This is a genomic window from Mycobacteroides chelonae (assembly GCF_016767715.1).
Taxonomy (GTDB): domain Bacteria; phylum Actinomycetota; class Actinomycetes; order Mycobacteriales; family Mycobacteriaceae; genus Mycobacterium; species Mycobacterium gwanakae.
This window is the reverse complement of sequence record NZ_CP050145.1, coordinates 1,205,331-1,260,995: the sequence shown is the minus strand read 5'-3', so window position 1 is coordinate 1,260,995 and position 55,665 is coordinate 1,205,331. Positions and strand designations below refer to the sequence as shown.

Below are 55,665 nucleotides of genomic sequence, written 5' to 3'. Positions count from 1 at the left end.
CGCGCTGTGCGTACGCCTGGAACGAGGGCTGGCGCGCCTCGGCCAGGGCGACGGCCTTGGCGGCCATCACGTGCGAGAGCGGTCCGCCCAGCACCATCGGGCAGCCCTTGTCGACGGCATCGGAGTACTCGGCGGTGGCCAGCACCAGGCCGCCGCGGGGTCCGCGCAGCGACTTGTGGGTGGTGGTCGTGGTGATGTGGGCGTGCGGCACCGGGTCCTCGTCGCCGGTGAACACCTTTCCGGCGACCAGGCCGGCGAAGTGCGCCATATCGACGAACAGGGTGGCGCCCACCTCGTCGGCGATCTCACGCAGCTTGGCGAAGTTCACCCGGCGCGGGTAGGCGGAGTAGCCACCCACCAGCACCAGCGGCCTGAACTCGCGTGCCGCCGCGGCCAGTGCGTCATAGTCCAGCAGGCCGGTTTCGGGATCGGTGCCGTAGCTGCGCTGATGGAACATCTTGCCCGAGATGTTGGGGCGGAAACCGTGGGTCAGGTGGCCTCCGGTGTCCAGTGACATACCCATCAGGCGCTGATTGCCGTACTGGTGGCGCAGCTCCTCCCAATCGCTCTCGGAGAGGTCGTTGACGTTGCGCACCCCCTTTTCCGCCAGCGCGGGGGCCTCGACGCGTGTCGCGAGGATCGCCCAGTAGGCGACGAGGTTGGCATCGATACCCGAGTGCGGCTGCGCGTAGGCGTACGGCGCCCCGAACAGCTCGCGGGCGTGCTCGGCCGCCAGCGCCTCGACGGTGTCGATGTTCTGGCAACCGGCATAGAAGCGGTGGCCGATGGTGCCCTCGGCGTACTTGTCGGACAGCCAGGTACCCATTGTCAGCAGCACGGCCGGCGAGGCGTAGTTCTCGCTGGCAATCAGCTTGAGCGAATCGCGTTGGTCAGCAAGCTCTTTACGGGTCGCATCCGCGATCCGCGGCTCGATGGTCGCGATGACTTCCAGGGCCGATCGGTAGGCGGCGCTGGCGGTCTCGGCGTACTGCGCGCCCTGCGCGATATCACTGGATGCTGAGGTCGTCATGGCCATCAGCCTAGTCGGCGGCTATGTCAGCGTGGACGCCACCAGGGGCTCGTCGAGCAGCCGCCCGAAGCGGGTCGTGAGTGACTGTTCCGGGGGGCGACGGTCCAGCCACCCCTTCAACAATTGATAGCCCTCGACGTAGGTGGAGATGTACGCCCGCCACAACGGCGAGGACAGGAATTTGAGCATGTGCCGGGCCCGCTCGTCGGAGACCAGCAGCCAGCGTTTCAGGAATGCGATGACGTCCTCGACGTCACGGTGCTCGTCATGCAGCATCAGGGCCGCATCTTGGCGAACGTTGATCAGTCCGGCCCGCGCCCGCCCGACAGCCTGAGCCTGTTCGCCGTCGAAGCGCAGCCCGAGGTCGGCGTAGATCTCCTGTGCCCACAGCCCCCAGTCGTCACCGATGGCCGCGTACAGGGCGAGGTCGGCGAGCCCCTCCGCCATCAGGCACTGGGGTGTGTTCACCAGGAAGATGGTCTGCTCCTGCTGGTCCCCCAGGTGCACCAGACCCGCCTCCTTGCGGCAGTGCTCGGTGTGGTGCCCGGGATAGGACTCGTGGGCGATCAGAGCTGGCACATTGGTCAGATATTGCTTGAGATCGGAGTTGATGGCGACTGTCGAGCGGTAATTGCCCTCGTAGTAGTTGAACCCCGACCAGGGTTTGTCACTGACGATCTCGTAGGTGATCGTCTCGGTGTCGGGCAGCGGAAACTCCGCGCGCACCCGGTCGCGCAGCGCACTGGAGAACGCGTCGACGCATTCCTGCAGGCGGTTCGGGTCAATTTCCTGGGACCGGTCATAGGCGGTTTTCCGTTCCAGCAGCGAACCACCCTCCGGCAGAACACTTTCCAGTGCCTCATGGGCTTCCCGGTAGCGCTCTTCGTCGCCCTTCGCGATGCGCACGTCGAAGTAGTCATGCACTTCGTCGACAAATCCGATGGTCTCGCCGGCGAACTTGCGGCCGGCACAGGCCAACGCCTTCAAGTGCGTATCGATGAAGGCCTTGCGCGCGGCATCGAGGTCACTTGCGGTCAGCTCGGCCCGCAGGGCCGCGGCCTGGCGGGCCAGGTCTGCCGGATCGGGGGTGGGCTCGTTCTCGACACGCTGCCGCAGCGCCGGATCACCGGTGAAGGAGTCGACGTATCCACTCTCAATACGGTCAAATCGCAGCCCGAGCAGCAGGTATTCGTTGACGAGGCTGTTCTCCGACCGGCCGTTATCGCCCATGTCACACAACCCTAGTGCCGCGTTCACGAATGGTTCCTGCAAGACTTGCGTCCATGCCGCGGCTGAGCGAGCCGAGCCCCTATGTGGAGTTCGACCGGAAACAGTGGCGCGCGCTGCGCAAGTCCACGCCGCTGGTCCTCACCGAGGAAGAGCTCTTCGGCCTGCGTGGCCTGGGCGAGCAGATCGATCTGACCGAGGTCGCCGAGGTCTACCTGCCGCTGGCTCGCCTCATTCACCTTCAGGTGGCCGCGCGCCAGCGGCTCTTCGCCGCCACCGCCACCTTCCTCGGGGACCAACACCCGGACCGTCTTGTCCCCTTCGTCATCGGCGTCGCGGGCAGCGTCGCGGTCGGCAAGTCGACAACGGCGCGCGTGCTGCAGGCACTGCTCGCCCGCTGGGACCACCATCCCCGCGTGGACCTGGTGACCACCGACGGATTCCTCTACCCCAATGCCGAACTTTCCCGGCGGAATATCATGCACCGCAAGGGATTTCCGGAGAGCTACAACAGGCGCGGGCTGCTGCGATTCGTCACCGAGGTCAAATCGGGAGCCCATGAGGTCACCGCCCCGGTGTACTCACACCTGCTGTACGACATCATCAAAAACGAGAAACACGTTGTGCAGCAACCCGATATCCTGATTCTCGAGGGCTTGAACGTACTACAAACCGGCCCCACCCTGATGGTCTCGGATCTGTTCGATTTCTCGATCTATGTGGACGCCCGCATTGAAGACATCGAACAGTGGTACATCTCCCGGTTCCTGGCCATGCGCTCCACGTCATTCGCAAATCCCTCATCACATTTCCATCACTACGCCAAGCTATCCGATAAGCAGGCAACCCTTGCCGCACAGGAGATTTGGCACTCGATCAACCTGCCGAACCTGCTGGAGAACATCCTGCCGACGCGGCCACGGGCGACGCTGGTGCTCCGCAAAGATGCCGACCACTCGATCAACCGGCTGCGCCTGCGCAAGCTATAGATCGGCTTGCATGAAGTAGACCGAATGGTATATTCGGCGCATGATCAACGACGTGGTTGAAACCTGGCACGGCATCATTTCCGGCGCGAACCCGGAAGCGCTCAACGACCTGCTGGCCGAGGACGCGGCCTTCTACTCCCCCGTGGTGTTCACCCCGCAGCAGGGCAAGCAGATCACCGCCATGTACTTGTTGGCCGCCTTCGCCACCCTTGCCGGACCCGAGAACAACTTCCACTACACCAAGGAAATCCTGGACGGGAACACCGCGGCACTCGAGTTCGAGGCCAGCGTGGACGGCAAATACATCAACGGAATCGACATCATCACCTGCAACGATGCCGGAAAGATCGTGGAGTTCAAGGTCATGATCCGTCCGTTGCAGGCCATCAATCTGCTGCACGAGAAGATGCGCGCCGCGTTAGAAACCGCGTCCTGATTTACAGTGCGTCAGCGGCAACCAACCAGTAGGTTGACCGCATGGACTATGACTACGACGTAGTCGTCATCGGGTCCGGTTTCGGTGGGAGCGTTGCGGCCCTCCGCCTCACCGAAAAGGGCTACCGAGTCGGCATACTAGATATGGGAAAACGCTGGAAACGCGAGGATTTTCCCCCGAACAACTGGCACGTGCGCAAGGCGATGTGGGCACCGGCGCTCGGGTGCTTCGGACCGCAGCGACTGACTGTGCTGGGCAAGACCTTCATCGCCAGCGCGGTGGGTGTGGGCGGTGGATCGCTGATCTACGGCAACACGCTGTATGAACCGCTGGAGCAGTTCTACACCGATAAGCAGTGGGCGCATATCACCGACTGGAAGTCCGAACTGGCGCCCTACTACGACCAGGCCAGCCGGATGCTCGGAGTCGCGCAGACTCCGCACACCACCCCACCCGATGAGGTGCTGCTCGCCGTCGCCAAGGACCTGGGCGTCGAAGACACCTACCACCCCACCAATGTCGGTGTCTTCTTCGGCGATGAGCCGGGCAAGACCGTGCCGGATCCGTTCTTCGGCGGCGCCGGCCCCGAGCGGTCCGGCTGCATCGGCTGCGCCGCCTGTATGACCGGCTGCAAGCACAATGCCAAGAACACCACCGAGACCAACTACCTGTATCTCGCCGAACACGCTGGCGCCCAAATACATCCGCTTACCGAGGTGCTCGACGTGCGGCCCCTGCAGGATCGCGAGGGCTATGCGGTCAGCACCAAACAGACCGGGCGGCTGGTCCGTAAGAAGAAGCGCACGTTCACCGCTCAGCATGTGGTGTTCTCGGCGGCATCGCTGGGCACCCAGCGGCTGCTACACAAGTTCAAGGATTCAGGGTCGCTACCCAACCTGTCGGATCGCCTGGGCGAACAGACGCGCACCAACTCCGAATCGGTGCCCATCGTCTATTCCCCCACCCGCGATGACTTCTCGCAAGGCGTCGCCATTACCTCCTCGATCCACCCCGAACCCAATACCCATGTCGAGGTGGTCCGATACGGGGAAGGCTCGACCTTCCTGAGCATGTTGGGCACCAACATGGTTGACGGCGGCCCGTGGCGTTTCGCGCGCACCTGGCTGGCCAATGTGCGGCACCCCGCAATGGTGTTCCGATCGATGTTCCCCTACCGCGCCGCGCAGCACTCGATCATCGTGCTGGTGATGCAGTCGTTGGACAACTCGCTGACCACCTATCTCAAGCGCGGACTGTTCGGCAAGAAGATGACCACCAAACAGGGCTCGGGAGAACCGAACCCGGATTGGATTCCGGTCGCACATGATGTCGCACGGCGGATGGCCGACAAGGTCGACGGATACGCGGGCAGCACCCACCTGGATTCGATGAACATCCCGCTGACGGCGCATTTCATCGGCGGCTGCCCCATCGGCGATTCTCCCGAGACCGGGGTGATCGATCCGTACCAACGGGTCTACGGATATCCCGGGCTGTATGTCTCCGATGGTTCGGCGATCTCGGCGAACCTGGGCGTGAATCCGTCATTCACCATCACCGCCCAAGCCGAACGCGCAATGGCGTTCTGGCCCAACAAGGGTGAGCTCGATCCACGGCCGGCCCTAGGCTCGCCCTACAAGCGCGTCTTCCCGGTACAGCCCAACCATCCGACGGTTCCCGAGTCCGCACCCGGCGCGCTGCGCCTACCGCTGACCCCGGTCTAAAACATGAAGGTGCCGGGCCATCCAGTGGATGGCCCGGCACCGGCTCGCCTTCAGAACGAGGCGAGCATGTGGGCGGCTACGCCGAGCGCAGGCGCCGTAGTCCGAGGAATTGGATGTCCGCCATGACGGCGGTGTAGATGCCGAACGCGATGGAAAGCGTCACCCCGGCGGTGGTCAGCGGCACCCATTTCATGACACCCGCAGCCACATAGAGCACGGTGGCCAGCAGGTTGCCGACGATGTAGGCGACGCCGATGGTTCCGAGCTTGGACCTGTCCGCCCGGCTCAGTACGAAGGCCAGTACCCCGTATCCGATGAGAGCGGCGGCATGCGCCACCTGAAATCCCAACGAGGGACCAAGCGGCTCGACAAGCCATTTCGCGGCGACCAGCAGGACGACAGCAACCGAACCGGTGGCGATGCCGTCCAGGCCGATTCCGAATCGCAGGAGCGAATCGGGTTGGGCGAATCGTGTGCGAAGCACTGAGGCGTTCTCTGAAGCTATGGACATTGGGGACTCCTTGTGTGAAAGCTCCGGGTGAAAGCTGACACCACTGACATTCCTCGGGATGTACTGCCATCTCGACATTCGGCACTGCCAATCCCTGCCAATTCGCCGCGCGGTATGCCATCATCTAAGGATGACAACAGTCGATGTCATCTCTACCGCGCCCGGTGCACAGCTCGGCCGTCATTCACTTTTATGGCGCTGGGCTGGCGATATGCGCATCGCCTTCACCGGCGGTACTGCAGGCCTCCTGCAAACGATGGACCCCGCCATCGGCTACGCACTGATCGAGCACTCGAATTTCTTCGCAGACCCCGTTGACAGGGTGTTCCGCTCGCTGCCACCGATCCTGGGCACCGTGTACGACGAGCCCGCCGCCGGCACCGGGGTGAAGGTGCGGGACTTTCACCGCGACATCAAGGGAATTCAGCCCGACGGCGTCCGGTATCACGCGCTGAACCCGACAACGTTCTGGTGGGCGCATGCCACGTTCCAGGTGATGGTCGAACAAACTATCGACAGGTACTCCCGCCATCGGCTGTCCGACGCCGAGCGTGAGCAGCTCTACCAGGAGGGTGTCGAATGGTATCGCCGGTACGCGATGAGCGAGCAACCGCTGCCACCGAATAGGGCCGCGTTCCAACAGGAATGGGACCGATACTGCGACGAGGTGCTCACCCCCAACCCCGCCGCTGATTACCTGATGAAAGTCATCGAGGGACGCGCCGTTCCCGACATGAGCAAGTCTCCTTACCTACCGGTGGCGTCGTATTTGAAGCCAGCCGCACGACTCGCGCTGCCGACCACACCGATGCGGATGGCGTTGGCACCTCCGCTGCGGCTGACCATCTATGGCGGCTTGCCACCCCAGGTGCGCAAGCGTTTTGGGATTCGGTGGAACCTGGCCGACGAGACCGCCTACCGCGCGCTGGGCCGTGCCGTGCCGCTGGCGTGGCCCTTCATCCCGACATCGTGGCGGTGGCACCCGGGCAGCCACGCCGGATGGCGCCGGGAACGGGGACGGCTACCGCGGAACTGGTGACGAACCATTGGTGCGAACATCATTGGGCACCGGAACGGTCTGTGCGCGCAGATCCGCGGCGATGAGTTTGGCCGCGGCGTTCTGCCAGTTGTGCAACGAACGCTGTGGCACCTCGGTGACCAACCACTGCCACGCCTGACGCGACACCGGGTCCAGTCCCGCGGCCGTCGCGCCCTGCGCATACGCCCGCACACCCATGACGTACGGGAAGTACAGCGCGTTGTAGTACCGCCACTGGTCAGTAGTGCCGAAATCTCCGTCGTCCCGGGGCTTGAGCCGCGAGATGGATTCGGCCAGCACGGCTCTGAGTTCGTTGGCACGCTCGACGGGCTGGTCGGAAGCGCCACGATCGGTGAGTCGTTCGTCGATCGCGGGCAGCGATGTCAGCGGGCTGGCGACGAGTTTGGCCAGGTCGCCGTAGTGGCTCAGGGCCCGGCGAGTCAGACGGGTGAACGTCTCGTCATCGACGCCGTCGATGGGCGATGCCGATTTCAGTGGCAAGGCCGCCTCGGTACTACGCAACTCGGAACGCTCGTGGCGCAGCTGCGGGGAACGCGAGAAGGCCAGGCGGTCAAGGAAGTCGGCGAAGGGGCCCGATTGCACCTGAATGCAGATGGCCAGGCCCACGCTGGTGAACAGCAGGACCACCAGTGCAACCGACTGCCCGACAACGGCGATGCCGATCATCGCTTGGGCGCCGAACAACGCTCCGACAAGGATCGAGGCCACGAAGGAACGCAGCATGTCGCCACGCAACGCTTGTCCTTCGTCGAAGGCATCCCAGAGCGCCACACCCAGACCGAGTAGCACCAGGTCGAAGCCGGTCGACGCCAGCGCCAGCCAGCTCGGAAGAATGCCGAGCGGAATGATCAGCTGCGCATCGCCAAGGGTGAAGAACATGGTGGCGACCAGGACGACACCCCGCGCCGAACCGGGTATCGAGGCACGGCGGCGGAACAACAAGATGGCCGCACCGATGGCGGCGGTCCCATTGGCACAGAACATGATCCAGTGCCCCAGCTGAGCCGGACCGGCGATGGTGCCGGCCAATGAGGCGCCCACGAGCAGCGCGACGGCCAGGACCGCACCGGGCACGGCCATCGCGGCGCGATCACGCCACCGGTCACCGGTGTTGGTGAGTTCAAGCAGCACCAGCAGCCACGAGACGCTCGGAATGATCGCGGTGAACACTTCGATACGGCCCAGGAGGTCGGCATCCGAACCCGGGGTGACGCGGATGGCGTCGAGTGCGACGACTACGGAGTAACCGATCAGCCCGATGGCCGCGAGAACGAGGACGGGCTTGCGGGGATTACGCGCGAGCAGATACAGACCCAGCCACCAGCTGAGTCCGAAAACCAGTGCCGACATCGCCACCATTGGTAACAGTGTGACAGGTGACCGGTCGACGAGTCACGCCCGTCTATCCGGCAAGGAAGGACGTGGCCTATAGGGCCACCCGGCCACCGCACGAGGCGGTGCCCAGCCAGGTGTGCGGATTGCGGTCCCAGCACCACCCGAGTTTGGGGCGCCGATCGGATATCCAGATCGCAGGCACCCGCTGTCCTTTTCCCCGCGAGGCCGCCAGCGAGAAACACTTGTTCTTGCGCAACATGTCCGGCCGCAACAGAACCAAGGCAATGCCCTCCTCGATGGTGAGCGGGGTCCGTCCTCGCGCGGTGATCGTCTGTAACGCTGCCTCCGGCGTCACGTTGCAGAACTCGCTGCCGGTGTCGACGTCGGTAAGCAGGTAGGCCTGATCCGGAATCTCCACAATCGGTCGGTAGACGTCCACGTCGCCGCCATCCATGACATGAAAGCCCTTGCGCCCATCCAGTCTCATCAACGGCGCCGTCTGCTCATAGCTGGTCCCGGCGACAAGGAGAATGAACGGGATGTGATCGCCGGGGTCGACCACGGACGGCGGAAGGTCAGCGACTCGATTTCCCAGCTGACTGGCATGGTCGCCGACCGGGTACCCCAGTTCGGTCAGGCGGGAAAGCTGGCGGTCGAATTCATCCTGAGCAGCGAGCATTGACCGTCAACGCAGCGTTTGGCCGGCAAGTTCCCGCGCAAGCCGATCAGGCTGCACGGCTGATATCGCGCCATAGCTCCCGTTGCGCACGATGCGGATCCATGTCGATACGCCGATGCTGGTCGAACACCATGACGGCGTGCTCCGGCTCTGTGTATCCCGGCCAATCGAGGCCCGGGATGCCCGTGCGTGCGAACGCGAGCCACCGGCTCTGAATGTCCTCGGTCAGCGCCAGCGCCTCAGCCATATCGCGTTTCCCTGCCAATGCGGGCCAGCGCTTGAAAAGACCAAACACCGCGAACAGTTCCGTCGCGTGTGCGGCTCCCGGTCCGAAACGCCGCAGCGGCCGCGGCGCGTAGTCGTACCGGTAAAAGTAAACCGACGCATGCTGGCTGTACGCCCGCGCCACCCGCCAGGCCTCTGAGCCGAACATCGCATCGCCCATCAGACGCACCAGCGCGGCCTTGGATGGATAGCCCTCGTAGGAATCGATCACCCGCTTCGCGGCCTCGGGGCTCAGCGCATCGAGCGTGCCCGCGACGGCACGGGCATCCAACCGGGACACCGACAACACCCGGGTCAGCAGTCGGTTGAACAACCGAACCTCTTCCGCGTTGTATCCGATGATGAGCGGGACCCGTTGCGCCTCCCCCCGTTCCATCATCGCGATCGGGTCGTCGGGCACAACGTCACCGTCAATGCTGGGGCCCACACCTAGCGAGAAGGCCGATTCCCGGGTTTTCGCGGCGAGCAGCCGGTGTGTCGCTCTGACAAGATCGCGCGGCCTGGCGTTGATGACCGCCTCGGCGGGGTTACGGATATCGACACCGAGATAACCGACGAGCCGGCGCGCATTGGCGGCCGCTTCATCCCGGGTATGGATCATTCCGCTGGCCGTGCTTTGGCAGATCGCGCGCTGAAACAACCCTGCCGCCGCCGGAACAGCCAACAACATCTGGACGCAATGCGCGCCCGCGCTTTCGCCGAAGATGGTGACACTGCCCGGATCTCCGCCGAAGGCCGCTATGTTGTCGCGCACCCACCGCAGCGCCAGTACCAGATCACGTAAGTACAGATTGCTGTCGATGGTGTGCCGATCATCCGATAAGGACGACAGGTCTATCGCGCCGTAGGCGCCGACCCGGTAGTTCACCGAGACGAAGACACAGCCGCGCCGCGCAAGGTCGGCGCCGTCGTACAAGGACAGCGCGGAACTCCCCAAAACATAGGCGCCGCCGTGAATGTAGAACATCACCGGCAGAGCCTCCGAAGAGGGCTCATCCGGCATTGTCACGTTCACCGTCAGACAATCCTCGCTGACCGCCTGGAACCTGTTGAGCGAGAGCGGAACATAGATACGTTTCTGCGGTGACGCCGATTTCCAGGAGTCGCAGGGCAACACCCCAGCCCAGGGCTTCGCGGGCGCCGGGCTGCGCAGACGCAGCGCACCCACCGGTGGCTCGGCGTACGGTATGGCCCGAAAGCGGCGCACACCGTGATCGTGGAATCCCTCCACCACGCCATTGGCGGTCTGCACCCGCACCAGTTCCCGGACAACGTATTTCGAGCACTTTGTCATCGGCGTCTCAGACCACGGTCAGCGGCAGTGACTTGCGCGGCTCGAAGACGAACCGCGATCCCCCACTGACATTGGCGATCATGACCTCGGGCAGCTGCTTGTCCTCGCCCTCATGCTCGACGAACGAGACCATCCAGTCTTGCGCGTCTCCCGAAATCTCTACGCCGATATGCGGATCGACGGCCGTCGCGATGGCCTGAAGCGGGCGCGTCTCGGCGGGACCGCACAGCGAGATCCAGGCGTGGTCCTCGTGTGCGGGTGACTCCCACACGTGGAGCTGACCGCCGGAGATTTCGGCGTTCACATAGCCGAGCGGACTCAACAGCGGGTGTACCTGAAGTACCCGCAGGACACCCTCGATCCCGTCGGGAACCTGCAACGCATGTTTGATCCGCGCCGCGGCGACACCCGCCAGCCCAATCAGCTGCTGGGTGCATACGGTGCGGGCCAGCTCCGCATCGGCCGCCCGCTTACGCACCGCGATGGAGAACCCCAGAAACAGCAGATGCATCTGCAGGCAGATCTCGTCGGCTATCCGCACCAGTGCCGAATGTGAGAACGCACCGAAGTCCAAGTCTGACAGCAGCGGTCCGGCGTAGTCGGAGGCTCCCACGTCTCCGGAATCGATTCCGCCCAATTCCCAACCAGCGGCGACCGATGCGCCGACGACGTCCAGGGCCGGGATTCCGGAGACCGCCGGGTACGACTCGTCGATGGTCACCGTCCACGCACAGTGCGGATGCCTGTCGGCGGGTGTGCGGGGTGGCCGGTGGATCGGGCGAACCTGCGCATGCGGATTGGTGGCGAAGGCCGTCGCATCGAAGGTGGGGTCTTCGATGTCGTGGCACATACCTGTCACGTAATCGGGTCCGAGCGGTTCGACGTCGAGCAACGCACCGCAGTGGTCGAGATGAAACTCCCCGTGCCACTTGTCGTGCACGGTGTACCGGAAGTCCATGAACTGGGGCGGCGCGCCGATGTCGAGCTGCATGCCCTTGAAGATGGTGATCACGTCGTCGCCCTCGAACCGCAGCGCCTTCTGCATGCGCCGTGTATAGATCGGACTGGATGACGCCCACTCTTCAATGGCGACCTGCAGCATCTCCTCCCTCCCGAAATGCTGTATGCAATAGGCCATTCCCGAGCGGTCGATCAGCTGGCCGATGAGCAGCAGCTCGGGAACCAGGACCGCCAACTGATCCCGGGACAACTCGGAGAATCGGCTAGTCACCGGCGGATTCCGCGTCTTTCTTGGCACGTTTGGCGATGGCCATCTCGACATGCTTATTGACACGCTGCCCCAGCGGCCACCCGACGTAGTGGGTGATGAACAGCGCGACCTCGCGCAGTTCGGCATCGGTGAGTTCACCATTGGCCAGGGCGGCCCCTGTCTGGATCTCCAGGATCTCGTCCAGTCCCAGGGCACTTACGGCGCCCAGGAGCAGCAGCCGGCGATCACGCATCGACAACTCCGGGCGATCCCAAATGGTGCCGAAGAGATGCTCGGCGGTGTACTTGAAGTAGTCGCCGGGCAGGTCAGGCATGTCCCAGCCATAGACCTCTTTCATCTTGTCCAGCCCCTTGCGGCGCAGCTCATCCATTACTTGCCCCTTCCTCGTGTGGCACACCAAGACTCGCGGCCAGTCGCTCACGGGCCAACGCGGCCAGCGGCAGCTCGACGGACTGCTCTTCGCCGAGCGCCAGGGCCAGGCTCAGGTCCTTTTCACCGAGACCGCGCACATGCGTGAAGATCGGGAGCCAGAAGCTGTCCGATGTCACCGGTTCGGTGGTATCGCGCAACATGATGGCGCCCGGCCCACCGGTGATGGCGTCCGTATGACGCACCACCTTGCCCAGGTCGGTGATGTTCAGGCCACAACTTTCGGCCAGGCGCTGCGCCTCCCCGGCCGCGGTGAAGGCAACGAAATGTAGGAGGTTGCGCGCCAACTTCATCCGGGTACCCGCACCAGGGGAACCGGCATGAATCACCAGCGATGCCCACTTCGAGAAGGGCTCCTTGACCCGCGCGAACGTCTCGTCGTCGGCGCCGACCATGGTGGCCAACTCGCCCTTGTGTGCGCCGGGGGCGCCACCGCTCACCGGTGCGTCGATGACGTGAATCCGTTGTGGTGCCAGTTCGTTGGCCAGCTGCACCGCTGTCGCGTCACTGATGGTGGAGTGGATGGCGATGATGGTGCCCGGCTTGACCCTGGGCGCGAGTTCTCCGACCACCTCACGTACCTGTGCGTCGTCTAGCACGGTGACGCTGATGAGGTCGGCATCGGCGATATCGGCCAGGTTGTCCGCCGCACGCGCGCCGGCCTCGACAAGCGGCGCCATGGTCTCGGCCCGCAGATCGAAGACCGTCAGGCCGCCGGGCCAGTCGACAAGCCGCTGGGCCATGGGCGCACCCATGTTGCCCAGACCGATGTACCCGAGTGAGAGGGCAGACTGCGTCATGACCGGATGATCTGTCCGCCGTCGACGTTGAACACCTGGCCGGTGATCCAGGACGCCTTGTCCGACAATAGGAAAAGACACATGCCCACCATGTCGTCGACGGTGCCCATGCGGCTCAGCGGGATGTTCTTGACGAGCTCGCTGCGGAACTGCTCGGGCACCGTGCCGCGGGTGGCCTCGGTGTCGGTGGGCCCCGGCGCGATGGCGTTGATGCGGATCTTCTGGCCACCCAGTTCACGCGAAAGCTGCTGCGTCAGACCATTGATGCCTACCTTGGCAAGCCCATAGAACCCCGAGTACAGCCAGGCAGCCGTGGATGATTGGTTGACAATGGCGCCGCCGCCACGCTTGGCGATGTGCTTGTACACCGCCCGGGTACACACCAGCGCGCCATCCTGGTTCACGCTCATGAACTTCTTGTAGTAGTCCCACGGCACCGACAGCAGCAGGTCGAGCTTCATGCCGCCGTAGATGGCGGCGTTGTTCACCAGGTAGTCGATACCGCCGAACTCTGCGACCGCCTTGTCCGCCATGGCCATTGCCGAATCGGGGTCGGAGACGTCGACACTTGCGAAGATGGCCTTGCCGCCGTCGGCCACGATCTGCTTGGCGACACCCTCCCCTAACTCGGCGTTGATATCGGCGACCACCACGGCCGCACCTTGGCCGGCCAGCGCGTGCGCATATGCTTCGCCGATGCCCTGTGCGGCTCCGGTGACGATGGCGACCTTGCCCTCGAACTCTCCCATGAGATCTCCTCTATTTCACAGCCGTTGCAATGACTTTGGTTTCCAGGTATTCCTCGAAACCGGCGACGCCCATCTCTCTGCCGTTACCCGATTGCTTGTAGCCGCCGAAGGGTGCGTCGGCGGAATACCAGACACCGCCGTTGACATTCACCGTTCCCACCCGCAGCCGTGATGCCACTCGCGCCGCACGCTCGTCGTCTCCGCTGAACACCGTCCCGGACAGTCCGTACGGCGAATCGTTGGCGATCCGCACCGCGTCGTCGTCGCCGTCATGGGCGATGACCACCAGCACCGGGCCGAAGATCTCCTCGCGCGCCACGCGCGCATCGTTGGTCAGTCCGGTGACGACGGTGGGTTCGATGAAGAATCCGCGGTCTCTACCCTCTGGCCGTCCGCCTCCGCAGGCGAATGAACCACCCTCGGCAACAGCAAGATCCAGGTAGGACTGGACCCGGTCGCGCTGACACGCCGAGATCACCGGGCCACAGATCGTGCCCGGTTTGGTGGGATCCCCCGGCTTGAGCGAGCCCATCGTGGCGGCCGCCGCCTGCACCGCCTCCTCGTAGCGTGCACGCGGTACGACCAGCCTGGTGGTGATGGCACAGCCCTGGCCCGCATGCATCGCCGCGGTGAATGCGGAGACCGAGCAGGCCGCGGCGAGGTCGGCGTCATCGAGCACGATGAACGCCGACTTGCCGCCGAGTTCCAAGAACACCTTCTTGACGGTGGCGGCGGCATCGGTCATGACCGCGCGTCCGGTCGCCGTGGAACCGGTGAACGACACCATGTCCACCCGGGTATCCGTCGACAGCTGCGCACCGATGCGGTGGTCGCTGGAAGTCACGATGTTGAAGACGCCCGGTGGGAAATCGGTGTGCTCGGCAATGATTCGGCCTAGCACCGCCGCGCACCAGGGAGTATCCGGAGCGGGCTTGAGTATCAGGGTATTACCGGCGGCGAGCGCGGGCCCCACCTTGGCGAGGTTGATCTGATGCGGAAAGTTCCACGGCGTGACCGCGCCGACCACGCCAACGGCCTCACGCATGAGAGTCCGCTGAGTCTTGATGCCCATCGGTGAGGCAACACCGAGATCAGTACTCCAGCCGAAGGATTCCGCGGTGTCGGCGGCGAACCGCAGATCGTCCACCGGCCCCTCCAGCTGCGCACCGGCGGTCAGCATCCGAGGCGCCCCCACCTCGGCGATGGTCAGGTCGCGCAGCTCCTCGATGTGAGCCCGCATGCCATCCCGGAGCTGCCGCAGGCACCGCACTCGCAGCTCCACATTGCGTGACCAATCGGTGTCGTCGAACGCACGGCGCGCCGCCTCGATGGCATGGCTCATGTCATCGGCATCGGCATCGGCCGCGGACCCGAGCACCTCCTCGGTGGCCGGGTTCACCGTAGGAAATCGTCCGGCACCGCCGGGAATCAACTTTCCGTCGATGAACAGATCACTGTCGCCATCGGCCAGAAGCGTCATGTCACCTCATTCCAACAATCTGGACACGTGTCCATTCCTTACTGGTGAACCATAACCACCTGAATCAATCCATGGCAAGAGCGCATCCAGTGACTATTCAAAAACTAGTGTTGGACAGCATTTTTCATGAACAGTATTGCTCGGTTGCCGCACGCACGCTAATCTGGACAAGTGTCCAGTGAAGCTGTGGTGACCCTGACAAGCGACTCGCCGCGAAACCGGCGGCAGGAAGAGACGATCCGCAAGATCGTCACCGCAGGCCGGGAGATGCTCGGCGAGACGACGTACGCGGATATGACGATCCGCGGCGTGGCCGCACGCGCGAAGGTGGCCCCCGCGACCGCATACACCTACTTCTCCTCCAAGAGTCATCTGGTGGCCGAGATCTACCTCGACCTCATCCATGAGGCGCCCTACTTCACCGACGTCAACGACGGCCAAACCGCCCGGGTCACCAAGACGCTGCGCAACCTGGCATTGGTGGTTGCCGACGAGCCCGAGATCGCCACGGGGTGCACGACCGCGCTGCTGAGCAACAACGACGAAGCTGTGCGTGCCGTCCGCGACAAGATCGGGCTGGAAATCCATCGCAGGATCCGCTCGGCCATGGGACCCGACGCCGATCCGCGCGTGGTGTCGGCCCTCGAAATGACCTTCTTCGGCGCCCTCATGCACGCGGGCAGCGGCACCTTCACGTATCACGAGATCGCCGACAAACTGACCTTCGTGGTGGATCTCATGCTGGGAGGCAACGAATGACGGCTGCCTCGATGTCCTCTGTGGTTTTCGATCCGTACGACTACAACTTTCACGAGGACCCGTACCCGTACTACCGGCGCCTACGCGACGAAGCACCGCTGTATCGCAACGACGACCTGAACTTCTGGGCGCTCTCGCGTCACCAGGATGTGCTGCAGGGCTTCAGGAACAGCGAGGCACTGTCCAACTCCAACGGTGTCTCGATGGACAAGGCCTCCTTCGGGCCACACGCCAAACTGGTGATGTCGTTCCTGGCGATGGACGACCCCGAGCATCTTCGGCTTCGCACGCTGGTGTCGAAGGGATTCACCCCCAGGCGAATCCGGGAGCTTGAAGGACGGGTCGTCGCGCTTGCACGCACGCACCTGGACAACGCCCTGCAGTCGGAAAGCTTCGATTTCGTCGCCGACTATGCAGGCAAGCTGCCCATGGATGTCATCTCGGAGCTGATGGGCGTGCCCGAGCCCGACCGGACCCGCATCCGGGAGTTGGCCGACGGAGTCATGCACCGTGAGGATGGCCTCGCCGACGTGCCGCCCGAGGCCATCCAGGCCTCCTTTGACCTGATGACTTACTACATCGACATGGTCAAAGAACGTCGCCGGCGCCCAACGGAGGATCTGACTTCCGCTCTCCTGCAGGCGGAAATCGACGGCGACCGCCTCACTGACGAGGAGGTGCTGGCCTTCCTGTTCCTCATGGTGATCGCCGGCAACGAGACGACCACCAAGCTGCTGGCCAACGCCGTGTACTGGGGCCATCGCAACCCTGACCAGCTTGCCGCCGTCCATGCCGATCACGAACTCATTCCGCTATGGGTGGAGGAGTCGCTGCGGTACGACACCTCAAGTCAGATCCTCGCGCGCACCGTGGCAGAGGATATGACCTTCTACGACACCACAGTTGCCGCCGGTGACATCCTGCTGCTGCTGCCCGGCTCGGCGAACCGCGATGACCGGGTGTTCGAGAACGCCGATGAGTACCGCATCGGGCGAGAGATCGGCGCCAAGCTCGTGAGCTTTGGCAGCGGTGCGCATTTCTGCCTCGGTGCGCATCTGGCACGGATGGAGGCCAAGGTGGCACTCACCGAGCTATTCACCCGGATTCGCCGTTACGAGATCGATGAAAGTGCTTCCGTGCGTGTGCATTCCAGCAATGTTCGCGGGTTCGCCTCTCTGCCCATCACCGTGGAGGTCTGTTAATGCCCCGTTTTGAGCCGCACCCAGACCGGCGTCCATCGATCATCGCCGGAGCGTCCTCGGGTATCGGCGCGGCGACGGCAATCGAGCTCGCCGGCCGCGGATTCCCGGTGGCGCTCGGCGCTCGCCGCGTCGACAAGCTGACCGAACTCGTCGAGAAGATCCAGGCCGACGGCGGAGAGGCAGTCGCCTTCCCTCTGGATGTCACCGACGCGGATTCGGTGAAGTCTTTTGTTGCGCAGAGCATTGATGCACTGGGCGAGATCGACCTGCTGGTATCGGGAGCCGGCGACATGTACCCGGGACGGGTCCATGAAATGAGTGCCGACACCTTCGCCGCGCAGATTCAGGTGCACCTGTTGGGCGCCAATCGGCTCGCCACGGCGATCGTGCCCGACATGGTGGCGAGGCGGCGCGGCGACGTGGTGTTCATCGGATCCGATGTCGCACTGCACCAGCGCCCCCACATGGGCGCCTATGGGGCGGCCAAGGCGGCCCTGCTCGCCATGGTGAACACCATGCGGATGGAGTTGGAGGGCACCGGCGTCAGGGCCTCCATCGTGCACCCCGGGCCGACCCTGACCTCGATGGGCTGGCAGCTCTCGGCCGAGCAGGTCGGCCCCATGCTGGAGGACTGGAAGACGTGGGGACAAGCGCGGCACTCCTACTTCCTGCGCCCCTCGGATATCGCACGTGCGGTCACCTTCGTCGCCGAAACACCCAGGGGCGCACACATCGCGGAGATGGAGGTGCAGCCGGAGGCGCCCCTGACGGATGCACCCGCCGACAAACAGAAACTTGAGCTTGGTGAGGAAGGAATGCCCTCATGACCACTCCCACCGTTCCGCGGGTCTCCGGCGGTGAGGACCAGTACGGCCACCTCGAGGAATTCCGCACCGACCCCATCGCGCTGATGCGGCGCATCCGGGAGGAATGCGGGAACGTCGGCACCTTCCAGCTTGCCGACAAGCAGGTCGTATTTCTCTCCGGCGCCGAGGCCAACGAATTCTTCTTCCGCTCCAGCGACGACGATTTGGATCAGGCCGAGGCGTACCCGTTCATGACGCCGATTTTCGGCAAGGGCGTGGTCTTCGATGCCGATCCCGAACGCCGCAAGGAGATGCTGCACAACGCGGCGCTGCGCGGCGAACAGATGAAAGGCCACGCGGCAACCATCGAAAACGAAGTCCGGCAGATGATCTCGCAGTGGGGTGAGAGCGGTGAGATTGATCTTCTCGAGTTTTTCGCCGAGCTGACCATCTACACCTCGTCGGCGTGCCTGATCGGCAAGAAGTTTCGCGATGAACTCGACGGCCGGTTCGCGCACCTCTACCACCAGCTTGAGCAGGGCACCGACCCGCTGTGCTACGTGGACCCGTACCTGGAGATCGAGAGCTTCCGGCAACGCGATGCCGCGCGTGCGGGCTTGGTGGCGCTGGTCCAAGAGATCATGAACAGCCGGATTGCCAACCCGCCCACCGACAAGAGCCAGCGCGACATGCTCGACGTGCTGATCATGATCAAAGACGAGGACGGCAATCCCCGCTTCACCGCCGATGAGATCACCGGCATGTTCATCTCCATGATGTTCGCCGGGCACCACACCAGCTCCGGAACCGCCTCCTGGGTTCTCATCGAACTACTCCGGCACCCCGCTATCCAAACGCAGGTCATCGACGAGCTGAACGAGCTGTACGCCGATGGCAGCGAGGTGAGTTTCCATGCCCTGCGCCAGATCCCGAAGCTGGAGAATGTACTCAAGGAGACCCTGCGGCTGCACCCGCCTTTGATCGTCCTGATGCGGGTCGCCAAGGGCGAATTCGAGGTGGGCGGTTTTCCCATCCATAGCGGTGACATGGTGGCGGCTTCTCCCGCTGTCTCGAACCGGATCGCCGAGGACTTCCCCGACCCGGACGGATTTGTGCCCGACCGATACGAGAAGCCCCGCCAGGAAGACATCGTGAACCGCTGGACCTGGATACCGTTCGGCGCGGGCCGGCACCGCTGCGTGGGCGCCGCGTTCGCCACCATGCAGATCAAAGCCATCTTCTCGGTGTTGTTGCGCGAGTATGAGTTCGAGATGGCCCAGCCCGCCGACTCATACCACAACGATCACTCCAAGATGGTGGTGCAGCTGGCACAGCCCGCCAAGGTTCGTTACCGGCGCCGAGGGGCCTGAGGAATGCCTTTCAGGATCGACGTGGACACCGACCTCTGTCAGGGGCACGCCATGTGCGAATTGGAAGCCCCCGACTACTTCCGCGTGCCCAAGCGCGGCACCGTCGAGATCCTGAACAACGAACCGCCCGAGGACGCCCGCGACGAGATCGAGCGCGCGGTCGAGGAATGTCCGGCCCGAGCTTTGTTCATCACCGAGAAATAGGAGCGTCAACGATGCCGCAATTCCCCCGCCAAGAACTCGACGATGTCGTCGCGGACTGGCTACAGGCCAATCTGGATGCCGAGAAGGCCGGCGACTGGAAACCGTTGGCTCGCTTCTACACCGACGATGCCACCTACGGCTGGAACATCGGCCCCAAGGAAGACGTGATGTGCGTCGGCATCGACGAGATACGGGATATCGCCCTCGGCCAGGAGATGGAGGGCCTGGACGGGTGGACGTATCCGTATCAGAAGGTGATCGTCGACGACAAGCAAGGCGAGGTTATCGGATTCTGGAAGCAGATCGCCACGGACTCCGACGGCAGTGAGTCCGAGATCTATGGCATCGGAGGCAGCTGGTTCCGGTATGCCGGTAATGGCCAATGGAATTGGCAACGCGACTTCTTCGATTTCGGCCACGTTTCCGCCCTGTACATGGACCTCATCAAGGCGGGCAAGCTCAGCGAGGGCATGCAGAAACGCATTCAGCGCGGCCTGTCGGGCGAGAAGGTGCCCGGCTACTACCCACTTGGCAAGACCCCGGTCCCCCTCTGGTGAACGGCGGGCTTCCCCACCCACCGCGCCGAGTGTCGAGTTTCGGCGAAGAACCGCGATCAGCGGGCACAGAAAGTCGACATTCGGCCACATACGGAGGTGTATGGCAATGAAAAGTACTGCGGAGCTGGGACTTCCGGAGGGATTCGATTTCACCGATCCGGGGCTGTACGGAGAACGGATGCCACACGCGGAGTTCGCGACCCTGCGCCGGGAGGCACCCGTCTGGTGGAACCCGCAGCCACGCACGGTGGGCGGATTCGCCGACGACGGCTATTGGGTTATTTCCAAGCATCGTGACGTGCGTCAGGTTTCACTACACACCGACATCTTCTCGTCGGGCCGCAAGGGCGCCATCCCCCGTCTCGAGGACCACATCAGCCCGGAAGAGTTCCAGGCCACGCTGTCTGTCCTCATCAACAAGGATGCCCCCGAACACACCAAGCTCCGCGGGCTGGTGTCGCGCATGTTCACCCCACGCTCGATCGCGGCCTTGCGCATCACCCTGGAGGAGCGGGCAGAACGCATCGTACGGGCCGCGATCGAGGGCGGGCACGGCGAATTCGTGCGGGAGGTGGCCAGTGAGCTGCCCATGCAGGCCATCGCCGAATTGATCGGTGTCCCAGAGGAAGACCGCGTCAAGCTCTTCGAATGGAGCAACCAGATGACGGGGTACGACGAGGCCGATGTCGAGATCGATCCCCGTGTCGGCGCCGCCCAGATCCTCGGATACTCCTATCAGCTCGCCGAACAACGCCGGGACTGTCCGGGCAACGATGTGGTTTCCCGCCTGCTGACCGGGACGGTGGACGGTGAGCAGCTCACCCCCGAGCAGTTCGGATTCTTCGTGGTGATGCTGTCGGTCGCGGGCAACGAAACCACCCGTAACGCAACCACCATGGGCATGATGGCCTTCCTGGAGCACCCGGATCAGTGGGAACTGTTCAAACGGGACAGGCCTTCCTCTGCCGTCGACGAGATCGTCCGATACACCTCCCCGCTGATCTCGCAACAGCGCACCGCGTTGCAGGACACCACGATCGGCGGCGTTCCCATCAAGGCCGGTGAGCGAGTGGTCATGCTCTATCCGTCGGCCAACTTCGACGAAGAGGTGTTCGAGAACCCGCACACCTTCGACATCACCCGCGATCCCAATCCCCATCTGGGCTTCGGCGGCACGGGAGCCCACTACTGCCTCGGCGCCAACCTGGCCAAGGTTGAGCTGGAGATCATCTTCAACAAGATCGCCGATCGCATGCCTGACATCTCGCGGATCGGGGACGCCCCGCGGTTTCATTCGGGCTGGATCAACGGCATCAAGAAGTTCGACACGGCCTACTGCCCGGTCTCGCACTGATGTCCTGATGGCCAATTGCGTTGTCGTCGGCGGCAGCCGCGGAATCGGCCGGGCGGTGGCCCGGCTCCTGGGTGAGCTCGGCGCGAATGTGGTTGTCAATGGCCGATATTCCGACGCTGTCGAGGAGACGGTCGCGGCGATCACGTCAGCCGGAGGCGCGGCAGTCGCCTTCGTGGGGTCGCCCGATAACGAACAGACGGCCACGGATCTGATCGACACCTGCCGCACCGAGTTCGGCGGCCTCGACGCCTTGATCAACTGCGCGGGCATACCGGAGCCCGCCGGGTCGTCCATCCTGACCATCACCCCCGAGGACTTCCAGCGGCTGATCGACGCGCATCTGGGCACGGTGTTCCACACCTGCCGCGTCGCCGCACCGCTCATGGCCACCCAGCGACACGGAGCCATCGTCAACACCGGATCGACTGCCGCCCTGGGCATCTACGGTGGCACCGGATATCCGGCGGGTAAGGCGGCCGTCCACGGACTCACCCTGGCGATCGCCGCCGAGCTGAAGCAAAGCGGTGTGCGCGCCAATGTGATCTGCCCGGGTGCACGCACCCGGCTCTCCGAGGGCGGGGAGTACATCGCCCACCTGCGGGATCTGTACGCCCGCGGACTGCTCGACGAGATGACCCTGCAGGCATCGCTCGAACCGGCACCGCCGGAATGCGTCGCACCGCTGTATGCCTACCTCGCCGGGGATCTCTCCGCACGCATCACCGGCCAGATATTCATCGCGGCAGGCGGTTTCATCGGGCGCTTCAAACGACAGGTTCCGACGCCGCTCGGATACCGCGAGGCCCCGGTCTGGACCATCGGCGACATCGACGAGCTGATGGGCCGCCGTTAACTACTGGCCGAACCGCCGGTTTCTCGCGGCGTAGTCACGCAGCGCGCGCAGGAAATCCACCCGCCGGAACTCGGGCCAGTAGGCGTCGGTGAACCACATCTCGGAGTACGCACTCTGCCAGAGCAGGAATCCTGACAACCGCTGCTCTCCTGATGTCCGGATCACCAGATCCGGGTCCGGCTGTCCCGAGGTGTACAAGTTCTCCGAGATGGCGTCGACGGTCACCGCCTGCACCAATTGCTCGGCGGTGGCCCCGTTGGCCAGCTCCTTGTTCAGCAGGGTGCGCACCGCATCGGTGATCTCCTGCCTGCCCCCGTAACCGACCGCCACATTCACATGGAAGGCCGCATCCGCGGGCGCCGACTTCACGGCCTGACGCATCCGCTCAGCCACCTCGTCGGGCAACAGATCGAGATCTCCCACACTGCGCACGCTCCACTTGTTCTGCGGGGCGCACAGCTCCTCGACGACGTCGGTGATGATCTCCAACAGCTCGCCGAGCTGATCGGGATCACGGGTGAGGTTCTCAGCCGATAACAGGTACACGGTGGCCATCTCGACGCCCGCGTCCTGGCACCAGCCGAGCATCTCGCCGATCTTGCGGGCGCCCATCCGGTATCCATGGCTGACATCGGTGTACCCCGCCGACCGGGCCCAGCGGCGGTTTCCGTCGCACAGGACGGCGATGTGCCGTGGTTTCGCCGACTTGGCCAGCTCCTGGCGGAGCCGCATTTCGTAGAGCTTGTACAGCGGTTCCTTGAGCGTCGGCGGGATGATCTCCACGGATCCAGCCTAGCGAGCCCGCCGCGCGCCGGAGCAGCAGATATCGATCTGCACACAACATTCACAAACTGGGTTTGGGCGGGGAAGGGATACTGTGACGCATGCAGACCGATGAGTCTCCTGCACCCGAAGCACCGACCTCCGAGCTCTCGCTCCCGATGGCAGCGCTTGTCGGCGGTATCGAGACCCTGCCGATCAAACCCAAGGCACGCGGCTGGATCCATTTCTATGCCTGCGTGATCGCCATCGTCACGGGAATCGTGCTGGTGTCGGTCGCGTGGTCGGTGCGCTCACCGCAGGCCGGACTGGCCACCGCCATCTACAGCCTGACGGTGCTGGGTGTCTTCGGGGTGAGCGCCGCCTATCACCGGGTGAACTGGAAATCCCAGACCACACGCACCTGGATGAAGCGGCTCGATCACTCGATGATCTTCGTCTTCATCGCGGGCAGCTACACACCCTTTGCGATGCTGGCGATGCCGCCCTCCGAAGGCAACCTGGTGCTCGCCATCGTGTGGGGCGGCGCGCTCGCCGGCGTGATTCTGAAGATGTGTTGGCCGACGGCACCACGCTGGGTGGGAGTGCCGCTGTACCTGCTGCTCGGCTGGGTGGCGGTCGGCTTCTTCCCCACGCTGCTGAATGGCGCCGGGGTGCCCGCGGTGGTGCTGCTGATCGTCGGCGGCGCCCTGTACAGCATCGGCGCAATCCTGTACGCCGCGAAATGGCCCAACCCGTGGCCGCTGCACTTCGGCCACCACGAGTTCTTCCATGCGGCGACGGTCATCGCCGCGACGTGCCACTACATCGCGGTCTGGTTCGCCGTCTTCTCGTAGCGGCTCCCCGGGAAGGCTAGAGCTGCTTGATGTCGTCCTGGGTCCAGAAGGCCCGCATCGAGCTGATCTTGCCCTCGTCGTTAAAGGTCATCACGTCGATCGGTGCGATGACCATGCCACCGTTCTCGTGCTTGATGGTCAGCTCGAAGTGGAACGCGGCCTCGTTGTTGGTGGCCCGCACCAGCTTGAGGTCGCCATGACGGTCCAGCGGCTCGATGGCGGCGTAGAAACCCTGGATCGCCTCACGGCCCTTGAGTACGTCGGCGCCCAGCGGATCCTCGACGGTCGCATCGTCGGCGTAGAGGTCGGCGATCTGCGCTGCGGTGCCCGTGGTGAGCAGATCGCAATAGCTCTGGACGACGGCGAGAACTTGTTCGCGGGTAACGGTCATGCCCCGGACGCTACCTACCCAACGCCGCGTCTAATTGTTGGGTCCCGGTGACCGGGAGATCGCAGACGGTACCCCGGCACACGTAGGCGGCTTCGACATCGGCCACCGGCCCCCTGTCGCGTAGCAACTCGCTTGAATCCTTCACCCCGCCAACCACAATTGCTCCCCCAGGCGCCGACTGCCGGGCCTGCCGCAGCAGCGGTGAGTTCTCCGGATCACAGGCCACCGCCACCTGGATCGGGCCCCGAACCGCGGCCTCGGCCACCGCCAGCCAGTGACCGGCCGACCGTGGAGCACGCGCCAGTGCCATGGACGCCGCCGACAGCGAGGCGTGCGCGGCTTCCCGGTAGCGCGAGTCCTCCAGCAGGTACCCGGCGGTGAGCAGCGCCTCGGTCACCGAGGACGCCCCGGATGGGGTCGCGCCGTCCAGGGGATCGCTGGGCCGCAGCACCAGCTGCTCGGCATCGTCGGCGATGTCGAACCACGCACCAGGCGATTCCGGATCGGCGAAATGATCGAGCGCGGTGTCGAGCAACGCGATGGCGGCCTCGCGCCAACGCCATTGACCGGTCACCTGATACAGCGACAGCAGGCCCGTCGCAAGGGTGCCGTAATCCTCCAGCACGCCGTTCCCGTCGGAGACCTGCCCACCCAGACTCGCGCGGCGCAAACGCCCGTCACGCAGATGCAACTCCAGCAGCCTGGCGGCGCATCCCGCCGCCGCATCCACTAGATCGTCGCGATCCAGCGCGATCGAGGCTTCGATGAGCGCGGTGATGGTCAGCCCGTTCCAGGCGGTGACGGCCTTGTCATCACGGCCTGGCTGCACGCGCTGCAACCTCGCCGCCAGCAAGGCTGTGCGCGCGTTCTGCCACCGGTCAACGTCATCGGGATCCTGCAGAAGCTGTAGCACCGAACTGCCGTGCTCGAAGGTGCCCGCCGCGGTCACCTCGAAAAGCGTTGCCGCCCAATCGCCATCCTCAACACCCAGCACCTCGGCGAGTTGTTCGGGTGTCCACACATAGGTGGAGCCCTCGGAGCCAGCGGCGTCGGCGTCCAGCGATGAGACGAACAACTCACCCACCCGCAGCTCATTCAGCAGGAAATCGGCCGTCTCGGAGGCGATTCGCCGCGCCAGGGCATCGCCGGTGCGGCGGGCCCAGTGCGCGTAGACCCGCAGCAGCAGCGCGTTGTCGTACAGCATCTTCTCGAAGTGCGGCACCACCCAGGCCGCGTCCACGCTGTACCGCGCGAAGCCCCCGGCCAATTGGTCGTAGATGCCGCCACGCGCCATCGCTGTCGCGGTGCGGGCCACCACCCCGAGCACCGCCGCGTCCGCCGTGCGTTCGTATCCGCGCAGCAGTGCCTCCAGCAGGGCCGACGGCGGAAACTTCGGCGCCCCGCCGAATCCGCCGAAGCGCACGTCTTCCGCGGGCAGAATCGCCGCGATGGCGGTATCGCACAGCGCGACATCCACGCCGGGCCCGGCAGGCAGGCGGCCAGACATCGCCTGCAGCTGGCCGGTGATGCTCGAGGCCGCCTCTTCCACCTCGTCCCGGCGCTGCTCCCAGGTTTCACGAACCGCCGAAAGTAACTGCAGAAAACCCTTTTTCGGGTAGTACGTGCCGGTATAGAAGGGCCGTCCGTCCGGGGTGAGGAAACACGTCATCGGCCAGCCGCCCTGCCCGTTCATCGCAACGGTGGCGTTCATGTAGACGGCGTCCAAATCGGGACGCTCCTCGCGGTCAACCTTGATGTTGACGAAACCGGCGTTCATGACGGCAGCCACCTCGTCGTCCTCGAAGGACTCGTGGGCCATCACATGACACCAGTGGCAGGCCGCATACCCGATCGACAACAAGATGGGCACATCGCGAGACTGCGCTTCCTGCAATGCCTCTGGCGTCCACTGCTGCCAGTGCACAGGATTGTCGACGTGCTGGCGCAGGTATGGGCTGGTCGCCTTGCCAAGCCGGTTAACGGTCATCGCCCCGCTGATCGGCAGAACCCGAAGGCTTTTCGGGTTCGTCGGCGGCTCCGACGGTGCCGTCGTCCACGGCCTGATCAGGCTCGGGATGTTCGGGGTCAAACGTCTCCGGCAGCTTGCGCAGATGCGCGTTCATTGACCGAATCAGAAAGAAGGTGCCCACCAGCAGCAGCACCACCACCGTCAGACCGAACGGGCCCGCCTTGCCGAAATCCGGCCCGATGTTGCTCGGGCTCTTCTCGTCGGCGAGCACCAGCACGGCATCCATCAACATCATTTGGCCTCAACTCCTGCGAACAAATCGTCCTCGGGGGTGCTCGTCGGCACGCGTGATTTGGCGAGCTCGAAATCCTCGGTGGGCCACAGCCGCCGCTCGAATTCACGCGGGACCGCGAAAAAGCTACTGTCCGGCGGAATTTGAGACGCGTGCGCGCGTAACGCGGCATCCCTGGCATCGAAGAAGTCGGCGCAGGGCACCCGAGTGGTCACCCGGCGATCAAAGACGTCGTCATCGGCCGGCCAGCGCTCAAGCCATTCGTCGAACGGCCCTTTGTATCCGTGCTTCTTGCACTCATCGTTGAGCAACTGCATGCGCGCCCGCATGAATCCGTGGTTGTAGTAGATCTTGCTGACGGTCCACGGCTCGCCGGCCTCGGGGAACTGCGCGGGGTCCGCGGCGGCCTCGAAGGCGGCCATCGACACCTCGTGGCACCGGATGTGATCCGGGTGCGGGTAGCCGCCGTTCTCGTCGTAGGTGGTCATGACATGTGGCCGGAACTCCCGGATCACCGCGACCAGCTTGGCGATCGGCTCCTCGATGGGCACCAATGCAAACGAATCCGAGGGCAGCGGGGGCAGCGGGTCGCCCTGCGGAAGGCCCGAGTCGACATACCCCAGCCAGCGGTGTTGCACACCCAGCTCGGCCGCCGCCTTGGCCATCTCCTCGCGACGGATGGTTCCGATGTTCGCGGCCACCTCGGGGCGGTCCATCGCCGGGTTGAGGATGTCGCCGCGCTCGCCGCCCGTCAGCGTCACCACGATGACGTCGTTGCCCTCGGCGGCGTACCGCGCCGTGGTCGCGGCACCCTTGCTGGCCTCGTCATCGGGGTGGGCGTGCACCGCCATCAATCGCCATCCGGTCACCCGTGCGCCCGCCTCTTTCTGTCAGCCGTCACTGTTCTCGCGCCCCCATCGTTTCATCCCGGGTATACCCGTCATACCGTTGACCCGTGCAGCGACCAGAGGACCGTTACGGCACCAAGCCCGCCAAGCCCAACCGCGGCCGCTGGATCGCGGTCGGGCTGACCGCCTTGGTCATCGTGGCCGGGGTCGCAATCGCCGCGATCGGATATGCCCGATTGGGCCCCGGAGACGTCAAGGGCGAACTTTCCGCCTACAAGCTCGTGGACTCATCCACGGTGTCCGTCACGGCGTCGGTGGAACGGAAAGATCCGTCGCGACCGGCGGTCTGCATCCTGCGCGCGCGGTCCATCGACGGAAACGAGACCGGACGACGCGAGGTGTTGGTGCCCCCATCCTCACAGCGATCTGTGCCGGTCACAGCCCTGGTGAAGACCACCCGCCCCCCGGTGACCGGAGACGTCTACGGCTGCAGCCTGGCGGTTCCGCCGTATCTGGTCGCGTCCTGACGCCGATTTCCTGACGGTCGGCGTCATCGAACGACGCGGGGGCCGACAGACACACGTCGGCAACGTTCACATCGGGCAAACCTCGTCCAAAAATAGGCTGAACATCACAGCGACAGTGGTATGCTGGCCGGATACACGGATCCCTGCTGGGACCGTGTATTGCTGCATTTTGGACAGTCAAACCCGCAGCAATGCACCCGACCCGGCACCCGATAGAAGAGCGCCAGTGGACGTTGCTGGCCTGAGACAAGGAGTACCTGCACCATGACCGACACCCAGGTGACCTGGCTGACCCAGGAGTCACATGATCGGCTCAAGGCGGAACTCGACCAACTGATCGCCAACCGCCCCGTCATCGCCGCCGAGATCAACGAGCGCCGCGAAGAGGGAGACCTGCGCGAGAACGGCGGCTACCACGCCGCACGCGAAGAGCAGGGCCAGCAGGAAGCGCGCATCCGTCAGCTGCAAGAGCTGCTCAACAACGCGAAGGTCGGTGAGGTCCCGACGCAGTCCGGCATCGCACTGCCCGGCTCGGTCGTCAAGGTGTACTACGACGGAGACAAGGACGACACCGAGACCTTCCTCATCGCCACCCGCCAGGAGGGCGTCAAGGACGGCAAGCTCGAGGTGTACTCCCCCAGCTCACCGCTGGGTGGCGCACTCATCGACGCCAAGGTCGGCGAGACCCGCAGCTACACCGTGCCCAACGGCGCCGAGGTCAAGGTGACGCTCGTCAGCGCCGAGCCCTACCACGACTGATTCTTCCCCTAGTTCGTCGAGCGAGCGCGAGCCTCACGCGGAAATCTGACCCGAAATCCGCGTGAGGCTCGCGCTCGTTGTGGGCTTGGCAGCATTTCTGAGCGCCTCATCGACGCGAGCGACCACGGTGCCAGCTCGGTGACGAAGCATGTCGGCACTCACTCGCACGATCGCCCAACCCTCGTCCGCCAACTCCGAGGCCCGATCGATATCACGAGACCGCTGACGAGAGTCCAACCAGTGTTGAGCTCCATCGAATTCGACACCAACCTTCAGGTCCTCCCACCCCATGTCGACACGGGCGATGAAATCGCCATAGCGGTTGAACACACGTATCTGCGTCTGCGGCGGCGGAAACCCCGATTTCACCAACAGCAGTCGGGTTCTCGTCTCCTGCGGCGATTCGGAACCCCCGTCAACCAGTGCCAACGTGCTCTTCAGCAGAGCCAGGCCGCGGGCCCCTTTGTGCATCTTCATGACGTCCTCGACCTGTGCAATCACCAACCCGGTCGCTGCCACGAGGGCGTCTATCCGCTCGACGGCCGCGGCCTGCGGCAACCACCTACCCACATCGAAGGCAGTGCGCGCAGGACTCGTGACGGCAAGCCCCTCGACGCGATCAACCTCGTTGTCTGTCAAGATATCTCGATGGATTTGTAGGCCGCTCGCAATCTTGTGGTGACGATGGATCAGGTCCACAGTCACACCGGCGTCGACCCATTTGGCACCATGCACAGCCGATGCCGCCACCCCGGCGATCACGCCACTGCGCGCTGTCCATAACCACGCCGCGTGTGCGCGCTGTGTGGCGCTCACCTCCGCGTCACGCGGAACGTAGATGCCCGGATACAGCTGCCGGTATCGGGTACGCATGTAGTGCTCGGTCATCGCTCCGATGGAAAGCACCTCGCCGGAGCGGAACGGCCACGGAATCTCCCCCATGGCCTGCAGCATCACACCAACGACCGACAAACCGTCTGCACTGATCGAGTGCGAGCCTCACGTGGAAAACCAGGCCGAAAACCGCGCCTGGCTCGCACTCGACCGAGGCCTGGGCTGGGTGAGCTGGACTGGGCAGCTACCGCTCTTCCTGGACCGTCAGGCCCGCCGCGACGATTGCGTCAAGGACGGCCTGACGGTGTTCTGGGCCCCGCGTTTCGACGGTCGCCAGCACATCCACCTCACCCAGACGCAGACGCTCGCTGTTACGCCAGTGGGTCACGTCGACAACGCTGGCTCCTGACGCCCGGAACACGTCGAGAAGACCCGACAGACCGCCCGGCGCGTCCGCGACGGTGACACGCACCGTCAGATAGCGACCGGCCGCCCGCAGACCGTGGGTGATGACATGGGTGAGCAGCAGCGGATCGATGTTTCCGCCCGAAAGCACCGCACATACCGGGCCGCGCAGGTCCAGCTCCTCGGCGGACAGCGTGAGCAGTGCCGCCACCGCGGCAGCGCCGGCGGGCTCCACCACCAGCTTGGCCCGCTCCAGGCACAGCAGCAGCCCGCGCGAGAGCGCCTCCTCACTGACCGTGACCACGTCATCGACCAGCGCGGCCACATGCTCGAACGGCACCGCCCCCGGCTTGCCTACCGCGATGCCGTCCGCCATGGTCTCCATGGATTCCAGCGCCACCGGATGCCCGGCCTGCAGCGACACCGGCCAGGCGGCCGCACCCGCGGCCTGTACCGCGACGATCCGCACCTCGGGCCGAGCCGCTTTGACTACCGCTGCAATGCCCGCGACCAGCCCGCCGCCGCCCGCGGGCACCACGATGGTGCCCACATCGGGAAGCTGCTCCAGAATCTCCAGCCCGACGGTGGCCTGCCCGGCCACGACGTCCCGATGGTCGAAGGGGTGGATGAGTACCGCGCCGGTCTCCGCCGCGAACTCCGTCGCGGCCAACAGCGCGTCATCGATGGTCGTGCCGGTGAGGTGCACCGTGGCGCCGTAGGCGCGGGTCGCGACGATCTTGGGCAGCGCGGCCCCCACCGGCATGAACACCGTGGACGCGATGCCGAGCGTGGTCGCGGCCCAGGCCACACCCTGGGCGTGATTACCCGCGCTGGCGGCCACCACACCGTTCACCCGCTGGTCATCGGGCAACAGGCTGATCCGGTTGTAGGCGCCACGCGGTTTGAAAGATCCTGTGCGTTGCAGGTTTTCGCATTTGAGCCGCACCTCGTGACCGCAGCGTTCACTGAGCGCCCGAAAAGCCACCACCGGTGTGCGCCGCATCACAGGAGCGAGCCGCTCAGCCACCTCCTGGATCTCCTGGACCGTCACCAACCCTGTTGCTCCCGCTGCCTGGATGCCCATGCCACGCATCATGTCACCAGTTCTGCCGCTATTGTCCCCTCATGCCACAGATTGCGGAGGACCTCCTGCTTCTGTTGCTGAACAATGCCTCCGGGCGGCCTCTGCTGGACAAGGATCGGCGCACGCAGGCCCTCGCCGCCGCAATCATTCTGGATCTTGCTCTGGCGCAACGCGTCCGGCCGGCCACCCACGGTGAGCCAGGGAAGGCCGGTGATCTGCTGGTGCTGCAGGCGCCTGATATCGGGGATCCCGTGCTCGACAGGGCGGTGCACCGGCTGCGGCGACGGCCGATGAGCCCGACCGAGGCGATCACCAAGGTCGGTCGCGGCGTCAACTCCCAGATGTTGCACAGGCTGGAGATCACCGGGGATATCCACACGGTTCGCATGGGCAGCCGGCTCTTCCCGGAGAAGTACTGGCCGGTGACCAACAACGAACGTGCGAACGCGGTGCGACAGGGCGTCACGGATGTGTTGTTCCACTACGCCCCGCCCGCTCCCAGCACGGCCGCGATCATCGCAGTACTGCACGGGGTCAACGGATTCGACGCGATACTGAGCCTGGACCCCGTCGGCAAGCAGCAGGTGTCCCGGTGGTCGCAGACCATCGCCGACGGCGGCTGGGCCGCCCAGGTCCGCGACAATCGTGGTCCGGCGGTCAATCTTGCCGTGACCGGCGCGGTGATCTCCGCGGCCCTGCACTCGATGAACTGACGCGGCGCGCCTAGCGCAAGGCTTGTTCGAGATCGCCGATCAAGTCGCCAACCTCTTCGATGCCCACGGACAACCGCACCAGGTCCTCGGGTACCTCCAGCAGCGATCCAGCGGTCGACGCGTGTGTCATGGCCCCCGGATGCTCGATCAGCGACTCCACACCGCCCAAGGACTCAGCGAGAATGAAAAGCTCTGTTCGCGAGCACAAATCGAGTGCGGCCTGCCGCCCGCCGGCGAGGCGCACGCTGATCATGCCGCCGAATGCGCGCATCTGCTTGGCAGCCACCGCATGTCCGGGATGACGGTCCAGGCCCGGGTAGATGGTGTTCGCGACCGCGGGGTGCCCCGCCAGGAACTCGGCGACCGCTTGAGCGTTCTCACTGTGCCGCTGCATGCGCAAGGCCAATGTCTTGATGCCCCGGTAGGTCAGATAGGCATCGAACGGACCGGGCACCGCGCCCGACCCGTTCTGCAGGAAGGCAAAGGCGGTATCCAATTCCTCGTCGTTGGTGAGCAGGGCGCCGCCCACCACATCGGAGTGTCCGCCAATGTATTTGGTGGTGGAATGCAACGCGATATCGGCACCGAGATTCAGCGGCTGCTGCAGCGCCGGCGACGCGAAGGTGTTGTCCACCAAGAGCTTCACGGAATGCTCGGCAGCCACCTGGGCCACAGCCGCGATGTCGGCGATGCTCAGCAGCGGATTGGTGGGTGTCTCGAGCCAGATCAGCTTGGTCTTGGGGGTGATGGCGGTGCGAATGGCGTCGACATCGGCCACCGGAACAGGTGTGTGGCTAATTCCCCACTGCGAGAACACCTTGTCGATCAGACGGAAGGTGCCGCCATAGGCGTCGTTGGGGATGATCAGGTGATCGCCGGGGCGCAACAGCGCGCGCAGCGCGCAGTCGGTGGCCGCCATGCCTGATGCGAATGCCCTGCCGAAGTGGGCGTCCTCCAATGCGGCCAGGGAGGATTCAAGAACCGCTCGGGTGGGGTTGCCGGTGCGTGCGTACTCGAATCCGCCGCGCAGCTGGCCGACGCCATCCTGGGCGAAGGTCGAGCTGGCATAGATCGGCACGTTGACCGCACCGGTCTGTGGATCGGCATGGAAACCGCCATGGATGGCCCGTGTGGAAAACCCTTGCCACCGAGACGCGTCGGCGGCGCTGCGCTGCTCACTCATCGGGTCCGAGCCTATACGGACCGCGTGACGTGAGACAGCCCAACGCCGCCAAACGGGTTACTTCTACTTGGGAACGACCACGGTCTTCACTAGCATGTCGGCGATCGTCTGCCGCTTGGCCGTGAACAGCGGCAGCAGGAAGCCGATGTAACAGATGACCGCATCCAGGAAGTGCGCGATCTGGCGGACCACGGACATGCCGAATCCGATCGGCTGGCCGGTCGCCTCACCCAGCACCCGGATACCGAGCAAGCCCTTGCCGATGCTCGATCCGGTGGTGCCCTGCTTCAGGCCCCAGTTCCACACCGCGAACGCGATCGCCGCGAGGGTGAACAGAATGTAGGCGGCCCAGCCGACGCCGGTGTACTCCGGCTGGCAGCTCATGTAGCTCATTCCGCCGGTCATGGGGTCGCCGTAGGACTCGCCGATGCAATCAGCGGTCGTAGCGGTTCCGCCCGCGATTCCGCCGCCGATACCGCTCAGCAGAGCCACCGGAATGACGTCGATGATGTAGGCACCGACACGCCGGAGCCAGATTTCGAAATTGCCGCCCGGTAGACCTGGTGCACCGGCCGCCGGCGGAGGCGGCGGGTAACCGCCCGGGTCCTGCGGCGAGGGTGGTGGAACTTCAGTCACGGTTGTCCTCCAGTTCGTATGGCACGCATGAGCGTCGAGCAACAGAGCACATTACGCTTTCAGCGTTTCCACAGGTTGGCTTCTGTGAAACGATTTGGGACCAAATTCAGTGCCGCACGCTTCTACCTGACGAGACGAATCCGAGCAGGTCATGGCGGGTAATGACACCGACGGGCTTGCCTTCGTCGATGACCATCACCGCGTCGGTGTCGCGCAACATGGACCCCGCGGTGCTCAGCGGTTCGCCGGCACCCACCAGTGGCAACGGCGGACTCATGTGCTGAGACACGGCATCGGCCAGTTGCGCACGGCCCTCGAATACCGCTGACAGCAGCTCCCTTTCGGACACCGACCCGGCGACCTCGCCGGCCATGACGGGCGGCTCGGCGCCGACGACGGGCATCTGCGATACCCCGTACTCACGTAGGATCTCGATGGCGTCGCGCACCGTCTCCGACGGGTGGGTGTGCACCAAATCCGGTAGCGCACCGGACTTTCCACGCAACACATCGCCGACAGTGGGCTCGGACTTGCTGCCGTCGAGGCGGCTGCGCAGGAAGCCGTAGGAGGACATCCAGGAGTCGTTGAACACCTTGGACAGGTATCCCCGGCCACCGTCCGGCAGCAGGACCACGATCACGGCGTCGGGTCCGGCCTTCTCGGCCAGTCGAATTGCCGCCACCACGGCCATGCCGCAGGAACCGCCGACCAGCAACCCCTCTTCGCGCGCGAGCCGGCGTGTCATCTCAAACGAGTCGGCATCCGATACCGCGATGACCTCATCGACCACGCTGGGGTCGTAGGCGGTGGGCCAAAAGTCCTCTCCCACACCCTCGACGAGGTAGGGGCGGCCCGTCCCGCCGGAGTACACGGAACCCTCCGGATCCGCGCCGACGACCTTCACCGCGCCCCCTGAGACCTCCTTGAGGTACCGGCCCGCACCGGTGATGGTTCCTCCGGTACCCACTCCGGCCACGAAATGGGTGATCTTGCCGTCGGTGTCGGCCCAGATCTCCGGTCCGGTGGTTTCGTAGTGGCTGGCCGGTCCGTTCGGGTTGGAGTACTGATCGGGCTTCCAGGCGCCCTCGATCTCACGCACCAAACGGTCCGAGACGTTGTAGTAGCTGTCGGGGTGCTCCGGCGGTACGGCCGTGGGGCACACGACGACCTCGGCCCCGTAGGCCCGCAACACATTCCGCTTGTCTTCGCTGACCTTGTCGGGGCACACGAACACGCAGTGATAGCCCTTGCGCTGGGCCACCAGCGCAAGTCCGACGCCGGTGTTGCCCGATGTGGGCTCGACGATGGTGCCACCGGGCTTGAGCAGACCCGCCTCCTCGGCCGCCTCGATCATCTTGACGGCGATGCGGTCCTTGGAGCTACCGCCGGGATTGAGGTACTCGATCTTGGCGGCCACGACCGCGCCGCCCCCGGGCACCACCGAGTTGAGCTGGACAAGGGGGGTGTTACCGATCAGATCGGAGACATGCTGGGCAATGCGCATACCGGTAACGCTATTAGACCGGCGGCAGGCCCGCGCACAGGGGAGCTAACGGAGCGATCAAACCGCCGCGGGTGCGACGAACTCGGCCGAGGAAGTCTCGGGCACCGCGTCGCGGATGTACTGGCCGATCTGTGCCAGGGACCTCTTGGCCTCGGGCACGACCTTGGTGGACACCTGGAAGACGTGCATCTGGCCGGGCCAGACCTTGATCTCCACCGGCACACCTTGCTCGGCGAGGCGCTGCCCCAGCAGGCGCGCGTCGTACAGCAGCACCTCCGAGCCGGAGCAATGCACCAGAGTCTGTGGCATCCGGCCGTCGACCTTGTCGATGATCTCCTGGGGCGGGATGCCGCCGCCGGCCTTGGTGAGGATCTTCTGCAGCGCCTCAAAACAGTTGGGCGGCAGCATCACATCGGTCTTGGCGTTCTCATGTGCGACCTTGGGCGCAGGGTCCAGCTCGATCAGCGGGGAGATGAGGGCCAGCGCGGCCGGGACCTCACCGTCCTCTGCGAGCAGCCGCTGGGCCACTGCCACCGAGAGAAAACCGCCGGCAGAATCGCCCGCGAACACGATCTGCTCCGGCGCGTACCCCTGCCCACGCAGCCAGCGGTACCCGTCCAGGCAGTCGTCGATCGCCTGGTCCAGGGAGGCCTTGGGCGGCATCCGGTAGTCGACCAGCAGACACGGTGCGTCGGCGTGCTGGGAGATGGTGGACACCAAGGCGCTGTGGGTGTTTGGACCACCCACGATGAACGCGCCGCCGTGCAGGTACAAGACCACGCGTCCGGTGCCGTCCACCGGACCGACACCCTTGGCGCGAATCAACCGCGCATTGGTGTTCGGCAGCGTCACCGTCGCCTTGACCGTGCCGCGCGGGGGAACCAGGAAACGGCCCAGCTCTTCGATCAGTCCAAACGGGTACGGGAGCGTGGGGGCGTGGCTGCCGATCTGCAGCACCGTGCGCACCGTCATTCGGACACCGAATCCGAGGACTCGCGCGGCCAGACTCGCCGCGTCCTCGATCACTTCGACTGCGGCGCCATCGCTCATCGGAAAGGCGCGTACCAGCGTGTTCAGGGAAGATCCCATCGACCCTGCAGGCCCGTATTCGGGGGCGCGCTTCGGTGCGGTCATCTGTTCAGGCTCCTTTGCCTAGCCAGTGTCCTGTGACGCTTCAGACTGCTAGCTGCCAGCTAGCGTCCGATGGACTATACCTATCAACAGGCAACGAACCGCTTTCGATACCGCATCGTCCACGCCTCATTTCGCGTGATGCTGGTCAGAGGACTGGCGCGGTGTGTCGCCTTCCGTGAAAATAGCCACCGTGAGCATCCTCGCCACACGCAGACGGACGATCTGGGCAGCCCTGAGCACCGGGGCGGCGGGCGCAGCGATGGGTACCGGGCTCTGGGGGGCGTACAGCTTCCTGAACGCGCAGGCCAGGCAGGTTCGCCTGGTGATCCCGAAGACTCACGACGCTCCCCCGGTTGCCGACGGCATTTACGTCCAGGGCGGCGGCCCGGTGACCAGGTACAGCCGGGGCGTGGAATTCGACCTTCACCTGGCGATTTTCGGAGACTCCACCGCCACCGGATATGGCTGCCACGTACCCGACGAGGTACCGGGAGTACTGCTGGCCCGCGGTTTGGCCGAAGAGTCCGGGAAACGAATCCGGCTGTCCACCAAGGCGATATCGGGCGCAACATCCAAGGGGCTGGCCGCCCAGATCGACGCCATGTCGATCATCGGCCCGCCGCCGGATCTCGCCGTGATCATGATCGGCGCGAACGACGTGACCTCGCTCAATGCGGTGCGCGCCTCCGCGCGGCGTCTGGGCGATGCGGTCCGGCGACTGCGCACGGCCGGCTCGGCCGTGGTGGTGGGTACCTGTCCCGATTTCGGGGTGATCACCGCCATACCGCAGCCTTTGCGCGCGGTGGTGCGCTCGCGCGGGCTACGCCTGGCGCATTTCCAGGCAGCAGCGGTGCGCGCCTCCGGCGGGGTGCCGGTTCCACTTGCTGATCTGCTGTCACCGGAGTTTTTGCAGGCACCCGAAGAGATGTTCGCCGACGACCACTATCACCCCTCCGCAGCCGGATATGCACTGGCAGCGCGCCTACTGCTCCCGGCGGCCGCGCATGCCCTCGGCGAGTGGACGGGCGGCCCCATCCCCGATTTGCCATGGGTGTCCGCTGCCGCGGAATCGCAGACCATGAGTGCCCGGATACGCGTTCTGGGACGGATCTGGCGGCGCAGCGCCGCAGAGATCGCCGTGGGTATGAACGAGCCCGCCGCCCGGGCCGACGACCTGCCCGCTGTATCCCTGCATTAGATTCCAGGGGAGTAGAACCAGTACTAATTCCCCTATATTCAGGAGTTTTCATGCCCGAAGCCGTGATCGTTTCCGTTGCCCGCTCCCCGATCGGGCGAGCCGGCAAGGGCTCGCTGGTGAGCATGCGGCCGGATGACCTGGCCGCGCAGATGGTGCGTGCCGCCCTCGACAAGGTGCCCGCACTGGACCCCAAGGACATCGACGACCTGATGCTGGGCTGCGGTCAGCCCGGTGGCGAGGCCGGTTTCAACATCGGTCGCGCGGTAGCGGTGCAGTTGGGCTATGACTTCCTGCCCGGTACCACCGTCAACCGCTACTGCTCGTCCTCGCTGCAGACCACCCGCATGGCGCTGCATGCCATCAAGGCCGGTGAAGGCCACGCCTTCATTTCCGCTGGCGTGGAGACGGTTTCGCGTTTCCCGAAGGGCACCTCCGACGGCTGGCCGGACAGCCACAACCCGCTGTACGCCGATGCCGAGGCCCGCACCGCCACTGCCGCGCAGGGTGCCACCGAATGGCATGACCCGCGTAACGACAGCCTGACCCCCGATGTCTACATCGCGATGGGCCAGACCGCCGAGAACGTGGCGCTGCACACCGGCATCAGCCGCGAGGACCAGGACCACTGGGGCGTGCGCAGCCAGAACCGGGCCGAAAAGGCCATCGCCGACGGCTTTTTCGAGCGTGAGATCACCCCGGTGACCCTGGCCGACGGCACCGTGGTGTCCAAGGACGACGGCCCGCGTGCCGGCACCACCTACGAGGCGATCAGCCAGCTGAAGCCGGTCTTCCGCCCCAACGGCACCATCACCGCCGGTAACGCCTGCCCGCTCAACGACGGCGCGGCCGCGCTGGTCATCCTGAGCGACACGCGCGCCAAGGAGCTGGGCCTGACCCCGCTGGCTCGCGTCGTGTCCACCGGTGTGTCCGGCCTGTCCCCGGAGATCATGGGCCTGGGTCCGATCGAGGCCACCAAGCGTGCACTGGCGAACGCCGGCAAGACGATTGGCGATATCGACCTGTTCGAGATCAACGAGGCGTTCGCGGTGCAGGTGCTGGGCTCGGCTCGTGAGCTCGGTATCGACGAGGACAAGCTCAACGTCTCCGGCGGTGCCATCGCCCTCGGTCACCCCTTCGGTATGACCGGTGCGCGTATCACCGCCACCCTGCTCAACAACCTGACCACCTACGACAAGACCTTCGGTGTCGAGACCATGTGTGTCGGCGGCGGCCAGGGTATGGCGATGGTCATCGAGCGCCTCGCCTAGTTCGCCCCTTTCCTCCACAACGAGACCGAGGTTGTGGTGGGTTCGTCTCAGACGTTCCCGCCACAACCTCGGTCTCGTTGCTACTAAAGTTCAGTCGCGATGACCACTATCGGAACTCCCCTGTCACCGCGCGCGACGCGGGTCATGCTGCTCGGCGCCGGCGAGCTCGGCCGTGAGGTGCTGATCGCCCTGCAACGCCTGGGCGTCGAGACCATCGCCGTCGATCGCTACGAGAACGCCCCCGGGCACCAGATCGCTCACCACGCACGCGTCATCTCGATGACCGACCCCGAGCAGCTGCGCGCCCTGATCGAGGCGGAGAAGCCCGACCTGGTGGTCCCCGAGATCGAGGCGATCGCCACCGCCACCCTGGAAGCCGAGGGCACGGTACGGGTAATACCCACCGCCCGCGCTGCCCGGCTCACCATGGACCGCGAGGGCATCCGGCGCCTGGCCGCCGAGACACTCGGATTACCCACCAGCCCTTACCAATTCTGCGACTCACTGGCCGAGCTGCAGGCCGCGATCGACGGCGGTATCGGGTACCCGTGCGTCGTCAAGCCGCTGATGAGCAGCTCCGGCAAGGGACAGAGCAAGCTCGACGGACCGGCCGATGTCGAGAAGGCCTGGGACTACGCGATGGCAGGCAGCCGGGTAACCAACAACCGCGTGATCGTCGAAGGATTCGTCGACTTCGATTATGAGATCACGCAGTTGACGGTCAGGGCGCCGGGCGACAGCGGAGAGATCGAGACCAGCTTCTGCGCGCCGATCGGGCACCGGCAGGCCAACGGCGACTACGTCGAGAGCTGGCAGCCGCACCCCATGTCGGATGAAGCCCTGCGGAGTGCACAGCGCATCGCACGGTCCGTCACCGAAAACCTGGGCGGGCAGGGAATTTTCGGCGTCGAACTATTCGTCAAGGGCGATCAGGTGTACTTCAGCGAGGTAAGCCCCCGCCCGCACGACACGGGCATGGTCACCATGATCACGCAGTGGCAGAACGAGTTCGAACTGCACGCGCGCGCCATCCTCGGGCTTCCCGTCGACACGTCGTTGAAGACCCCGGGTGCCAGCGCGGTGATCTATGGCGGGGTCGACGCGGAAGGTGTCGTGTTCGATGGGCTCGAGGCCGCCCTGGCCGTACCGCGCACCGATCTGCGGTTGTTCGGGAAGCCGGAGAGTTTCGTCACCCGCCGTATGGGAGTGGCCCTGGCGTACGACCCAGACGTGGAGACCGCGCGGCGCAATGCCGCCGAGGCCGCGGGCAGGGTCCGCGTTTCTCGGTGACATGAAAAAGGGCGCCCCGCGAACGGGGCGCCCTTTTTTGTTGTCGACAACTAGTCGTTCTGGAAGTAGCTCAGCAGTCGCAGGATCTCGACGTACAGCCAGACCAGAGTGACGGCCAGACCCAGGGCGATACCCCAGGCAGCCTTCTCCGGCGCACCGGCGCGCACCAGCTGATCGGCAGCGTCGAAGTCGACCAGGAAGCTGAACGCGGCAATGCCGATGCAGACCAGCGAGAAGATGATCGCGATCGGGCCACCGCTGCGCAGACCCATGTCGATACCGAAGAAGCCGAGCACCAGGTTGCCCAGCGCCAGCACCAGCACACCGACCAGACCGGCCAGCAGCATCCGCTGGAACTTGGGCGTCACGCGGATGGCGCCGGAGCGGTACACGAACAACATGCCGATGAACACACCGACGGTACCGAGGACTGCCTGACCGATCAGCGCACCCGCGCTGGCCCCTCCGACACCCACGCTGGCCGGGATGACAAACGAAATGGCACCCACGAAGAGGCCCTCAAGCGCCGCGTAGCTCAGCACGATCGCCGGGTTGTCCTGCTTACGCCCGAAGCTGGCGATCATCACCATGATGAAACCGCCGATGCCGCCGACCGCGAGGAACGGCAGCGCCAGCCCGGTGTTGGAGCTGATCAAGAAGAACGCGGCCGCGGCGACGGCGACGATCACGCCGAGGGTGATACCGGTCTTGGTCACCACATCGTCGATGGTCAGTGGCCGGGATACGCCGGCCTGCGCCTCCGGGTACGCGGTGTAGGGGTCCTGCCGCAGCTGCTGGGCCGCCATGGCACCGGCACCTGCAGCGCCCGACCCGAACTGCGCATAGCCGCCACCCTCTTTTCCGGGCAGCGACCGAAGAATGGGATTGCTGGTGGTTCGCACCGTCGTGATCCTCTCCTGGAAGTGCGGTGCCGCGATATGCGGCCTCCGCGGATGACGTCAAACAAGTCAACTGGACGTTTAACGAGCAGGCAAGTGCAAGAGTTCCATGCTTACGCCACAGGTTCCCGAACTGTCCGGCCACGTCGTGGCCTCACAGTACCGCTCGCGGCCTGCCGCTGTGGCAAATCCCTGTGAGATCCCTGTGAACACCAGGGTTTTTAGCTGGAAGTCCTACTAGACATTACATGGATGTCCAACTAGATTCAGAAGTGCCGACCTCCCGGATATCCAACCGTTTCCCAAGGGGCTACACCATGAGTTCGTTACCGCAACTGTCACATTTCGTCGCCGGTAAGCACGTCCCCGGCACCTCCGGCCGCTATGCCGACGTCTACGACCCGACGTTGGGCAAGCCGGTACGGCAGGTGCCGCTGGCAGACGTTTCCGAAGTCGAAGCGGCCATCGCGAACGCCGCCGAAGCTCAGCCCGGCTGGGCCGCCCGCAACCCTCAGCAACGCGCTCGTGTGCTCGCCAAGTTCGTCGACCTGGTTCGCGCGGAGATCGACGACCTGGCCACCATGCTGTCCCAGGAGCACGGCAAGACGCATGCCGACGCCAAGGGCGATATCGAACGCGGGCTCGAGGTCTGCGAATTCGCCACCGGCATCCCCCACCTCATCAAGGGCGAGTACACCAGCGGTGCGGGCACGGGTATCGACGTGTACTCCATCCGCCAGCCCCTGGGCGTGGTCGCGGGCATCACCCCGTTCAACTTCCCCGCCATGATTCCGCTCTGGAAGGCCGGGCCCGCACTGGCGTGCGGAAACGCCTTCGTGCTCAAGCCCTCCGAACGCGACCCGTCGGTGCCGCTGCGCCTGGCCGAGCTGTTCCTCGAAGCAGGACTGCCGGCCGGCGTCTTCAACGTCGTCAACGGTGACAAGACCGCCGTCGACGCGCTGCTGCACGATCCGCGCATCGCCGCCGTCGGCTTCGTCGGATCGACCCCGATCGCGCAGTACATCTACGAGACCGCCACCGCGAACGGCAAACGCGCCCAATGCTTTGGCGGCGCCAAGAACCACATGATCATCATGCCGGACGCCGATATCGACCAGGCCATCGATGCGCTCATCGGTGCGGGATACGGCTCGGCCGGCGAGCGCTGTATGGCGATCTCGGTCGCGGTACCCGTCGGTGAGTCCACCGCCGAACGGCTCGTCGACGGCCTGACCAAGCGCGCCCGCGAGCTGGTGGTCGGACCGTCCCTCGACGAGGGCGTCGACTTCGGCCCGCTGGTGGGCGCCGACGCCCTCAAGAGGGTGCGCGACTACATCGATATCGGCATCGCCGAGGGAGCCGAGCTGGTCCTGGACGGCCGCGATCTCACCGTGTCCGGACATGAGGATGGATTCTTCATCGGCGCATCACTTTTCGACCACGTGACGCCCAAGATGCGCATCTACAAAGAAGAGATCTTCGGGCCGGTGGTATCGGTGGTGCGCGCCAAGGATTACGACGAGGCCGTGCGCCTGCCGTCCGAGCATGAGTTCGGTAACGGTGTCGCGATCTTCACCCGCGACGGCGACACCGCACGCGACTTCTGCGCCAAGGTCAACACCGGAATGGTGGGCGTGAATGTGCCGATTCCGGTTCCGGTGGCGTACCACACGTTTGGTGGCTGGAAGCGATCCGGATTCGGCGACCTCAACCAGCACGGGCCCGACTCGATCCGGTTCTACACCAAGACCAAGACGGTGACCCAGCGTTGGCCCTCGGGCACCAAGGAAGGCGCTTCCTTCGTCATTCCCACCATGGACTGAGTGGACTGTCCATGTTCAATCTCACCGACGAGCAGCGCGAAATCTGGAATACGGCACGGGAATTCGCCGATATCCACATCGCGCCGCACGCCCTGGAATGGGACCGCGACAAGTACTTCCCGGTCGAGGTGTTCCCGAAGGCCGCGGCACTGGGCATGGGTGGCATCTACATCAACCCCGATGTCGGGGGTTCCGGGCTCACCCGCCTGGATGCCTCGTTGATCTTCGAGGCGATGGCCACCGGGTGCTCCGCCGTCTCGGCGTTCATCTCCATCCACAATATGGCCGCCTGGATGATCGACGAGTTCGGCGATGAGGAGCAGCGCCAACGATGGCTGCCCTCGATGTGCACCATGGAGACGATCGGGGCCTATTGCCTTACCGAGCCCGAATGCGGCAGTGACGCATCGGCCTTGCGAACCAGCGCGGTTCGCGACGGTGACGAGTACGTGCTCAACGGGGTCAAACAGTTCATCTCGGGCGCGGGAGCGGCGGATCTCTACGTGGTGATGGCGCGCACCGGTGGCCCCGGCCCACGGGGCATCTCGACCATCGTGGTGCCCAAGGACGCGCCGGGACTGTCCTTCGGGCCGCCCGAACGCAAGATGGGCTGGCACGCCCAGCCCACCGCGCAGGTCGTCTTCGAGGATGTCCGGGTGCCGGTGGGCAACCGGATCGGCGAGGAAGGCATCGGATTCACCATCGCGATGCGCGGCCTCAACGGCGGACGGCTCAACATCGCGTCCTGCTCACTCGGGGGTGCCCGATCCGCACTGGAGAAGGTCATCGAGTACCTGCGCACACGCAAGGCATTCGGCGACGAGCTGATCAAGTTCCAGGCGCTGCAGTTCAGGCTCGCGGATATGGCCACCGAGCTGGAATCCGCCCGCACCATGGTCTGGCGTGCGGCCTCGGCGGTGCACGAGGGCGATCCGCGTGCGGCCGAGCTGTGTGCCATGGCCAAACGCATCGCCACTGACGTAGGTTTCACGGTGGCCAACGAGGCGTTGCAGCTACACGGCGGCTACGGCTACCTGGCCGAGTACGGCATCGAGAAGATCGTCCGCGACCTACGGGTGCACCAGATTCTGGAAGGAACCAACGAGATCATGCGAGTCATCGTGTCCCGCAAGCTTATCCAGGAAGGGCTTCCGGCGTGACGGATCAGATCCAGACGCGGGTCGAAAAGGGCGTCGGCCTGCTGACGCTCAACCGCCCCAAGGCCATCAACTCACTGACCAACGACATGATCACCGCGATGTCGGTGGCCCTGTCCGAGTGGGAGGCCGACGACGACATCCGCGCCGTGGTGCTCTCCGGCGCCGGGGAACGCGGCCTGTGCGCCGGGGGCGATGTGGTGGAGATCCACGACAGCGCCAAGATCGACGGCGTGGTGGCCCGCCGCTTCTTCCGCGAGGAGTACCAACTCAACGCGCAGGTCGGCCGGTTCCCGAAACCGTATGTGGCGCTGATGGATGGCATCGTGATGGGTGGCGGTGTCGGAGTGGCTGGACATGCCAACACCCGCATCGTCACCGACACCTCCAAGGTCGGCATGCCCGAGGTAGGCATCGGATTCATCCCGGATGTGGGCGGAACCTATCTGCTTTCCCGTGCCCCGGGACAGCTGGGACTGCACGCCGCACTGACCGGCGCCCCCTTCTCCGGTGCCGACGCCATCGCGTTGGGATTCGCCGACCATTACGTGCCCCATGACCGGCTTGAGAAGTTCGTCAAGGCCATCATCGACAGCGATATCGCCACCGCGCTCACAGTGCACGGTGCCATCGCTCCGTCGAGTGACCTTTTGGCCCAACGCAGTTGGATCGACGAATGCTACGCCGCCGACACCGTCGCCGATATCGTGGCCGCACTGCAGGCCTACGGCGACGAACGTGCCCGCGCGGCCGCCGATCAGATCCTGACCCGCTCCCCCATCGCCTTGTCGGTAACGCTCGCAGCAGTGCGGCGGGCACGCGAACTGCCCTCGCTGGAAGCAGTTCTCACGCAGGAGTACCGGGTGTCCAGCCAGTCGGTGAGCTCCCACGACCTGGTCGAGGGCATCAGGGCGCAGCTGGTCGACAAGGACCGCAACCCGCAGTGGAATCCGAAGACACTCGCCGAGGTCACCGCGGCCGATGTCGAGGCCTTCTTCCAGCCGGTCAACGATGATCTGGAGTGGTCGTGACGAACATTGCCTTTATCGGCTTGGGCCACATGGGGTTACCGATGGCGGTCAACCTCACGAAGGCCGGGCACACCGTGACCGCCTTCGACCTGTCCGAGCAGGCACGTGCTGCCGCCACCGAGGCCGGCGTGCCGCTGGCGGAATCGGGCACGGCGGCAGCGGCGGCCGCCGATGTGGTGATCACCATGTTGCCCAAGGGTGAGCATGTGCTCGCCGCGTACCAGGAGCTGCTGCCCGCAGCGCGTCCGGGCACGCTGTTCATCGACTCCTCCACCGTCGATGTGGCCGACGCCCGCGCCGCACATGATGCGGCGACGGCGGCGGGGCATCGCTTCGCCGACGCACCGGTTTCCGGCGGTGTGCCCGGCGCCACCGCGGCGACGTTGACGTTCATGGTGGGCGGCGATGACGCGGTGTTCGCCGACGCAGAAACGATTCTGGCGGCCATGGGCAAGCGCATCGTGCACTGCGGCGGTCCCGGTGTGGGGCAGGCCGCGAAGATCTGCAACAACATGATCCTCGGGGTGTCGATGATCGCGATCAGCGAGGCGTTCGCACTGGGCGAGAAGCTCGGTCTGAGCCATCAGGCGCTTTTCGATGTCGCGGCCAACGCCTCGGGCCAGTGCTGGGCTCTGACGTCGAACTGTCCGGTGCCCGGCCCGGTGCCCACCAGCCCCGCCAATCGCGACTACACACCCGGCTTCGCGGTCGCGCTGATGGCCAAGGACTTGGGGCTGGCCGCCAATGCGGTGCGCACCAACGGCGTTGATGCACAGCTCGGTCTCGCGGCCGCCCACATCTACGACGACTTCAATACCTCGGGCGGCTCGGGCCTAGACTTCTCGGCGATCTTCACGCGAATTCAAGGAGCGTCATGACTTTCGAAACCATCCTCACCGAGCGGATCGACCGCGTCGCTGTCATCACCCTGAACCGGCCCAAGGCGCTCAACGCGCTGAACTCACAGGTGATGAATGAGGTCACTACCGCCGCAGCGGAATTCGACGCCGATCAGGGCATCGGGGCGATCATCATCACCGGTAGCGAGAAGGCGTTCGCGGCGGGTGCCGATATCAAGGAGATGGCCGACCAGTCGTTCAGCGACATGTTCGGCTCCGACTTCTTCGCCGCCTGGGGCAAGTTGGGTGCGGTACGGACTCCGACGATCGCCGCGGTGAGCGGATACGCCCTCGGCGGTGGCTGTGAGCTGGCCATGATGTGCGACCTGATCATCGCCGCCGAGAACGCCAAGTTCGGGCAGCCCGAGATCAAGCTGGGCGTGCTGCCCGGCATGGGCGGGTCGCAGCGGCTCACCCGTGCCATCGGCAAGGCGAAGGCCATGGACATGATCCTCACCGGGCGCAACATGGATGCCGCCGAGGCCGAGCGCAGTGGTCTGGTGTCACGCGTGGTCGCCACCGAGAGCCTGCTCGACGAGGCCAAGGCCGTCGCGAAGACCATCTCCGAGATGTCCCTGTCGGCCTCGATGATGGCCAAGGAAGCCGTCAACCGGGCCTTCGAGTCCAGCCTCGCCGAGGGATTGCTGTTCGAGCGCAGGATCTTCCACTCGGCATTCGGCACCGCCGACCAGTCAGAGGGCATGGCCGCGTTCGTCGAGAAGCGCCCCGCCAACTTCAGTCACCGGTAAAGATTCGCCGGAACCATGACTCTGCCGTTCGATCCCGTCGACGATGCCCATCGCCATTGGGTCGAGAACGGCTGGGGTGAGGTCGCCGACGGGATGGCCGCCGTCACGTCGGTGATGCGTGCGCACCAGATCATGCTGGCGCGGGTCGAAGATGTGTTGCGCCCGCACGGTTTGACATTTTCGCGTTACGAGCTGCTGATGCTGCTCTCGTTCAGCCGGGCGGGCTCCATGCCGATGGCCAAAGCCAGTGCGCGGCTTCAGGTTCACCCCACCTCGGTGACCAACACGGTGGACCGGCTGGAGGAGGCGGGGCTGGTGCGCCGGGTGCCCAACCCCGCCGACGGACGCGGCACGCTGGTGGAGATCACGGATGCCGGACGCGATCTTGGTTCGGTGGCGACCACCGACCTGAACGCCAAGGTGTTCGCACAGATCGGGCTGTCACCCTCACGCACCCGCACGCTGGTGTCGGTGCTGACGCACCTGCGGCGCGACGCGGGCGACTTCGGCTAAAGCCAGACGTCCTGGACCTCGCGCACGTGGTGGCCGCCTAGATCAGGATGCCCTTGTCCTTGAGGGCCTTGTATCCGCCGATGACGTCGGTGGCCCGGTACAGGCCGATCTCCTGCAGCGAGGCCGCGGCCAGGCTGGATGTGTAGCCCTCCTGGCACAGGATGACCCACTCGATGTCGTGATTGCCCGCCTCAGGGATGCGGGCGTCGCTCTCGGGGTCCAGCCGCCATTCCAGGACATTGCGCTCGATGACGAAGGCGTTGACCACTTCGCCCTCTTGCACACGTTGTGCCGCGGGGCGAATGTCGACCAGGAACGCGCCGCGGCCCAGCGCGGTGGGAACCTCGTCGGCCGGCAGGCGCCGCAGCCGACCACGCGCGGTGGCCAGCAGATCATGCACCGTCATGCCGCCGGTCCTTCGGGCTCGTCGGTGAGGATGGTGCGGCTGCGCCGCAACGTCTTGGCCTGGGTCACTTCGTAATACGACATCGCGGTCAGCGGGGGCGAGTACGCGTGCACGCTCAATGTAGGTCCGGTCGCGATGCGCACGGGAGCCTCAGGCGCGCGCATCACATCGTGCACCCAGCCCAGCGGGAATCCCGCTTGATCGCCCGCGTCGAGCCGGCGGCGCACCAGTTGACTTCCGTCCCAGCGATATTCATGCAGCGAGCCGTTGAGCACGGTCAGCGCGCCGAGCGAGCCGCAGTGGTCGTGCAACTCGGTGGACTTGTCGGGCACCCAGCTGATCAGCCAGACATCGAGCTCGTCGTCGGCGTGAATACGGGTGGCCCAGCGCTCGTCGACCGGAAGGCCGCCCTCGGGCAGCAGATGGTCGAAGCGACCGTGCAGGGCGTCGTCGGCGCCCTCATCGGTGATGCGGAGCAGATCCGGCAGTCGCAGGCGAGTGGGCGAGGATCCGGCGGAACCAGGGCGGCGCAGATCCAGGACAGATGCAGTGGTCATGAAGGCTCAAATCGATGGCAGGGGCAGGGATGGTGGCGGCTAGCCGCAACACCACCCCTGAAAACCCCTGTGTCCCATCACAGCTGAAATGGTACCGGCGTTTTCCTGCGGTTTTGCCCCCAGGGCAAAAGCTCTGAGTGAGTAAATGTTGCCGCTGGTAGGCACTTGCTACTTTGGAGTGGTGACCGTCCCAATCCGCATCGCCGCGACCCTGATGGCCCTCTGTGTCCAGTTGATCGGTGCGGCATGCACGTCGAAATCCGACGAGAAGGCGGCCCCCAACCCGGCCGGCGCCTCCACCACCCCGATCGAGGCACCGGCGGCGCAGCCTCCGGCCTCCGGCTCGGGAATGTCGCCAGCGGGCGTCACAACGTCCGTGGACGCCGCACCCAGTTCACTGGAAGAGGAGTACTACCAGGCCTGCCGTGCGGCCGCCGACTGGATGACCGGGAAGCAGGATGGCCCCACCCAGCTCGTGGAGGGCTATCTGCAGTCCATCCAGACCACTGGGAACGTCGGCCCCGGGACATTTCACAAGTCCTGGCACGAGCTGCCCGCGGACCGGCAAGCTGCGGTGATCGTGGCGACGAACGCCGCCGCCGCGCAACAGTGCTAAGAACTGCCCGATAGGGCCCCCATCGATACCCCTTGCGATTCAACAATATTCGGAGAAATCCGACGCGATCGCAACACTCAGCAAACATCGAGTAATGCACGTAACCTCACCTTGGATGAAGCTGTACACGGTGTTAGCATGCTCCGGTCAGTGCTCATGGGGTCACGGATGCAATGAATGTGTCCACTCACCGAACGGACGGTAACGACGTTGGCAAATTCAGATCAGCTTCCCCCGAAGCCCACGCTGGTTCATTGGACGATCGTCGGAGCGGCGGTTGTCGCAACCATCGTCGCGGCGGTTGTCGGCTTCACGGCGGGCGACACCGAACTCGTCCGATTCGTCCAGGGCATCGTCACACCGCTGCTTGCCCTCGTCTCCGGGATCTTGATTGCCGATCTGTATCACCGCATTCAGCAGAGCAACAAGCTTGACCGCAATGTCGGGCAGTCGGCGTACGCCACGATGGTGACCCTGCAGGGCATGATCGACGTGGACAAGCACCTTGCGACCGCATCGAACGACCTCAACGAGGGCAACAAGCAGTCCGCCTCCAGCGCGCTGAACCTCGCGCTGACCATCAGCCGCCTGACTTTGCGCCACGCCTTCCAGGCGCTGCGCGAGTCGGAGAACGTCTCGAGTGCCGCGGTGGCCAAGGCCAAGACCGATTTCGCGACGGCCGAGACCGCCGGGCAGCCGGAGCGGCAAAAGATCGAGACCGCGTCGCGCCCCAACAACTACACCGTCGGCGTGGGCAATGCCTGAAGAGACGAAACCAGCGGAGCAATCGGCTGGTGAACTGGAGCCGGAGCCCGTCGACCCGATCATCGGGAAGGTCGCCGATATCGTCGACCGCTACTCGGTGCTGGTCAACAAGGGCGATGAGGCCGGTGTCGAGGTCGGGATGATCTTCTCGGTCATCGGGGCCACCGGGACCGCGGTACGCGATCCGGAAACCGGCGATGACCTGGGCACCCTGCCCATCGAAAAGGCGCGCATCCGGGTCACCGAGGTGTACTCGAAGTTCTGCCAGGCCGAGACCTACCGCATCACCGAACCCGCAGTCGCCGGTCTGATCAGCGACATCCTGCAGGAACAGTGGCCGGGGACCACCGATGAGTTCGGCCGTGAGCAGTTCCAGCTCAACGTCGTGCCCACCCCCACGGTTCCGGATGCGACCGAGGTACACATCGTCGTCGGCGACTACGTCTGCGAGCTGACACCGGTTTCGTAGTTTTTCGCGTAATTTCGGTGCATTTTCGTGCGTTCAACGCGCCTTTTTCCACCGAAATCGCCCGATGACCAATTGGTGAACATCGAAAAACTCACCTATTGGCCCGGTTTACATTGTTACGTTCGGTTCATGGATACCAATCTGATGAAACGAGCAGCAGGCGCGGTTTCCATCGTCGCCATGTCAGCAGCAGTCGTCGTCGCGTGTTCTCAAGATGACAAAAACGCCGCCAAGGAGTCGCTGTCGAGCGCGACCAGTGCGGCATCCTCGGCCATCAGCGCTGGTGGTAGCGCCGCATCGAGTGCCGCTTCGTCGGCCAGCAGTGCGGTGTCCTCCGTCGTGGCCGGGGCTCCCTCCACCGTCAATGTGCCGGGTGTCGGCGATGTGACGCTGGAGCCGCCGGTCGCCGAGGCGTACACCAAGGCCGGTGGAGAAGCCAAGCTCGGCTTGCCGACCGGGCAGCCCGAGAAGGTGGGCGACGGCACGGTGCAGGCCTTCGCCAAGGGCACGATCTTCAGCTCGCCGTCCACCGGTGCGCATCTGGTTCAGGGTGAAATCCTGAAGGTGTACACCGAGCAGGGCGGCGCGGGCGGCACGCTCGGCTTCCCCACCGCCGACGAGGCGGAGACGGCCGGCGGACCCGATGTCGCCAAGGGCGGCTGGATCGGCGAATTCCAGAAGGGCACCATCACCTGGCTGAACCAGGGCGACGGGACCTTCAAGGAGACCGTCACCCCGAAGTAGCGATTGGCTACCGCGGCAGGCGCTGAGCGGTTAGCGCCTGTCGCGGAACCAGTGCGGGTTTTCTGCCGGTGACCATCCCGGCAAGGTGAGATCAGGCCACGGCGGCCGGCGGATCAGGGCTGTCAGTCCCAACACCGCCGCGACCATTCCGGTGAGTATGCCCAGGGTCGAGGCCCGATCGGCGTTAAAAGCGGGCTGCCATTGAGCATTCCCGTCCTTGACGACGAAGACTCCTAATGGTCTCGCACGCGTTTCCAGGGCTTCACCGTCGGCGCCGCGGCCCCGGCTGCGCACCTTGGCAACCGTGATGACCAAGGTGCCGTCGGCCGTCGTGTACGGCTCGCCATAGACGATGGACTTGCCGCCGTCAGTCACAAGTCCTTCAAATGAGGTTGGCAATCGCATGCCTCATTGTCATCGCTCAACGCCCGGATGGCGAGAGCTTCTTTTCAGGCTTCCGCACCCGAGAACAACAGCAGGTTCCCGTCGGGGTCCTTCACGATGAAAGTGACGCTGCCCCACTCCTCGGTCTGCAGGGGCTGATGGAAGACCACATCCGCCGCCTGGTACTCGTCGTGCAAGGGGCCCAGCTTGTAGGTCGTGAGCGTGGCGGCAAGCGGATCATGTTCCATGGCAAGGAAATTGCCGTCATACACCGGGCCATTGACCTTGCGTAGGTTCAGGCTCGCCCCTCCGCGCCGCACCTGACCGTAGAAGGGCGGCTCGCCGTAGGTGAAGGCCACTTCGAATCCGAGCGTGTCGACGTAGAAGCCGATGGCGCGTTCGAAGTCGGTGACGAACAGTTGTGGTTCGGCAGCGACAATCTCGGAGGACCCCATAGTCAAAACGCTACCGTCGCGCCGGCCCCCATGTGGGACTATCTGTGGGTGGAGCCGGACGGTGACCCCGAAGCCCGAATCAGAGAGCTGGAACGCTCCCTGAACGAGACGGCGCGGACGTCGGAACTGGGTGTCACGAAACCGAACCCGTATCCGCCGACGGCGTCGGGCCAGTACCCGCTCCCGCCGGTCTACGGGACGCCGTATCCGCCCCGGCCCTCCGTCCGCAGATTCCGCCGACGATTCATAGTCTTCTTCGCCCTGGTCACGGCGGGAGTGGCCGGACTCGTCTTCTACGCCGCCAAACCCACACTGCCCCAGCACGTGCGGACGAGTTCGAGCCCCACGGCGACACTGCCCGTCAGGTCGACGCTCGTGCCGCTTCCGACGCGGACCCGCGCGACTTCCTCGTCGAGCGCGCCCGCGGGCCCCACCTTCGTGCCCGCGGGTTCGACCTTCAACGTCTCCGGCACGCATAAACAGGTCGCGGTCAACTGCGACGGTTGTCTGGTAAACGTCAGCGGAGTGTCCAATACCGTTGAAATCACGGGCAATTGCGACACCCTCACGGTCTCCGGTGTCGAGAACACGGTGCACCTGGAAACAGCCGGCAAGATCGGCGTCTCGGGGTTCGACAATAAGGTCACCTACTACTCCGGGGAACCGGAAGTCTCCAAGTCCGGTAACAACAACACCGTCGAGCAGGGCTAGACGATCGACATCTCCGACGGCCCCACCCGCATGGTTGTTGCTATTGGCTCCGCCGTGGCGTAGGACGGGCGGGTGAGCGAAACCAATCCTGCGAGTGGCCCCGGCCCGGCCGGGCGGTCGTTGTGGGATACGACAGGTAATGCGGTCTCCGCGCTTCCCCGCCATCGACATGGATTCACGCGTGACGAAGTGCGTCGATCCCAGGAAACGCGGCTGCGGGTTGCGACCGTAGAAGTGGTGGCCGAGAACGGGTATGCCGGAGCCAGTGTGCGTCAGATCGCTGCGCGGGCAGGGATTTCCACTAAAACGTTCTACGAGTTGTATCCGGATAAGGAAGCGGCGTTTCTAGCCACTTACGCGGCGGTGGAATTGGTCACCGAGCAGATGCTGGCGGCGGGCGATAGTGCCCGCACCGCCGCCGAAGTGATCGAAGCCGGACTGCGAACCTATTTGGGAACGCTGGCGTCCCAGCCGGCCTTCACCCAGAGTCTGGTTATAGAAGCAGTTGCTTCCACAGACCGCATTCGTGCGCGCCGCTCCAAAGGGCTGGCCGATTTCGCCGGCGTCATGACGCACCATCTGCGTCGAGTCCGCGGCCCGGCCGGACCCGACCCGGCCAGCACCACGGCAGACCGGGCCTTGTTGATCGGCGCTCTTGGCGGCGTGAACGAGCTGATGGTGCAGCACCTCGGATCGGCACCGGCCGCCACTCTGCTCGACATCCTCGACCCGGCCCGCATCTTGCTCGAGCGCATCGTCCTGACCGCCGACGAACGCTCACCTGACGCGCGTGACCCCCGGTAGATACACACCTCAGTCACCACGCTTGAACAGCGGCGACGCGTAGCCCACGCATCGTCGACTAGTCGCCCCGGCATCGACGTGCTACCTTGCCACCGAATGAGAAGACGACCGTTTTATCAATAGGTCTGATGCTGCTGTGAGGAGCCTTGTTGTGACATCAACGCCCACCCGCGACACCTTCCCGGACAATCCCGCCACAGCGGACGTTGATCCTGAAACCGCCCGCCCCCAACGCACCTCGGCGGGCACAGTCGATGATCCGCTTGCTGAAGGTTCTCTGGGCCGCGACATCGTTGGCCATCCATTGGTTCTGATGTACGCCAACGTGCCGGCGCTGATCATGCCGACCCTGCATCCAAAGATCGCCCACGTACTCAGCGAAAAGGACCGCGCCCTCAACGGCAGCGAGGCCATCCCGAACTTGCAGGCCGCCAGCCGCCGACTGATCAGCACCTACGAGATGGTGATGGGCATCGTGTTCGCCGGGCCCGAAGCCGATGAGGTGGCGCACGGACTGCACGAGCTGCACCGCCCGATCGCCGGATCCATGCCTGACGGCACCGGCTATCACGCCTGGAACAAGGACGTCTGGAACTGGACCTGGGGCTCGATCCTCAAAGGCGGCCTCGATATCGCCGACCAGTTCCGGCTTTTCGCCGATACCGATGAACGCGAGCAGGCCTACCGGGCACTCAACGAGGTGGGGCGTCGCTTCGGGGTCCGCAGCCTGCCCAACACCTATGCAGAGTTCTGCGATTACTGGCAGCCGATCGTCGAGAACACCCTCGAGGTCAACCCACAGGTGCAATTCATCGTCGACCATGCCCTGAACCCCGCCAAACCCCGCGGATGGGGCCTGCTTCCCATGCCACTGTGGCGCCTGATCTCACTGCCGCTGACCCGCACCATCCGCGTTGGCATCCTGACGGGAGTCCCCGAGAAGTTCCATGCAGGCCTCGGGCTGCGCGTCACCGCGATTGACCGGCTGGAGCGATATCTGCATGCGGCGTTCTGGCGAGCCATCCCCGTACCGCTCGCCGGCCGATTCGGTCCCGCCTACTTCACATTGCGACGCCGATTCGGTCAACCCGGCTGGCGCACCTACTACTCCCGCACCCAGCTCGCCGCGAACCGCGCTGCCGCCCAAGGTAGTTAACGAACTCAGCGGACCGGCGAGCGGCCATTCGACGCACGCTCAGCAGCCGCCAACAGCTCATCCCGGAACTGAGGGTGGGCGATGGATGCCAGCGCCTCTCCGCGCTCTCGGACCGTTCTGCCCTCCAGCTCTGCGGCGCCGTACTCGGTGATGATCACGTCGACCTGATGACGCGGCGTGGTGATGACGGCACCCGGGCCGAACCACGGCACAATGCGCGACTGCAGCACACCATCCTTTTCGAAGGTTGAGGGCAGGCAGATCAGAGAACGATCCGACAGCTCCAGCCCGGCCCCGGCGACGAAGTCCTCGGCGCCACCGATCCCGCTGAACTGTCCCCCGTTGATGGTGTCGGCGACAACCTGTCCCTGGATGTCGATCGAGAGCGCACCGTTGATCGAGATCATGTCGTTGTTGGCGCCGATTACCTCCGGCGCGTTGACAATCTCCACCGGCAGGAACGCGACATCGGTATTGCCGTCCAGCCATTCGTACAGCTCCGGTGAGCCGAACGCGAAGGTGGTCACGCTCACGCCGTCGTACTGTCCCTTACCGGTGTTGGTGACCTTGCCGGCGCGGTGTAGTCGCATGCAGCCGTCGGTGAACATCTCGCTGTGCAGCCCGTAGCCGCCGCCGTCACCTTCGGCCAACAAGGTCGCAATCTGGTTGGGAATGGCGCCGATTCCGGTCTGCAATGTCGCCCCCGCGCCGATGAAACTCACGGCGTACTGGGCGATGGCCCTGTCGACGTCCGACGGCGCCGCATCGCCCCCGGGCAGCGCCAGTGGCGCGTCCGTCGAGTGCACCATGATGTCGATCTCATCAACGTGCAGCGCGTGGCGGTGGTCCTCCCCGAACCCGTAGGTGCGCGGATATCCTTCCGAGACTTCGACAATGAGCAGTCGCTCGGGGTCGGCCCCGACGCGGCGCAGTTCATCTATCGTCCCGCCCGCGTGCAGCGAGAGGGAACACCAACCGTCGGCATCGGGCGGCGTCGCGACGGTCGTCATCACCCGCGGCGACTGGCGCTCAAGCAGCGGACCGAACCGGCGAAAGTCCGCGGCCGCGAACTCGATGTCGGCGCCCATGTCCCGCAGCGCGCGTTCGAGCGGACCAAAAAAGCCCGATAGGTAATGCACACCCGGCCGCGAGAACAGCTCGGTGCCGACCGCCAGCAGCGCACCGTATACCCGCAGATCCGTCCAGTCCTTGCGCACGCCGAGGGCGCGCAGGAAGGCCGGTGGCTGGCCGGGGCCCAGGGGGATTCCCAGCGTATCGGCGGGGTTCAACAGTGCAGCGGCTTGTTCAGCGGTGAGCTCCTGCGGCATGGCACCCATCTTGCATGAACCGGTGGCCGGTGCTCGACCGATGGGGTTGCGGGGCTCGCCGAAGAACCTCACGTAAGCCCATATGTGACGAGAGCGCCGGGAGTAGGCTCCGCATATCCCGACCGCGCCTCCGCGCGCCGGGTAACCCGGTCTCACGGGAGGCCACCTTGAGACAACTGGACAA

General features: G+C 64.9%; 61 protein-coding genes (1 of these 61 cut by a window edge). 33 read left to right on the top strand and 28 right to left on the bottom strand.

Annotated elements, in window-relative coordinates; all coding sequences use genetic code 11:
* Nucleotides 1-1,030, bottom strand: the 5' portion of a protein-coding gene (locus HBA99_RS06255; protein WP_109494323.1) for a glycine hydroxymethyltransferase. 428 nt of this gene lie to the left of the window's left edge; the window shows 1,030 of its 1,458 coding nt (coding positions 1-1,030); it begins with the start codon at nt 1,028-1,030; the stop codon falls past the left edge of the window.
* A 21-nt stretch (nt 1,031-1,051) separates the two neighbouring features.
* Complete coding sequence (locus HBA99_RS06250; protein WP_070951397.1) at nt 1,052-2,260, bottom strand: DUF885 domain-containing protein; 1,209 nt, start codon at nt 2,258-2,260, stop codon at nt 1,052-1,054.
* A 53-nt stretch (nt 2,261-2,313) separates the two neighbouring features.
* On the opposite strand from HBA99_RS06250, the gene coaA reads away from it, so the two are divergent.
* The 3 genes from coaA to HBA99_RS06235 are packed head-to-tail and all read left to right on the top strand — an operon-like array spanning nt 2,314 to nt 5,406.
* Nucleotides 2,314-3,246 (top strand): type I pantothenate kinase, encoded by a 933-nt coding sequence (coaA, locus tag HBA99_RS06245; RefSeq protein WP_030094690.1) that lies wholly within the window; start codon nt 2,314-2,316, stop codon nt 3,244-3,246.
* Nucleotides 3,247-3,286: 40 nt separating this feature from the next.
* Nucleotides 3,287-3,682: a nuclear transport factor 2 family protein gene (locus tag HBA99_RS06240; protein WP_070951398.1), complete on the top strand. Its 396-nt coding sequence runs from the start codon at nt 3,287-3,289 to the stop codon at nt 3,680-3,682.
* A gap of 41 nt (nt 3,683-3,723) precedes the next feature.
* Nucleotides 3,724-5,406, top strand: coding sequence for a GMC oxidoreductase (locus tag HBA99_RS06235; protein ID WP_070951399.1), 1,683 nt, complete (start codon nt 3,724-3,726; stop codon nt 5,404-5,406).
* A 76-nt stretch (nt 5,407-5,482) separates the two neighbouring features.
* On the opposite strand, the gene HBA99_RS06230 is transcribed toward HBA99_RS06235, so the two are convergent.
* On the bottom strand, nt 5,483-5,917 hold the full coding sequence (locus HBA99_RS06230; protein WP_070922669.1) for a hypothetical protein: 435 nt from the start codon (nt 5,915-5,917) through the stop codon (nt 5,483-5,485).
* A 130-nt stretch (nt 5,918-6,047) separates the two neighbouring features.
* Between HBA99_RS06230 and HBA99_RS06225 the strand changes: the two genes are divergently transcribed.
* On the top strand, nt 6,048-6,956 hold the full coding sequence (locus tag HBA99_RS06225) for an oxygenase MpaB family protein (protein ID WP_070951400.1): 909 nt from the start codon (nt 6,048-6,050) through the stop codon (nt 6,954-6,956).
* Here the strand turns inward: HBA99_RS06225 and HBA99_RS06220 are convergent.
* From HBA99_RS06220 to HBA99_RS06185, 8 genes are all read right to left on the bottom strand, one after another.
* Complete coding sequence (locus tag HBA99_RS06220) at nt 6,939-8,336, bottom strand: hypothetical protein (RefSeq protein WP_064408014.1); 1,398 nt, start codon at nt 8,334-8,336, stop codon at nt 6,939-6,941. The two genes, HBA99_RS06225 and HBA99_RS06220, sit on opposite strands and share 18 nt — an antisense overlap.
* Before the next feature lie 67 nt (nt 8,337-8,403).
* A complete protein-coding gene (locus HBA99_RS06215; RefSeq protein ID WP_070951401.1) occupies nt 8,404-8,991 on the bottom strand; it encodes a DUF5701 family protein in 588 nt (195 codons plus the stop codon).
* A gap of 46 nt (nt 8,992-9,037) precedes the next feature.
* The gene (locus tag HBA99_RS06210; RefSeq protein ID WP_081347719.1) at nt 9,038-10,534 is read right to left on the bottom strand and encodes a carboxylesterase/lipase family protein; all 1,497 of its coding nucleotides are present in this window, start codon (nt 10,532-10,534) and stop codon (nt 9,038-9,040) included.
* 43 nt (nt 10,535-10,577) lie between these two features.
* On the bottom strand, nt 10,578-11,801 hold the full coding sequence (locus tag HBA99_RS06205; protein ID WP_081347597.1) for a hypothetical protein: 1,224 nt from the start codon (nt 11,799-11,801) through the stop codon (nt 10,578-10,580).
* Nucleotides 11,794-12,171 (bottom strand): carboxymuconolactone decarboxylase family protein, encoded by a 378-nt coding sequence (locus tag HBA99_RS06200; protein ID WP_030094674.1) that lies wholly within the window; start codon nt 12,169-12,171, stop codon nt 11,794-11,796. The genes HBA99_RS06205 and HBA99_RS06200 overlap by 8 nt, the downstream gene beginning before the upstream one ends.
* Complete coding sequence (locus HBA99_RS06195; protein WP_057963832.1) at nt 12,164-13,030, bottom strand: NAD(P)-dependent oxidoreductase; 867 nt, start codon at nt 13,028-13,030, stop codon at nt 12,164-12,166. Before HBA99_RS06195 ends, HBA99_RS06200 begins: the two co-directional genes overlap by 8 nt.
* Nucleotides 13,027-13,779 (bottom strand): SDR family oxidoreductase, encoded by a 753-nt coding sequence (locus tag HBA99_RS06190; RefSeq protein ID WP_070930998.1) that lies wholly within the window; start codon nt 13,777-13,779, stop codon nt 13,027-13,029. The genes HBA99_RS06195 and HBA99_RS06190 overlap by 4 nt, the downstream gene beginning before the upstream one ends.
* Nucleotides 13,780-13,789: 10 nt before the next feature.
* The gene (locus HBA99_RS06185) at nt 13,790-15,259 is read right to left on the bottom strand and encodes an aldehyde dehydrogenase (protein WP_070951404.1); all 1,470 of its coding nucleotides are present in this window, start codon (nt 15,257-15,259) and stop codon (nt 13,790-13,792) included.
* A 171-nt stretch (nt 15,260-15,430) separates the two neighbouring features.
* Here HBA99_RS06185 and HBA99_RS06180 point away from each other — a divergent pair, with 171 nt between their 5' ends.
* The 8 genes from HBA99_RS06180 to HBA99_RS06145 all read left to right on the top strand — a co-directional run bounded on the left by HBA99_RS06180 (nt 15,431) and on the right by HBA99_RS06145 (nt 22,364).
* Nucleotides 15,431-16,018: a TetR/AcrR family transcriptional regulator gene (locus tag HBA99_RS06180; protein ID WP_070922675.1), complete on the top strand. Its 588-nt coding sequence runs from the start codon at nt 15,431-15,433 to the stop codon at nt 16,016-16,018.
* The gene (locus HBA99_RS06175; RefSeq protein WP_070922676.1) at nt 16,015-17,220 is read left to right on the top strand and encodes a cytochrome P450; all 1,206 of its coding nucleotides are present in this window, start codon (nt 16,015-16,017) and stop codon (nt 17,218-17,220) included. Before HBA99_RS06180 ends, HBA99_RS06175 begins: the two co-directional genes overlap by 4 nt.
* Nucleotides 17,220-18,047 carry an SDR family oxidoreductase gene (locus tag HBA99_RS06170; RefSeq protein WP_030094668.1) on the top strand — a complete coding sequence of 276 codons (828 nt, stop codon included), beginning with the start codon at nt 17,220-17,222 and terminating at the stop codon, nt 18,045-18,047. Before HBA99_RS06175 ends, HBA99_RS06170 begins: the two co-directional genes overlap by 1 nt.
* Nucleotides 18,044-19,396 (top strand): cytochrome P450, encoded by a 1,353-nt coding sequence (locus HBA99_RS06165; protein ID WP_030094667.1) that lies wholly within the window; start codon nt 18,044-18,046, stop codon nt 19,394-19,396. The genes HBA99_RS06170 and HBA99_RS06165 overlap by 4 nt, the downstream gene beginning before the upstream one ends.
* Nucleotides 19,397-19,399: 3 nt before the next feature.
* The gene (locus HBA99_RS06160) at nt 19,400-19,600 is read left to right on the top strand and encodes a ferredoxin (protein ID WP_030094666.1); all 201 of its coding nucleotides are present in this window, start codon (nt 19,400-19,402) and stop codon (nt 19,598-19,600) included.
* A gap of 11 nt (nt 19,601-19,611) precedes the next feature.
* Nucleotides 19,612-20,157 carry a Cif family virulence factor gene (locus HBA99_RS06155; protein WP_030094665.1) on the top strand — a complete coding sequence of 182 codons (546 nt, stop codon included), beginning with the start codon at nt 19,612-19,614 and terminating at the stop codon, nt 20,155-20,157.
* A gap of 106 nt (nt 20,158-20,263) precedes the next feature.
* On the top strand, nt 20,264-21,511 hold the full coding sequence (locus HBA99_RS06150) for a cytochrome P450 (RefSeq protein WP_070951405.1): 1,248 nt from the start codon (nt 20,264-20,266) through the stop codon (nt 21,509-21,511).
* Between the two features lie 7 nt (nt 21,512-21,518).
* Nucleotides 21,519-22,364, top strand: coding sequence for an SDR family NAD(P)-dependent oxidoreductase (locus HBA99_RS06145; protein WP_070930996.1), 846 nt, complete (start codon nt 21,519-21,521; stop codon nt 22,362-22,364).
* Here the strand turns inward: HBA99_RS06145 and HBA99_RS06140 are convergent, their stop codons facing one another.
* Nucleotides 22,365-23,147: a (2Z,6E)-farnesyl diphosphate synthase gene (locus tag HBA99_RS06140; RefSeq protein ID WP_030094662.1), complete on the bottom strand. Its 783-nt coding sequence runs from the start codon at nt 23,145-23,147 to the stop codon at nt 22,365-22,367.
* 101 nt (nt 23,148-23,248) lie between these two features.
* Between HBA99_RS06140 and trhA the strand changes: the two genes are divergently transcribed.
* Complete coding sequence (gene trhA, locus HBA99_RS06135; protein WP_046252809.1) at nt 23,249-23,980, top strand: PAQR family membrane homeostasis protein TrhA; 732 nt, start codon at nt 23,249-23,251, stop codon at nt 23,978-23,980.
* Between the two features lie 16 nt (nt 23,981-23,996).
* Here trhA and HBA99_RS06130 read toward each other — a convergent pair whose 3' ends face one another.
* From HBA99_RS06130 to mca, 4 genes are read right to left on the bottom strand one after another with little or no spacing between them, the layout of a single operon-like run.
* Entirely contained in the window at nt 23,997-24,371 is a 375-nt protein-coding gene (locus tag HBA99_RS06130; RefSeq protein ID WP_030094660.1) for a nuclear transport factor 2 family protein, read from the bottom strand.
* Nucleotides 24,372-24,381: 10 nt separating this feature from the next.
* The gene (locus HBA99_RS06125) at nt 24,382-26,358 is read right to left on the bottom strand and encodes a thioredoxin domain-containing protein (RefSeq protein ID WP_081347598.1); all 1,977 of its coding nucleotides are present in this window, start codon (nt 26,356-26,358) and stop codon (nt 24,382-24,384) included.
* Nucleotides 26,348-26,635 carry a hypothetical protein gene (locus tag HBA99_RS06120; RefSeq protein WP_030094658.1) on the bottom strand — a complete coding sequence of 96 codons (288 nt, stop codon included), beginning with the start codon at nt 26,633-26,635 and terminating at the stop codon, nt 26,348-26,350. The genes HBA99_RS06125 and HBA99_RS06120 overlap by 11 nt, the downstream gene beginning before the upstream one ends.
* Nucleotides 26,632-27,501, bottom strand: coding sequence for a mycothiol conjugate amidase Mca (gene mca, locus HBA99_RS06115; RefSeq protein WP_070922679.1), 870 nt, complete (start codon nt 27,499-27,501; stop codon nt 26,632-26,634). The genes HBA99_RS06120 and mca overlap by 4 nt, the downstream gene beginning before the upstream one ends.
* 86 nt (nt 27,502-27,587) lie before the next feature.
* Here mca and HBA99_RS06110 point away from each other — a divergent pair, with 86 nt between their 5' ends.
* Nucleotides 27,588-28,007: a DUF4307 domain-containing protein gene (locus HBA99_RS06110; RefSeq protein ID WP_057967214.1), complete on the top strand. Its 420-nt coding sequence runs from the start codon at nt 27,588-27,590 to the stop codon at nt 28,005-28,007.
* A gap of 264 nt (nt 28,008-28,271) precedes the next feature.
* Nucleotides 28,272-28,766 carry a transcription elongation factor GreA gene (greA, locus tag HBA99_RS06105; RefSeq protein ID WP_030094655.1) on the top strand — a complete coding sequence of 165 codons (495 nt, stop codon included), beginning with the start codon at nt 28,272-28,274 and terminating at the stop codon, nt 28,764-28,766.
* A gap of 33 nt (nt 28,767-28,799) precedes the next feature.
* Here greA and HBA99_RS06100 read toward each other — a convergent pair whose 3' ends face one another.
* The gene (locus HBA99_RS06100) at nt 28,800-29,708 is read right to left on the bottom strand and encodes an endonuclease domain-containing protein (RefSeq protein WP_057967234.1); all 909 of its coding nucleotides are present in this window, start codon (nt 29,706-29,708) and stop codon (nt 28,800-28,802) included.
* Nucleotides 29,709-29,844: 136 nt separating this feature from the next.
* Complete coding sequence (gene ilvA / locus HBA99_RS06095; protein ID WP_234796986.1) at nt 29,845-30,993, bottom strand: threonine ammonia-lyase; 1,149 nt, start codon at nt 30,991-30,993, stop codon at nt 29,845-29,847.
* Between ilvA and HBA99_RS24800 the strand changes: the two genes are divergently transcribed.
* On the top strand, nt 30,955-31,170 hold the full coding sequence (locus tag HBA99_RS24800; RefSeq protein WP_227465411.1) for a hypothetical protein: 216 nt from the start codon (nt 30,955-30,957) through the stop codon (nt 31,168-31,170). The genes ilvA and HBA99_RS24800 overlap by 39 nt on opposite strands.
* Complete coding sequence (locus HBA99_RS06090; protein ID WP_030094652.1) at nt 31,131-31,802, top strand: GOLPH3/VPS74 family protein; 672 nt, start codon at nt 31,131-31,133, stop codon at nt 31,800-31,802. The genes HBA99_RS24800 and HBA99_RS06090 overlap by 40 nt, the downstream gene beginning before the upstream one ends.
* Nucleotides 31,803-31,812: 10 nt before the next feature.
* Here HBA99_RS06090 and HBA99_RS06085 read toward each other — a convergent pair whose 3' ends face one another.
* The 4 genes from HBA99_RS06085 to HBA99_RS06070 all read right to left on the bottom strand — a co-directional run bounded on the left by HBA99_RS06085 (nt 31,813) and on the right by HBA99_RS06070 (nt 36,259).
* Nucleotides 31,813-32,985 carry a cystathionine gamma-synthase gene (locus HBA99_RS06085; protein WP_057967216.1) on the bottom strand — a complete coding sequence of 391 codons (1,173 nt, stop codon included), beginning with the start codon at nt 32,983-32,985 and terminating at the stop codon, nt 31,813-31,815.
* A 63-nt stretch (nt 32,986-33,048) separates the two neighbouring features.
* Nucleotides 33,049-33,621, bottom strand: coding sequence for an RDD family protein (locus tag HBA99_RS06080; RefSeq protein WP_057967217.1), 573 nt, complete (start codon nt 33,619-33,621; stop codon nt 33,049-33,051).
* Between the two features lie 106 nt (nt 33,622-33,727).
* On the bottom strand, nt 33,728-35,125 hold the full coding sequence (locus tag HBA99_RS06075) for a cystathionine beta-synthase (RefSeq protein WP_057967218.1): 1,398 nt from the start codon (nt 35,123-35,125) through the stop codon (nt 33,728-33,730).
* A gap of 57 nt (nt 35,126-35,182) precedes the next feature.
* A complete protein-coding gene (locus HBA99_RS06070) occupies nt 35,183-36,259 on the bottom strand; it encodes an alpha/beta hydrolase (RefSeq protein ID WP_070951406.1) in 1,077 nt (358 codons plus the stop codon).
* 190 nt (nt 36,260-36,449) lie between these two features.
* Between HBA99_RS06070 and HBA99_RS06065 the strand changes: the two genes are divergently transcribed.
* From HBA99_RS06065 to purT, 3 genes are all read left to right on the top strand, one after another.
* Entirely contained in the window at nt 36,450-37,457 is a 1,008-nt protein-coding gene (locus HBA99_RS06065) for an SGNH/GDSL hydrolase family protein (protein ID WP_070951407.1), read from the top strand.
* A 50-nt stretch (nt 37,458-37,507) separates the two neighbouring features.
* On the top strand, nt 37,508-38,725 hold the full coding sequence (locus HBA99_RS06060) for an acetyl-CoA C-acetyltransferase (RefSeq protein ID WP_057967221.1): 1,218 nt from the start codon (nt 37,508-37,510) through the stop codon (nt 38,723-38,725).
* A gap of 99 nt (nt 38,726-38,824) precedes the next feature.
* A complete protein-coding gene (gene purT / locus HBA99_RS06055) occupies nt 38,825-40,015 on the top strand; it encodes a formate-dependent phosphoribosylglycinamide formyltransferase (protein WP_070942738.1) in 1,191 nt (396 codons plus the stop codon).
* A 50-nt stretch (nt 40,016-40,065) separates the two neighbouring features.
* On the opposite strand, the gene HBA99_RS06050 is transcribed toward purT, so the two are convergent.
* Nucleotides 40,066-40,917, bottom strand: a complete 852-nt coding sequence (locus HBA99_RS06050; protein WP_046252798.1) for a Bax inhibitor-1/YccA family protein — start codon at nt 40,915-40,917, stop codon at nt 40,066-40,068.
* Nucleotides 40,918-41,231: 314 nt separating this feature from the next.
* On the opposite strand from HBA99_RS06050, the gene HBA99_RS06045 reads away from it, so the two are divergent.
* Genes HBA99_RS06045 through HBA99_RS06020 form a run of 6 tightly spaced genes read left to right on the top strand, consistent with a single transcriptional unit; the run spans nt 41,232 to nt 47,086 of the window.
* On the top strand, nt 41,232-42,737 hold the full coding sequence (locus HBA99_RS06045) for a CoA-acylating methylmalonate-semialdehyde dehydrogenase (RefSeq protein WP_070942739.1): 1,506 nt from the start codon (nt 41,232-41,234) through the stop codon (nt 42,735-42,737).
* An 11-nt stretch (nt 42,738-42,748) separates the two neighbouring features.
* Nucleotides 42,749-43,897 (top strand): isobutyryl-CoA dehydrogenase, encoded by a 1,149-nt coding sequence (locus HBA99_RS06040; RefSeq protein ID WP_046252796.1) that lies wholly within the window; start codon nt 42,749-42,751, stop codon nt 43,895-43,897.
* Nucleotides 43,894-44,925 carry an enoyl-CoA hydratase/isomerase family protein gene (locus tag HBA99_RS06035; protein WP_070922684.1) on the top strand — a complete coding sequence of 344 codons (1,032 nt, stop codon included), beginning with the start codon at nt 43,894-43,896 and terminating at the stop codon, nt 44,923-44,925. The genes HBA99_RS06040 and HBA99_RS06035 overlap by 4 nt, the downstream gene beginning before the upstream one ends.
* Nucleotides 44,922-45,803, top strand: a complete 882-nt coding sequence (gene mmsB / locus HBA99_RS06030; RefSeq protein WP_070942881.1) for a 3-hydroxyisobutyrate dehydrogenase — start codon at nt 44,922-44,924, stop codon at nt 45,801-45,803. The genes HBA99_RS06035 and mmsB overlap by 4 nt, the downstream gene beginning before the upstream one ends.
* Nucleotides 45,800-46,573 carry an enoyl-CoA hydratase gene (locus HBA99_RS06025; protein WP_057967225.1) on the top strand — a complete coding sequence of 258 codons (774 nt, stop codon included), beginning with the start codon at nt 45,800-45,802 and terminating at the stop codon, nt 46,571-46,573. Before mmsB ends, HBA99_RS06025 begins: the two co-directional genes overlap by 4 nt.
* Nucleotides 46,574-46,588: 15 nt before the next feature.
* Nucleotides 46,589-47,086 (top strand): MarR family winged helix-turn-helix transcriptional regulator, encoded by a 498-nt coding sequence (locus HBA99_RS06020; RefSeq protein WP_030094637.1) that lies wholly within the window; start codon nt 46,589-46,591, stop codon nt 47,084-47,086.
* Between the two features lie 37 nt (nt 47,087-47,123).
* On the opposite strand, the gene HBA99_RS06015 is transcribed toward HBA99_RS06020, so the two are convergent.
* Nucleotides 47,124-47,492: a rhodanese-like domain-containing protein gene (locus HBA99_RS06015; RefSeq protein WP_070942740.1), complete on the bottom strand. Its 369-nt coding sequence runs from the start codon at nt 47,490-47,492 to the stop codon at nt 47,124-47,126.
* Nucleotides 47,489-48,049: a cysteine dioxygenase gene (locus HBA99_RS06010; protein WP_070942741.1), complete on the bottom strand. Its 561-nt coding sequence runs from the start codon at nt 48,047-48,049 to the stop codon at nt 47,489-47,491. Before HBA99_RS06010 ends, HBA99_RS06015 begins: the two co-directional genes overlap by 4 nt.
* Before the next feature lie 145 nt (nt 48,050-48,194).
* On the opposite strand from HBA99_RS06010, the gene HBA99_RS06005 reads away from it, so the two are divergent.
* The 4 genes from HBA99_RS06005 to HBA99_RS24995 all read left to right on the top strand — a co-directional run bounded on the left by HBA99_RS06005 (nt 48,195) and on the right by HBA99_RS24995 (nt 50,643).
* Nucleotides 48,195-48,665 carry a lipoprotein LpqV gene (locus HBA99_RS06005; RefSeq protein WP_109494154.1) on the top strand — a complete coding sequence of 157 codons (471 nt, stop codon included), beginning with the start codon at nt 48,195-48,197 and terminating at the stop codon, nt 48,663-48,665.
* A 177-nt stretch (nt 48,666-48,842) separates the two neighbouring features.
* Nucleotides 48,843-49,430: a hypothetical protein gene (locus HBA99_RS06000; protein ID WP_030094633.1), complete on the top strand. Its 588-nt coding sequence runs from the start codon at nt 48,843-48,845 to the stop codon at nt 49,428-49,430.
* On the top strand, nt 49,423-49,899 hold the full coding sequence (locus HBA99_RS05995; RefSeq protein ID WP_030094632.1) for a hypothetical protein: 477 nt from the start codon (nt 49,423-49,425) through the stop codon (nt 49,897-49,899). The genes HBA99_RS06000 and HBA99_RS05995 overlap by 8 nt, the downstream gene beginning before the upstream one ends.
* A 129-nt stretch (nt 49,900-50,028) precedes the next feature.
* Nucleotides 50,029-50,643, top strand: coding sequence for an LGFP repeat-containing protein (locus tag HBA99_RS24995; protein ID WP_101312662.1), 615 nt, complete (start codon nt 50,029-50,031; stop codon nt 50,641-50,643).
* A 30-nt stretch (nt 50,644-50,673) separates the two neighbouring features.
* Here the strand turns inward: HBA99_RS24995 and HBA99_RS05980 are convergent, their stop codons facing one another.
* A complete protein-coding gene (locus HBA99_RS05980; protein WP_046252791.1) occupies nt 50,674-51,048 on the bottom strand; it encodes a hypothetical protein in 375 nt (124 codons plus the stop codon).
* A gap of 44 nt (nt 51,049-51,092) precedes the next feature.
* Nucleotides 51,093-51,482 carry a VOC family protein gene (locus HBA99_RS05975; RefSeq protein WP_081347600.1) on the bottom strand — a complete coding sequence of 130 codons (390 nt, stop codon included), beginning with the start codon at nt 51,480-51,482 and terminating at the stop codon, nt 51,093-51,095.
* 30 nt (nt 51,483-51,512) lie between these two features.
* Here HBA99_RS05975 and HBA99_RS05970 point away from each other — a divergent pair, with 30 nt between their 5' ends.
* The 3 genes from HBA99_RS05970 to HBA99_RS05960 all read left to right on the top strand — a co-directional run bounded on the left by HBA99_RS05970 (nt 51,513) and on the right by HBA99_RS05960 (nt 54,153).
* Nucleotides 51,513-52,193, top strand: a complete 681-nt coding sequence (locus tag HBA99_RS05970) for a DUF3060 domain-containing protein (protein WP_199253010.1) — start codon at nt 51,513-51,515, stop codon at nt 52,191-52,193.
* A gap of 72 nt (nt 52,194-52,265) precedes the next feature.
* Nucleotides 52,266-52,997, top strand: a complete 732-nt coding sequence (locus tag HBA99_RS05965; RefSeq protein ID WP_081347601.1) for a TetR/AcrR family transcriptional regulator — start codon at nt 52,266-52,268, stop codon at nt 52,995-52,997.
* Nucleotides 52,998-53,148: 151 nt separating this feature from the next.
* Nucleotides 53,149-54,153: an oxygenase MpaB family protein gene (locus HBA99_RS05960; protein ID WP_070951409.1), complete on the top strand. Its 1,005-nt coding sequence runs from the start codon at nt 53,149-53,151 to the stop codon at nt 54,151-54,153.
* Nucleotides 54,154-54,158: 5 nt separating this feature from the next.
* Here HBA99_RS05960 and HBA99_RS05955 read toward each other — a convergent pair whose 3' ends face one another.
* On the bottom strand, nt 54,159-55,481 hold the full coding sequence (locus HBA99_RS05955; protein WP_070952318.1) for an acetyl-CoA hydrolase/transferase family protein: 1,323 nt from the start codon (nt 55,479-55,481) through the stop codon (nt 54,159-54,161).
* Between the last annotated feature and the right edge of the window lie 184 nt (nt 55,482-55,665).

Coding starts and splice junctions, on each gene's coding strand:
- HBA99_RS06215 (WP_070951401.1), bottom strand. CDS start 8,991: ATGCTCGCTGCTCAGGATGAATTCGACCGCCAGCTTTCCCGCCTGACC.
- HBA99_RS06240 (WP_070951398.1), top strand. CDS start 3,287: ATGATCAACGACGTGGTTGAAACCTGGCACGGCATCATTTCCGGCGCG.
- HBA99_RS06060 (WP_057967221.1), top strand. CDS start 37,508: ATGCCCGAAGCCGTGATCGTTTCCGTTGCCCGCTCCCCGATCGGGCGA.
- HBA99_RS06015 (WP_070942740.1), bottom strand. CDS start 47,492: ATGACGGTGCATGATCTGCTGGCCACCGCGCGTGGTCGGCTGCGGCGC.
- HBA99_RS06145 (WP_070930996.1), top strand. CDS start 21,519: ATGGCCAATTGCGTTGTCGTCGGCGGCAGCCGCGGAATCGGCCGGGCG.
- HBA99_RS06235 (WP_070951399.1), top strand. CDS start 3,724: ATGGACTATGACTACGACGTAGTCGTCATCGGGTCCGGTTTCGGTGGG.
- HBA99_RS24995 (WP_101312662.1), top strand. CDS start 50,029: ATGGATACCAATCTGATGAAACGAGCAGCAGGCGCGGTTTCCATCGTC.
- HBA99_RS06085 (WP_057967216.1), bottom strand. CDS start 32,985: ATGAGTGAGCAGCGCAGCGCCGCCGACGCGTCTCGGTGGCAAGGGTTT.
- HBA99_RS06195 (WP_057963832.1), bottom strand. CDS start 13,030: ATGACGCAGTCTGCCCTCTCACTCGGGTACATCGGTCTGGGCAACATG.
- HBA99_RS06125 (WP_081347598.1), bottom strand. CDS start 26,358: ATGACCGTTAACCGGCTTGGCAAGGCGACCAGCCCATACCTGCGCCAG.
- HBA99_RS06010 (WP_070942741.1), bottom strand. CDS start 48,049: ATGACCACTGCATCTGTCCTGGATCTGCGCCGCCCTGGTTCCGCCGGA.
- HBA99_RS05975 (WP_081347600.1), bottom strand. CDS start 51,482: ATGGGGTCCTCCGAGATTGTCGCTGCCGAACCACAACTGTTCGTCACC.
- HBA99_RS06120 (WP_030094658.1), bottom strand. CDS start 26,635: ATGATGTTGATGGATGCCGTGCTGGTGCTCGCCGACGAGAAGAGCCCG.
- HBA99_RS06160 (WP_030094666.1), top strand. CDS start 19,400: ATGCCTTTCAGGATCGACGTGGACACCGACCTCTGTCAGGGGCACGCC.
- HBA99_RS06200 (WP_030094674.1), bottom strand. CDS start 12,171: ATGGATGAGCTGCGCCGCAAGGGGCTGGACAAGATGAAAGAGGTCTAT.
- HBA99_RS06075 (WP_057967218.1), bottom strand. CDS start 35,125: ATGCGCATTGCCCAGCATGTCTCCGATCTGATCGGTAACACCCCCCTT.
- HBA99_RS06000 (WP_030094633.1), top strand. CDS start 48,843: ATGTGTCCACTCACCGAACGGACGGTAACGACGTTGGCAAATTCAGAT.
- HBA99_RS06220 (WP_064408014.1), bottom strand. CDS start 8,336: ATGGTGGCGATGTCGGCACTGGTTTTCGGACTCAGCTGGTGGCTGGGT.
- HBA99_RS05980 (WP_046252791.1), bottom strand. CDS start 51,048: ATGCGATTGCCAACCTCATTTGAAGGACTTGTGACTGACGGCGGCAAG.
- HBA99_RS06230 (WP_070922669.1), bottom strand. CDS start 5,917: ATGTCCATAGCTTCAGAGAACGCCTCAGTGCTTCGCACACGATTCGCC.
- HBA99_RS06045 (WP_070942739.1), top strand. CDS start 41,232: ATGAGTTCGTTACCGCAACTGTCACATTTCGTCGCCGGTAAGCACGTC.
- HBA99_RS06175 (WP_070922676.1), top strand. CDS start 16,015: ATGACGGCTGCCTCGATGTCCTCTGTGGTTTTCGATCCGTACGACTAC.
- HBA99_RS06130 (WP_030094660.1), bottom strand. CDS start 24,371: ATGACCGTTACCCGCGAACAAGTTCTCGCCGTCGTCCAGAGCTATTGC.
- HBA99_RS06025 (WP_057967225.1), top strand. CDS start 45,800: ATGACTTTCGAAACCATCCTCACCGAGCGGATCGACCGCGTCGCTGTC.
- HBA99_RS06150 (WP_070951405.1), top strand. CDS start 20,264: ATGAAAAGTACTGCGGAGCTGGGACTTCCGGAGGGATTCGATTTCACC.
- HBA99_RS05955 (WP_070952318.1), bottom strand. CDS start 55,481: ATGCCGCAGGAGCTCACCGCTGAACAAGCCGCTGCACTGTTGAACCCC.
- HBA99_RS06250 (WP_070951397.1), bottom strand. CDS start 2,260: ATGGGCGATAACGGCCGGTCGGAGAACAGCCTCGTCAACGAATACCTG.
- HBA99_RS06005 (WP_109494154.1), top strand. CDS start 48,195: ATGTTGCCGCTGGTAGGCACTTGCTACTTTGGAGTGGTGACCGTCCCA.
- HBA99_RS05970 (WP_199253010.1), top strand. CDS start 51,513: ATGTGGGACTATCTGTGGGTGGAGCCGGACGGTGACCCCGAAGCCCGA.
- HBA99_RS06100 (WP_057967234.1), bottom strand. CDS start 29,708: ATGGGGGAGATTCCGTGGCCGTTCCGCTCCGGCGAGGTGCTTTCCATC.
- HBA99_RS06190 (WP_070930998.1), bottom strand. CDS start 13,779: ATGGGAGAGTTCGAGGGCAAGGTCGCCATCGTCACCGGAGCCGCACAG.
- HBA99_RS06090 (WP_030094652.1), top strand. CDS start 31,131: ATGCCACAGATTGCGGAGGACCTCCTGCTTCTGTTGCTGAACAATGCC.
- HBA99_RS06020 (WP_030094637.1), top strand. CDS start 46,589: ATGACTCTGCCGTTCGATCCCGTCGACGATGCCCATCGCCATTGGGTC.
- greA (WP_030094655.1), top strand. CDS start 28,272: ATGACCGACACCCAGGTGACCTGGCTGACCCAGGAGTCACATGATCGG.
- trhA (WP_046252809.1), top strand. CDS start 23,249: ATGCAGACCGATGAGTCTCCTGCACCCGAAGCACCGACCTCCGAGCTC.
- purT (WP_070942738.1), top strand. CDS start 38,825: ATGACCACTATCGGAACTCCCCTGTCACCGCGCGCGACGCGGGTCATG.
- HBA99_RS06225 (WP_070951400.1), top strand. CDS start 6,048: ATGACAACAGTCGATGTCATCTCTACCGCGCCCGGTGCACAGCTCGGC.
- HBA99_RS06170 (WP_030094668.1), top strand. CDS start 17,220: ATGCCCCGTTTTGAGCCGCACCCAGACCGGCGTCCATCGATCATCGCC.
- HBA99_RS06165 (WP_030094667.1), top strand. CDS start 18,044: ATGACCACTCCCACCGTTCCGCGGGTCTCCGGCGGTGAGGACCAGTAC.
- HBA99_RS06070 (WP_070951406.1), bottom strand. CDS start 36,259: ATGACCGCACCGAAGCGCGCCCCCGAATACGGGCCTGCAGGGTCGATG.
- coaA (WP_030094690.1), top strand. CDS start 2,314: ATGCCGCGGCTGAGCGAGCCGAGCCCCTATGTGGAGTTCGACCGGAAA.
- HBA99_RS06185 (WP_070951404.1), bottom strand. CDS start 15,259: ATGACGCTTCTGGCCGATGGCGACAGTGATCTGTTCATCGACGGAAAG.
- HBA99_RS05995 (WP_030094632.1), top strand. CDS start 49,423: ATGCCTGAAGAGACGAAACCAGCGGAGCAATCGGCTGGTGAACTGGAG.
- HBA99_RS06155 (WP_030094665.1), top strand. CDS start 19,612: ATGCCGCAATTCCCCCGCCAAGAACTCGACGATGTCGTCGCGGACTGG.
- HBA99_RS06040 (WP_046252796.1), top strand. CDS start 42,749: ATGTTCAATCTCACCGACGAGCAGCGCGAAATCTGGAATACGGCACGG.